The sequence below is a fragment of the Streptomyces sp. NPDC039430 genome, from assembly GCF_055639435.1.
Map to the genome: position 1 here is coordinate 367,487 of NZ_JBVKAK010000006.1, position 54,353 is coordinate 421,839.

General features: G+C 71.5%; 56 protein-coding genes and 5 pseudogenes (2 of these 61 running past the window's edge). 38 read left to right on the top strand and 23 right to left on the bottom strand.

What is annotated here, in order from left to right; translation table 11 throughout:
• Positions 1-594, bottom strand: partial view of a PIG-L deacetylase family protein gene (locus ACZ7LS_RS18095; protein ID WP_382876632.1) — the 5' portion only. Its footprint begins 171 nt before the window's first position; 594 of the gene's 765 nt are visible here — the first part of the coding sequence; the start codon lies at positions 592-594; its stop codon lies off the left edge, out of view.
• Positions 591-1,694: an acyl-CoA dehydrogenase family protein gene (locus tag ACZ7LS_RS18100; protein WP_385135517.1), complete on the bottom strand. Its 1,104-nt coding sequence runs from the start codon at positions 1,692-1,694 to the stop codon at positions 591-593. Before ACZ7LS_RS18100 ends, ACZ7LS_RS18095 begins: the two co-directional genes overlap by 4 nt.
• A 378-nt stretch (positions 1,695-2,072) precedes the next feature.
• On the opposite strand from ACZ7LS_RS18100, the gene ACZ7LS_RS18105 reads away from it, so the two are divergent.
• The 4 genes from ACZ7LS_RS18105 to ACZ7LS_RS18120 all read left to right on the top strand — a co-directional run bounded on the left by ACZ7LS_RS18105 (position 2,073) and on the right by ACZ7LS_RS18120 (position 4,588).
• Positions 2,073-2,378, top strand: a complete 306-nt coding sequence (locus tag ACZ7LS_RS18105; RefSeq protein WP_382515610.1) for a hypothetical protein — start codon at positions 2,073-2,075, stop codon at positions 2,376-2,378.
• Positions 2,379-2,466: 88 nt separating this feature from the next.
• Positions 2,467-2,910: an Asp23/Gls24 family envelope stress response protein gene (locus ACZ7LS_RS18110; RefSeq protein WP_385135498.1), complete on the top strand. Its 444-nt coding sequence runs from the start codon at positions 2,467-2,469 to the stop codon at positions 2,908-2,910.
• Positions 2,911-3,022: 112 nt separating this feature from the next.
• Positions 3,023-3,646: a hypothetical protein gene (locus tag ACZ7LS_RS18115; protein WP_382876630.1), complete on the top strand. Its 624-nt coding sequence runs from the start codon at positions 3,023-3,025 to the stop codon at positions 3,644-3,646.
• Positions 3,647-3,652: 6 nt separating this feature from the next.
• Positions 3,653-4,588, top strand: coding sequence for an SRPBCC family protein (locus ACZ7LS_RS18120; RefSeq protein ID WP_385135495.1), 936 nt, complete (start codon positions 3,653-3,655; stop codon positions 4,586-4,588).
• Positions 4,589-4,612: 24 nt separating this feature from the next.
• On the opposite strand, the gene ACZ7LS_RS18125 is transcribed toward ACZ7LS_RS18120, so the two are convergent.
• From ACZ7LS_RS18125 to ACZ7LS_RS18135, 3 genes are read right to left on the bottom strand one after another with little or no spacing between them, the layout of a single operon-like run.
• Entirely contained in the window at positions 4,613-5,014 is a 402-nt protein-coding gene (locus tag ACZ7LS_RS18125; protein ID WP_382671363.1) for an Asp23/Gls24 family envelope stress response protein, read from the bottom strand.
• Positions 5,011-5,673 (bottom strand): Asp23/Gls24 family envelope stress response protein, encoded by a 663-nt coding sequence (locus tag ACZ7LS_RS18130; RefSeq protein ID WP_385135491.1) that lies wholly within the window; start codon positions 5,671-5,673, stop codon positions 5,011-5,013. The genes ACZ7LS_RS18125 and ACZ7LS_RS18130 overlap by 4 nt, the downstream gene beginning before the upstream one ends.
• Complete coding sequence (locus ACZ7LS_RS18135; protein ID WP_382516829.1) at positions 5,664-6,200, bottom strand: RNA polymerase sigma factor; 537 nt, start codon at positions 6,198-6,200, stop codon at positions 5,664-5,666. The genes ACZ7LS_RS18130 and ACZ7LS_RS18135 overlap by 10 nt, the downstream gene beginning before the upstream one ends.
• 334 nt (positions 6,201-6,534) lie before the next feature.
• Between ACZ7LS_RS18135 and ACZ7LS_RS18140 the strand changes: the two genes are divergently transcribed.
• The 12 genes from ACZ7LS_RS18140 (at position 6,535) to ACZ7LS_RS18195 (ending at position 12,839) form a co-directional block, all read left to right on the top strand.
• Positions 6,535-7,029 (top strand): Asp23/Gls24 family envelope stress response protein, encoded by a 495-nt coding sequence (locus ACZ7LS_RS18140; RefSeq protein WP_385135488.1) that lies wholly within the window; start codon positions 6,535-6,537, stop codon positions 7,027-7,029.
• Positions 7,030-7,118: 89 nt separating this feature from the next.
• Positions 7,119-7,376 carry a hypothetical protein gene (locus tag ACZ7LS_RS18145; protein ID WP_382515594.1) on the top strand — a complete coding sequence of 86 codons (258 nt, stop codon included), beginning with the start codon at positions 7,119-7,121 and terminating at the stop codon, positions 7,374-7,376.
• Positions 7,377-7,660: 284 nt separating this feature from the next.
• Entirely contained in the window at positions 7,661-7,981 is a 321-nt protein-coding gene (locus tag ACZ7LS_RS18150; RefSeq protein ID WP_382515591.1) for a gas vesicle protein GvpO, read from the top strand.
• 38 nt (positions 7,982-8,019) lie between these two features.
• Positions 8,020-8,475: a gas vesicle protein GvpJ gene (gvpJ, locus tag ACZ7LS_RS18155; RefSeq protein WP_382515588.1), complete on the top strand. Its 456-nt coding sequence runs from the start codon at positions 8,020-8,022 to the stop codon at positions 8,473-8,475.
• A gap of 3 nt (positions 8,476-8,478) precedes the next feature.
• Positions 8,479-9,225 carry a GvpL/GvpF family gas vesicle protein gene (locus ACZ7LS_RS18160; protein WP_385135484.1) on the top strand — a complete coding sequence of 249 codons (747 nt, stop codon included), beginning with the start codon at positions 8,479-8,481 and terminating at the stop codon, positions 9,223-9,225.
• A gap of 1 nt (position 9,226) precedes the next feature.
• Positions 9,227-9,508 (top strand): gas vesicle protein GvpG, encoded by a 282-nt coding sequence (locus ACZ7LS_RS18165; RefSeq protein ID WP_382515584.1) that lies wholly within the window; start codon positions 9,227-9,229, stop codon positions 9,506-9,508.
• Positions 9,487-10,221 (top strand): histone protein, encoded by a 735-nt coding sequence (locus ACZ7LS_RS18170; protein WP_385135482.1) that lies wholly within the window; start codon positions 9,487-9,489, stop codon positions 10,219-10,221. The genes ACZ7LS_RS18165 and ACZ7LS_RS18170 overlap by 22 nt, the downstream gene beginning before the upstream one ends.
• 6 nt (positions 10,222-10,227) lie before the next feature.
• Positions 10,228-11,163, top strand: a complete 936-nt coding sequence (locus tag ACZ7LS_RS18175; RefSeq protein ID WP_385135479.1) for an SRPBCC family protein — start codon at positions 10,228-10,230, stop codon at positions 11,161-11,163.
• A complete protein-coding gene (locus ACZ7LS_RS18180) occupies positions 11,160-11,519 on the top strand; it encodes a gas vesicle protein (protein ID WP_382515576.1) in 360 nt (119 codons plus the stop codon). The genes ACZ7LS_RS18175 and ACZ7LS_RS18180 overlap by 4 nt, the downstream gene beginning before the upstream one ends.
• Positions 11,516-12,331 (top strand): GvpL/GvpF family gas vesicle protein, encoded by an 816-nt coding sequence (locus tag ACZ7LS_RS18185; RefSeq protein ID WP_382671347.1) that lies wholly within the window; start codon positions 11,516-11,518, stop codon positions 12,329-12,331. Before ACZ7LS_RS18180 ends, ACZ7LS_RS18185 begins: the two co-directional genes overlap by 4 nt.
• Before the next feature lie 2 nt (positions 12,332-12,333).
• Positions 12,334-12,564, top strand: a complete 231-nt coding sequence (locus tag ACZ7LS_RS18190) for a gas vesicle protein (protein WP_129768312.1) — start codon at positions 12,334-12,336, stop codon at positions 12,562-12,564.
• Entirely contained in the window at positions 12,561-12,839 is a 279-nt protein-coding gene (locus ACZ7LS_RS18195) for a gas vesicle protein K (protein ID WP_382515569.1), read from the top strand. The genes ACZ7LS_RS18190 and ACZ7LS_RS18195 overlap by 4 nt, the downstream gene beginning before the upstream one ends.
• Positions 12,840-13,261: 422 nt before the next feature.
• On the opposite strand, the pseudogene ACZ7LS_RS18200 reads toward ACZ7LS_RS18195, so the two are convergent.
• Positions 13,262-13,549: pseudogene (locus tag ACZ7LS_RS18200) on the bottom strand (AraC-like ligand-binding domain-containing protein); the annotation flags it as partial.
• A gap of 799 nt (positions 13,550-14,348) precedes the next feature.
• Between ACZ7LS_RS18200 and ACZ7LS_RS18205 the strand changes: the two are divergent.
• The 3 genes and pseudogenes from ACZ7LS_RS18205 to ACZ7LS_RS18215 form a co-directional block, all read left to right on the top strand.
• Positions 14,349-14,519: pseudogene (locus ACZ7LS_RS18205) on the top strand (diadenosine tetraphosphate hydrolase); the annotation flags it as partial.
• A gap of 100 nt (positions 14,520-14,619) precedes the next feature.
• Complete coding sequence (locus tag ACZ7LS_RS18210; RefSeq protein ID WP_385371727.1) at positions 14,620-14,895, top strand: hypothetical protein; 276 nt, start codon at positions 14,620-14,622, stop codon at positions 14,893-14,895.
• Between the two features lie 22 nt (positions 14,896-14,917).
• Positions 14,918-15,080 (top strand): annotated as a pseudogene (locus tag ACZ7LS_RS18215) (IS30 family transposase); the annotation flags it as partial.
• Here ACZ7LS_RS18215 and ACZ7LS_RS18220 read toward each other — a convergent pair.
• Together ACZ7LS_RS18220 and ACZ7LS_RS18225 are read right to left on the bottom strand one after the other, a co-directional pair.
• Positions 15,077-15,214: pseudogene (locus ACZ7LS_RS18220) on the bottom strand (IS21-like element helper ATPase IstB); the annotation flags it as partial. The pseudogenes ACZ7LS_RS18215 and ACZ7LS_RS18220 sit on opposite strands and share 4 nt — an antisense overlap.
• Before the next feature lie 214 nt (positions 15,215-15,428).
• A pseudogene (locus ACZ7LS_RS18225) lies at positions 15,429-15,783 on the bottom strand (IS701 family transposase); the annotation flags it as partial.
• A gap of 106 nt (positions 15,784-15,889) precedes the next feature.
• Here ACZ7LS_RS18225 and ACZ7LS_RS18230 point away from each other — a divergent pair.
• The gene (locus ACZ7LS_RS18230; RefSeq protein WP_385135474.1) at positions 15,890-16,294 is read left to right on the top strand and encodes a type II toxin-antitoxin system PemK/MazF family toxin; all 405 of its coding nucleotides are present in this window, start codon (positions 15,890-15,892) and stop codon (positions 16,292-16,294) included.
• Between the two features lie 103 nt (positions 16,295-16,397).
• On the opposite strand, the gene ACZ7LS_RS18235 is transcribed toward ACZ7LS_RS18230, so the two are convergent.
• Positions 16,398-16,808 carry a hypothetical protein gene (locus ACZ7LS_RS18235; protein WP_382515560.1) on the bottom strand — a complete coding sequence of 137 codons (411 nt, stop codon included), beginning with the start codon at positions 16,806-16,808 and terminating at the stop codon, positions 16,398-16,400.
• Positions 16,809-17,423: 615 nt separating this feature from the next.
• On the opposite strand from ACZ7LS_RS18235, the gene ACZ7LS_RS18240 reads away from it, so the two are divergent.
• Both ACZ7LS_RS18240 and ACZ7LS_RS18245 read left to right on the top strand, forming a co-directional pair.
• A complete protein-coding gene (locus ACZ7LS_RS18240) occupies positions 17,424-17,774 on the top strand; it encodes a hypothetical protein (RefSeq protein ID WP_385135471.1) in 351 nt (116 codons plus the stop codon).
• Between the two features lie 399 nt (positions 17,775-18,173).
• A complete protein-coding gene (locus tag ACZ7LS_RS18245; RefSeq protein ID WP_382671332.1) occupies positions 18,174-19,571 on the top strand; it encodes an MFS transporter in 1,398 nt (465 codons plus the stop codon).
• Positions 19,572-19,617: 46 nt separating this feature from the next.
• Here the strand turns inward: ACZ7LS_RS18245 and ACZ7LS_RS18250 are convergent, their stop codons facing one another.
• From ACZ7LS_RS18250 to lnt, 4 genes are all read right to left on the bottom strand, one after another.
• On the bottom strand, positions 19,618-21,540 hold the full coding sequence (locus ACZ7LS_RS18250; RefSeq protein ID WP_382968937.1) for a helix-turn-helix domain-containing protein: 1,923 nt from the start codon (positions 21,538-21,540) through the stop codon (positions 19,618-19,620).
• A 228-nt stretch (positions 21,541-21,768) separates the two neighbouring features.
• A complete protein-coding gene (locus tag ACZ7LS_RS18255) occupies positions 21,769-22,644 on the bottom strand; it encodes a 3-hydroxybutyrate dehydrogenase (RefSeq protein WP_382671326.1) in 876 nt (291 codons plus the stop codon).
• A 56-nt stretch (positions 22,645-22,700) separates the two neighbouring features.
• Positions 22,701-23,180, bottom strand: a complete 480-nt coding sequence (locus ACZ7LS_RS18260; protein ID WP_382515548.1) for an NUDIX hydrolase — start codon at positions 23,178-23,180, stop codon at positions 22,701-22,703.
• Positions 23,181-23,189: 9 nt separating this feature from the next.
• Positions 23,190-24,797, bottom strand: coding sequence for an apolipoprotein N-acyltransferase (gene lnt, locus ACZ7LS_RS18265; RefSeq protein WP_382876533.1), 1,608 nt, complete (start codon positions 24,795-24,797; stop codon positions 23,190-23,192).
• A gap of 332 nt (positions 24,798-25,129) precedes the next feature.
• Here lnt and ACZ7LS_RS18270 point away from each other — a divergent pair, with 332 nt between their 5' ends.
• On the top strand, positions 25,130-26,191 hold the full coding sequence (locus ACZ7LS_RS18270) for an O-antigen ligase family protein (protein WP_382515543.1): 1,062 nt from the start codon (positions 25,130-25,132) through the stop codon (positions 26,189-26,191).
• A gap of 204 nt (positions 26,192-26,395) precedes the next feature.
• Here ACZ7LS_RS18270 and ACZ7LS_RS18275 read toward each other — a convergent pair whose 3' ends face one another.
• Positions 26,396-26,956, bottom strand: a complete 561-nt coding sequence (locus tag ACZ7LS_RS18275) for a hypothetical protein (RefSeq protein WP_382515541.1) — start codon at positions 26,954-26,956, stop codon at positions 26,396-26,398.
• A gap of 132 nt (positions 26,957-27,088) precedes the next feature.
• Positions 27,089-27,982: a glutamate racemase gene (locus ACZ7LS_RS18280; protein WP_385135465.1), complete on the bottom strand. Its 894-nt coding sequence runs from the start codon at positions 27,980-27,982 to the stop codon at positions 27,089-27,091.
• 58 nt (positions 27,983-28,040) lie between these two features.
• Here ACZ7LS_RS18280 and ACZ7LS_RS18285 point away from each other — a divergent pair, with 58 nt between their 5' ends.
• Entirely contained in the window at positions 28,041-29,306 is a 1,266-nt protein-coding gene (locus ACZ7LS_RS18285) for a glycosyltransferase (protein WP_382671318.1), read from the top strand.
• A 37-nt stretch (positions 29,307-29,343) separates the two neighbouring features.
• Here the strand turns inward: ACZ7LS_RS18285 and ACZ7LS_RS18290 are convergent, their stop codons facing one another.
• Complete coding sequence (locus ACZ7LS_RS18290; RefSeq protein ID WP_469448316.1) at positions 29,344-30,684, bottom strand: TerD family protein; 1,341 nt, start codon at positions 30,682-30,684, stop codon at positions 29,344-29,346.
• Positions 30,685-30,933: 249 nt separating this feature from the next.
• Here ACZ7LS_RS18290 and ACZ7LS_RS18295 point away from each other — a divergent pair, with 249 nt between their 5' ends.
• The 3 genes from ACZ7LS_RS18295 to ACZ7LS_RS18305 all read left to right on the top strand — a co-directional run bounded on the left by ACZ7LS_RS18295 (position 30,934) and on the right by ACZ7LS_RS18305 (position 34,991).
• Positions 30,934-31,419: a DUF6643 family protein gene (locus ACZ7LS_RS18295; protein WP_382515530.1), complete on the top strand. Its 486-nt coding sequence runs from the start codon at positions 30,934-30,936 to the stop codon at positions 31,417-31,419.
• Positions 31,420-31,781: 362 nt separating this feature from the next.
• Positions 31,782-32,393: an Rv1733c family protein gene (locus tag ACZ7LS_RS18300; RefSeq protein WP_385135459.1), complete on the top strand. Its 612-nt coding sequence runs from the start codon at positions 31,782-31,784 to the stop codon at positions 32,391-32,393.
• 171 nt (positions 32,394-32,564) lie between these two features.
• On the top strand, positions 32,565-34,991 hold the full coding sequence (locus tag ACZ7LS_RS18305) for a right-handed parallel beta-helix repeat-containing protein (protein ID WP_382671308.1): 2,427 nt from the start codon (positions 32,565-32,567) through the stop codon (positions 34,989-34,991).
• Here the strand turns inward: ACZ7LS_RS18305 and ACZ7LS_RS18310 are convergent.
• Positions 34,961-37,498 carry a hypothetical protein gene (locus ACZ7LS_RS18310; RefSeq protein ID WP_385135457.1) on the bottom strand — a complete coding sequence of 846 codons (2,538 nt, stop codon included), beginning with the start codon at positions 37,496-37,498 and terminating at the stop codon, positions 34,961-34,963. The genes ACZ7LS_RS18305 and ACZ7LS_RS18310 overlap by 31 nt on opposite strands.
• A 170-nt stretch (positions 37,499-37,668) precedes the next feature.
• Here ACZ7LS_RS18310 and ACZ7LS_RS18315 point away from each other — a divergent pair, with 170 nt between their 5' ends.
• The 3 genes from ACZ7LS_RS18315 to ACZ7LS_RS18325 all read left to right on the top strand — a co-directional run bounded on the left by ACZ7LS_RS18315 (position 37,669) and on the right by ACZ7LS_RS18325 (position 41,328).
• Complete coding sequence (locus tag ACZ7LS_RS18315; protein WP_382515519.1) at positions 37,669-38,559, top strand: DeoR/GlpR family DNA-binding transcription regulator; 891 nt, start codon at positions 37,669-37,671, stop codon at positions 38,557-38,559.
• A gap of 97 nt (positions 38,560-38,656) precedes the next feature.
• On the top strand, positions 38,657-39,091 hold the full coding sequence (locus ACZ7LS_RS18320) for an SRPBCC family protein (RefSeq protein ID WP_382515517.1): 435 nt from the start codon (positions 38,657-38,659) through the stop codon (positions 39,089-39,091).
• Positions 39,092-39,261: 170 nt separating this feature from the next.
• Positions 39,262-41,328: a hypothetical protein gene (locus ACZ7LS_RS18325; RefSeq protein WP_385135453.1), complete on the top strand. Its 2,067-nt coding sequence runs from the start codon at positions 39,262-39,264 to the stop codon at positions 41,326-41,328.
• A 115-nt stretch (positions 41,329-41,443) separates the two neighbouring features.
• Here the strand turns inward: ACZ7LS_RS18325 and cds1 are convergent, their stop codons facing one another.
• A complete protein-coding gene (gene cds1 / locus ACZ7LS_RS18330) occupies positions 41,444-42,568 on the bottom strand; it encodes an L-cysteine desulfhydrase Cds1 (RefSeq protein ID WP_382516824.1) in 1,125 nt (374 codons plus the stop codon).
• A 297-nt stretch (positions 42,569-42,865) separates the two neighbouring features.
• Here cds1 and ACZ7LS_RS18335 point away from each other — a divergent pair, with 297 nt between their 5' ends.
• The gene (locus ACZ7LS_RS18335; protein ID WP_129768277.1) at positions 42,866-43,183 is read left to right on the top strand and encodes a hypothetical protein; all 318 of its coding nucleotides are present in this window, start codon (positions 42,866-42,868) and stop codon (positions 43,181-43,183) included.
• Positions 43,184-43,441: 258 nt separating this feature from the next.
• Entirely contained in the window at positions 43,442-43,966 is a 525-nt protein-coding gene (locus tag ACZ7LS_RS18340; protein WP_385135450.1) for an ATP-binding protein, read from the top strand.
• 131 nt (positions 43,967-44,097) lie between these two features.
• Here ACZ7LS_RS18340 and ACZ7LS_RS18345 read toward each other — a convergent pair whose 3' ends face one another.
• Positions 44,098-45,315 (bottom strand): ROK family protein, encoded by a 1,218-nt coding sequence (locus tag ACZ7LS_RS18345; protein ID WP_382515510.1) that lies wholly within the window; start codon positions 45,313-45,315, stop codon positions 44,098-44,100.
• A gap of 118 nt (positions 45,316-45,433) precedes the next feature.
• On the opposite strand from ACZ7LS_RS18345, the gene ACZ7LS_RS18350 reads away from it, so the two are divergent.
• The 4 genes from ACZ7LS_RS18350 (at position 45,434) to ACZ7LS_RS18365 (ending at position 48,369) form a co-directional block, all read left to right on the top strand.
• Positions 45,434-46,777 carry an MFS transporter gene (locus ACZ7LS_RS18350; protein ID WP_385135449.1) on the top strand — a complete coding sequence of 448 codons (1,344 nt, stop codon included), beginning with the start codon at positions 45,434-45,436 and terminating at the stop codon, positions 46,775-46,777.
• Positions 46,778-46,846: 69 nt separating this feature from the next.
• Positions 46,847-47,194: an SCO4225 family membrane protein gene (locus ACZ7LS_RS18355; RefSeq protein WP_385135446.1), complete on the top strand. Its 348-nt coding sequence runs from the start codon at positions 46,847-46,849 to the stop codon at positions 47,192-47,194.
• Positions 47,195-47,220: 26 nt separating this feature from the next.
• Entirely contained in the window at positions 47,221-47,967 is a 747-nt protein-coding gene (locus ACZ7LS_RS18360; RefSeq protein ID WP_385135443.1) for a maleylpyruvate isomerase family mycothiol-dependent enzyme, read from the top strand.
• A gap of 60 nt (positions 47,968-48,027) precedes the next feature.
• On the top strand, positions 48,028-48,369 hold the full coding sequence (locus tag ACZ7LS_RS18365) for a DUF6332 family protein (RefSeq protein WP_385135442.1): 342 nt from the start codon (positions 48,028-48,030) through the stop codon (positions 48,367-48,369).
• Here the strand turns inward: ACZ7LS_RS18365 and ACZ7LS_RS18370 are convergent.
• The 3 genes from ACZ7LS_RS18370 to ACZ7LS_RS18380 form a co-directional block, all read right to left on the bottom strand.
• A complete protein-coding gene (locus ACZ7LS_RS18370) occupies positions 48,330-48,995 on the bottom strand; it encodes a response regulator transcription factor (RefSeq protein WP_129768271.1) in 666 nt (221 codons plus the stop codon). The genes ACZ7LS_RS18365 and ACZ7LS_RS18370 overlap by 40 nt on opposite strands.
• A gap of 164 nt (positions 48,996-49,159) precedes the next feature.
• Complete coding sequence (locus ACZ7LS_RS18375) at positions 49,160-50,503, bottom strand: sensor histidine kinase (protein WP_382671283.1); 1,344 nt, start codon at positions 50,501-50,503, stop codon at positions 49,160-49,162.
• A 117-nt stretch (positions 50,504-50,620) separates the two neighbouring features.
• The gene (locus ACZ7LS_RS18380; protein ID WP_385135437.1) at positions 50,621-51,325 is read right to left on the bottom strand and encodes a TetR/AcrR family transcriptional regulator; all 705 of its coding nucleotides are present in this window, start codon (positions 51,323-51,325) and stop codon (positions 50,621-50,623) included.
• A 162-nt stretch (positions 51,326-51,487) separates the two neighbouring features.
• On the opposite strand from ACZ7LS_RS18380, the gene ACZ7LS_RS18385 reads away from it, so the two are divergent.
• Positions 51,488-51,940 (top strand): nitroreductase/quinone reductase family protein, encoded by a 453-nt coding sequence (locus tag ACZ7LS_RS18385; RefSeq protein ID WP_385135434.1) that lies wholly within the window; start codon positions 51,488-51,490, stop codon positions 51,938-51,940.
• 131 nt (positions 51,941-52,071) lie between these two features.
• On the opposite strand, the gene ACZ7LS_RS18390 is transcribed toward ACZ7LS_RS18385, so the two are convergent.
• Positions 52,072-53,379 carry a geranylgeranyl reductase family protein gene (locus ACZ7LS_RS18390; RefSeq protein ID WP_385135431.1) on the bottom strand — a complete coding sequence of 436 codons (1,308 nt, stop codon included), beginning with the start codon at positions 53,377-53,379 and terminating at the stop codon, positions 52,072-52,074.
• Positions 53,380-53,529: 150 nt separating this feature from the next.
• Between ACZ7LS_RS18390 and ACZ7LS_RS18395 the strand changes: the two genes are divergently transcribed.
• Positions 53,530-54,353 carry the 5' portion of a dipeptidase gene (locus ACZ7LS_RS18395; RefSeq protein WP_382877079.1) on the top strand. 541 nt of this gene lie beyond the right edge of the window, so the window shows 824 of its 1,365 coding nt (coding positions 1-824); it begins with the start codon at positions 53,530-53,532; its stop codon lies beyond the right edge, outside the window.

Sequence of the window (54,353 nt, forward strand, 5' to 3'; positions counted from 1 at the left end):
CCGCCAGGGGACGCGCGGGTCCGCGGGGCGCGCCCAGTGCCACATCCATACGGGATAGAGCCACAGCGGGACCCCCGCCGCCAGACAGGCGGCCGCCGCGGCACGGCCCGCGGCCTCGTGGTCGCTGTGCAGGTCCCCCGTCCACGGCGCGACACAGAGAGCGGCGCCCGATTCTCCGAGCAACTCACCGATGCTGTCGCGCAGTTGTGGCTCGTGCCGGTGCACCCGTGTGTCCGGGAGGCGCAGCCGTCGCGGTGGCGGTCCCGCCAGGCCCAACTCGGCCAGGGCGGCCCGCAGCTCGCCCGCGCGGACCGCGGCCAGCCGGTCGGGCGTGATCCGCGCGCTGCGCGGGTGTGAGCGTTCGCCATCGGTGGCCGACAGCAGACGCACCTCGGTGCCCGCCTCCGCGAGAGCGGCCAAGGAACCGCCGAAACCGAGCACTTCATCGTCCGGATGCGCGGCGACGACCACCACGGGGCCGGCGGGAAGATCCACGACGGGCAGGAGACGCAGGCCTGCCCAGGACGCCCATCGCGCTTCCGGCGTGCCCGGCCCGTCGATGGCCTCGGCGGCGGCCTGCCGTACGCCGGTCACCGGGTGCCCCTCTCCGCGCGGAGGTCGCCGGCGAGGTCCGCGCGGAGGTCCCCGCCGAGGTCCCCGGCGAGGTCCCCGGCGAGGTCCCCGGCGAGGTCTCCGGCGAGCAGCTGTCCGAGTTCCGCGAGGTCGCGTTCGGCGTGATGCTGACGGATGTAGACGGTCAGATCGGCCACGGCCCTGGCGTGCCGCGCGTCGCGGCACAACGGACCCGCGCCCGTGGCGCGTCCCACGCGCGTGAGGACCTCGGTGCAGACCATCTCGGCCAGGGCGCGTGTGCGCAGGCCGCGTACCCGCGCGCCGCCCCGCGCGTCCAGCGGGTCGTCGTCGATGTCGGCCCCCGCCTGTTCCAGTACCGTACGCGCCGAGCTGAGCAGGACGTCCACGGCGCCCAGGTGGACCGCGGTGTGGGTGTCGGGGGTGCGCTTCCCGGCCGCCGCGAGCAGGGTGTCGGCCACAGCGTGCGCTCCGCCGAGCCAGCAGGCGGCGACACCGACGCCGCCGTGCGGGAAGCCGGGGCGGTCGAGGTAGTCCCCGGCGCCGCCCACCGGTTCAGCGGGCACGGCGGAGAACCCGATGTCGGGGGTGTCGCTGCCGGCCATGCCGATCGCCTGCCAGGTGCCCGGCACGGGTTCGATCCCGGGGTGGCCGGTACGGACGGTGAACAGACGGCGTCCCTCGTCGGTGTCCGCCGTGACCAGCGCGTGCGTACAGACGTGAGCGCCGGAGCAGTAGGGCTTGACGCCGTTCAACTGCCAGCCGCCGCCGTGCCGGTTCGCCGAGAGTCCGGGGCCCGGTGGGTGCGCCGCCCATACGCCCCAGCGCTCGCCGCGGCCCGGCGGTGGACCACCGAGTTCATCGAGGATCGCGGTCGCGTCGAGGTGTCCCTCACCCAGGCGCGCGAGGCACAGATCCTCCCGGCCCAAATCGGAGAGGATCCGGAACCGCTCCGGGGTGCGCCCTCCGCCGGGCAGGGGAACGTCCCGGGAGGCGTCCTCGACCCAGGCCGAGAAGCGCGCCGCGACCGTCCGGCACAGCGCCGCCCGGTCGTCGGGAGCCTCCTCCCCCGATTCCGGCGGAGAGCAGGGACGGGAGCCCACGAAGGAAGCCGGTCCGGCGGAAGAAGTCGCTTCAGCGGTCAACCTTTCCTCCTGAAGAAGCAGGCACGACGGGACGAAGCGGACACCATGACCGCCGTTTCAACCCTGCGCCGGTGCTTCCACCCCCGCAAGCGCGGCCGGGGACGGGCGGCCCGGACCATCGTTCGTCAACCCATGAGCAAACCCATGAGCAAGGCTCCAAAAAATACCCCTTTGGGTGATTTGCGTACACTCGGAAGTGTGTGTCGCCGTTCCGCCCGGGGCGCGCGAGAGTTCGACAGGAAGGTCCTTCTCATGCCGAAGAAAAGCAGCCGCTCTCCGCAAGGCGAGAGTCCGGGCCGGTTCAAGGGACGCGATCAGCACGGATGGTCGCCGGACGTGGACGAGACCTCCCAACAGGACAACCCCAGCGCGCATCGCTCCTTCCACCCGGAGCGCTACGCCCCCGAATCCGACGCGGGCCGCGAGCCCTCCGCCGAGGACAAGAAGCGGTCGACCGAGGGCACGCCGGTCGAGAGCCGCTCCCGGCGCGGCGAGGACCAGGCCAGGAAGTCCAAGAGCGAGGGCATGCACGACACCGGCCCGAAGGGACGCACGCGGCGCCCCAGCGGAAGCAAGGACGCCACCGCCCACACCGGGGTTGACCCGCAGGAGGCGCGGGACCACAAGGACTCGCAGCACTGACCTCGCAGCCTCGCAGCACCGACTCGCAGCACCGACTTGCGGCACTGACTCGCAGGACTTACCCACTCGAACAGCGAAGGAGCCCGTCATGGAAACGAGCGCGACCGCGGCCTCGGGGGCGCACACCGGCAGAAACGGCGTGGTGAAGGGAAAGACGGATATCGCGGACGCGGTGGTCTCCGCCATCGCCGGGATAGCGGCCCGGGAGACGCCCGGCGTGTACGCGATGGGCGGTGGTGTGTCCAGGACCCTCGGCGCCATGCGCGACAAGGTCGGCCGCTCGGACGACCCCGCCAGGGGCGTGAAGGTCGAAGTCGGCGAGAAGCAGGCGGCGATCGACCTCGACATCGTCGTCGAGTACGGGACGCCGATCGAAGAAGCCGCCGACAACATCCGCTCCAACGTCACCGACGCGGTCGAACGAATGACGGGGCGGGAAGTCGTGGAGGCCAACGTGAGCGTTCTCGACGTACACGTACCCGGCATGGACGACGAGGACGACAGATCACGGGAGCCCACCCGCGCACGGTGACCCGGGCGTGATGACCCGGGCATGGTGACCCGGCCGGCGATGGTCCGGCACCCTTCGTGGAGACGAAGGCGCTCTCGGGGCAGCAGAGACCGCATTCTTCAGAGGAAATGCTATGGACACCAGTACCAAGGCGACTCTGGCCGCCGGCGTAGCGGCGGGTTATGTCGTCGGACGCACAAAGAATGGGAAGCTCGCCCTCGGCCTTCTGTCCGTCGTAGCGGGCCGAAGTCTGGATCCCGTGGCTCTTATCGGCCAGGGAATCAGGAAACTCGCCGAAAGTCCCCAGTTCGGTCAGCTCAGCGAGCAGGTTCGCGGCGAGCTGTTGACCTCCGGGCGTTCCGCTCTGTCGGGATTGACGAACCGAGGTGTCGCATCGGTCACTGATGCCCTCCAGCAGCGGACGCGCTCCTTGCTGGAAAGCGAGGCGGACAGCGAGGCGGAGGACGAGGAACCCGACGAGGAGTTCGACGAAGAATCCGCGCCGGAGGAACCCGAGGAAGAGGCAGAGGAAGCGGAAGAGGAGGAGGAAGAAGAAGAGCCTCCTCGGCGCCCCCGGCGCCGGCCGACGAGGCAGGCGCCTGCGGAGAAACCGACTGACAGGAAGCCGGGGCCGAAGAATCCGCCCGCCAAGAAGGCCATGGAGAAGAAGGCGGCGGACAGGAAGGCGGCGAAGGACAAGGCACCGGGGCGGAGTGCGGCGAAGAAGCCTCCCGCCGGCCGGGGCAGGCGGAGGTGAACCGCGATGGCCAAGACGGATGAACGCCCGGAAACAGACGTCGCTTCCCCGCTCCGGGGACTGCGCACGGAACTCGGCAATTACGTCGGAGCGCAAGCCCAGCGAATCGTGGGCTCGGCCGTCGGCAAGCTGACGGATCTCGCCGATCCCACGAACTCCGGGAAGGGCGGCGGAGGCGTGTTCGCCCTCGGCAAGCGTGTCCTCGGCGGCGAATCGCCGGTGAAGGCTTTTCTGTCCCACAGCCTTTCGGGCGCCAAGGACAAGATCGTTTCCGGCGCCAAGGAGGCCCTGGGCGGGGGTGGCGGGAAAACGGGCGACACGAAGACCACCAATATCGTCGAGGTCATCGACATAGGGCTGCCACTGCGCAGCGTGTATGACCAGTGGACGCAGTTCGAGGATTTCAGTTCGTTCACCAAAGGCGTGCGCAGCGTCAATATGTCCGACGAGATCGAATCGGACTGGAAGCTCAAGGTCGGCCCGTCCAACCGGGCTTGGAAGGCCACCGTGCAGGAGCAGGTCCCGGACGAGCGGATCGTCTGGACTTCGGAAGGCGCCAAGGGCACGACCCACGGAGCCGTGAGTTTCCACGAGTTGACCCCGGACCTGACGCGCGTCGTCGTGGTGGTCGAGTACTACGCTTCGGGCTTCTTCGAGAAGACGGGCAATATCTGGCGCGCTCAAGGACGTCGACTCCGGCTGGACCTGAAGCATTTCCAGCGCTACGTGACTCTCGCCGACGAAGACGCCGAGGGCTGGCGTGGTGAAATCCGCGACGGCGAAGTCGTCCGCACTCACGAAGAGGCCCTCGAAGACGAGGAGCGGGAAGCGGACGAGCGGGAAGCGGAAGCGGACGAGGCCGAAGACGAGGCCGAGGACGAGACCACCGAGGCCGGGGACGAGGAAGAGGAAGAGACCGAGGAAGAGGAAGAGGACGAATAGTCCGAGGGGACCCGACCCGGTCGGTTACCGCACCCGCCCGCGCTGTCCGGAACGGAGCGGCACGGAACGGGTGATGCGTGTGACCGTGACGACGACGGTGACAGGTTCCGGTGTGCCGTGGTGGGTTACGTGTGAGCTGACCGCCGATCGGACGCGATCGCGGACATCACGTGCGACATCCGCGGCGCGGCGGCTGTCGGTGAGTACACAACGGACCTGGACGTGCCAGGCACCCGTGCCTGGAGTGTGTTCGATGTGGATGCCGGCCTCGCGGGGCAGCGCCGGGGACCCGATGGCCTCCCGTGCCCGGGACGCGGCACCGGCCAGCGCCTGACGGAGGGTGGGCTGCAGTTCGGCCACCCCGGGGACCGCCAAAGCGGCCTGGGCGGCGCCGCGTTCGACGCGGGTCGTGTCACCGGCGGTCACGGTCCGCTCCTCGTCGCGAGTTCGGCGGGGGCCGGCGGCGACATCCGGGGCTCCCATACGGACACGACCCTCAGGTCGATACCGCTGATGGCGAGGCCGAGTTCGCGCACACCGGCGTACGCGACGGCCCGGCGGACCGCGCTCGCCCGAGCGGGGAGGGGCCGGTCGAGAGTCATGGCGAGGGTCATCGTGACGGTCACTTCCGTACTGCCGCCGCCGGGGCCGAGGCGGCAGCTCGCGGCGCGCACTCCGGGGACGCGGTCGGCGGCTCCACGCAGGACCTTCGCCACCGCGGTCTCCGCGATCCACAGTTCTCGCGCGGGATCGTCCAGAGGCAGCAGCCGGCCGAGCCGCACCTCGGCGCGTACCGCGCGCATGACCCGCCGGGCGACCGTGTGCGCACTGAGGTGTTCCGCACGCAGTGTGCGGGTGGTGTGGTCCAGAGCCGCCAGTCCCCCGACCGCCTGCCGGCAGAACACACACTCAGCCGTGTGGGGGTCGTTCTGGTCCATGAGGGCGCGGGCGCGCCGCCAGACGTCGCCCACCAGTCGCCCGCACGGCAGCCGCTCGTCCCCGACGAGTTCCGCGGCGTCGACGTCCTGGTGCGAGGCAGCCGGCTCGTCGCACGGGCGGGTGGCACGGGGGTCGTCTAGCGCCATGAGGACATCTCCTTCAGCAGGGTGCGCCGTGCGCGGAAGAGCCTGCCGCGCACGGTCTGTTCGCTCTCCCCCAGGACCTGCGCCACCTCCTGGTACGACAGTCCGTGCAGTTCACGCAGGGTCCAGCAGGCACGCTGGCCTGGCTGGAGGTGGTGGAGCGCCTGGACCAGCGCCGCCGTGGCGGCCGCGCTTTCCGCGGCACGGGCGGGTTCGCCACCGGCGTCGTGGGCCGTCGGTTCGGGCACGGCGTCCAGGGACACCGAAGGCGCGTGCCCGCGCAGGACGTTGAGGCATCGGTTCGTGACGATGCGGTACATCCACGTAGGGAACGTCGCGTCCCCGCGGAACTCCGGAAGCCGCCGCCAGGCGCTGATGAAGGCGTCCTGTACGACCTCCTCGGCGTCCGGGACGCTACCCAGCATGTGGTACGCCAGTGCCAGCAGCGGTGCGCTGTGGCGGTGGACCAGCTCGGCGAACGCGTCGTCATCGCCTTCAGCGGCCCGCGCCACCAGCAGCCCGTTGTCCAGGCCGCCGAGGTCGTCGCCGGGATCACCGGTCGGCCCGGCCGCGGGCGCGTCGCGCCTGGTGGCCGGGCTCGGGGCGGCACGGCGCGGTGGTGTGCGTCTTTCCTGCTTCGCATCCACAGTCGCTTCCCAAGCGATCGTTCTCGTGGGCCGCGCGGCCTTTCCCGGCCCCCGGTGTGCCGGACGGCACGGTCAGGCCGAACGCCCCTCTTCTGAGCCTACGCGATGCACAGAACGAATAGATGCACAGACCACATATGTGTGACGATTTCGGATTCCCCGTGTCCTACCTTGTGACGGACGCTGATCCGGTGTCCGTATCTCTCAGGAGAATGTCATGACGGACACAGCACACCGCCCGGTCACCGAAGGGCGCCGGGCCACCGAAGGACGCCGGGCCACCGATGAGACCCCGGCACAGCACGACCCGAAGGAGAGCCTCCGCCCTCCGGGGAGCCGCGGGCGGACCACGATCGCGGACAGCGTCGCGGAGAAGATCGTCGGGGTGGCGACCCGCGAGGTTCCGGGCATCCACAACCTCGGCTCCGGCGTGGCGCGGACCATCGGGGGCGTGCGTGAGCGGGTGCCCGGCGCACAGCCCAGCGTTACCCGCGGTGTGCACGTCGAGGTGGGCGAGCGACAGGCGGCTGTGGACGTCGATGTCGTCATCGACTACGGCTTCCCCATCGTCAATGTCGCCGCGGATGTCCGCACGAATGTCATCTCGGCCATGGAGCGCATGACCGGCCTGGAGGTCGTCGAGGTGAACATCGCCGTCGACGACATCGATCTTCCGGAGGACGAGGAGGAACGGGACGACCGCCTGGAGTGATCCACGGATCTCCGGACATCCCCCTCGCCTGGCGTGCGGCCCCGAGCGGTGCGCCGGAAGAGGTCACGACCTGAGAAAGGGCGCATACGATGAACACGACCATGGCGGGACTCATGACCGGCCTGGCGCTGGGTTTCGCCGGCTACTTCGGCGGCTTCGGGGCTTTCATCGTCGTGGCGGTCCTGGGCCTGGTGGGCCTGATCGCCGGCTACCTGACGCGCGGCGATGTGCATGTCACCGACTACGTACCCACCCGGAGCGGTGAGGGACGCCGGGAGTCCCTGGAACGTCCCCGGAGCACGTACGGCACCGCCCCCCGCACCGAGCACAGGACGCGGGTGCGGTGAGCGACCGGTCCTCTTGGCGTCCCCTCCCGGGCCGCCACGGCGCGGACACCACCGGAGGGCTCGGACACCGTCGGAGCACGCGCGGCACCGGCGGTCCGCTCCTCCCTCTGTCGGCTCAATCCCACCGGTCGGGCGCATACGGCGCGGCCCCGTACCCGCGCGAGCGCGTTCCGGCTGCGGAGAGACGTACGCGGCTCACGGAATGACGTCGTCTGCCGGCACCGCGGCGGAGCCCGAGCGCCCGCTGCGGATGCGGTGCGCGCGATAACGATGAGACTTGCCGTATGGCAGAACAACCTCGGACGCGGCCACGATCCACATCAACCGCGGCTCGTCGGCGTGCCTCGCCCGCGCATGGGCCGGAAGGCGCCGCACGTGCCGCGCGCGAGCGGCTGGAGAGCCTGATCAGCCACCGTACGGAAGGTGTGTCGGGTGTACGGCGTACCGACGACGGCTGGTGTGTCGTCGTCGATGTTCTGGAACTCGCCCGGATCCCGGACACCACGAGTCTGCTGGCCTCTTACGAGGTGCATGTGGACCGGGACGGCGAACTCCTTGAGTACCGCCGGGTCCGCCGCTACCGACGAGGCGCCGCCGACGAGTGAGCACGGCGAGCCGGTCCGCTGACGAGAGGACGCCCCCCATGAGAACGACCACCTACTCCGACGAGGTCGCGTGCGTACCGCGCGCCGGCACGCTGTACGACACGCTGGAACTCATCCTGGACCGGGGCATGGTGATCGATGTCTTCATCAGGGTCTCCCTGGTCGGCATCGAGATCCTCAAGATCGACGCCCGGATCGTCGTGGCGAGCGTCGACACGTACCTCCGGTTCGCCGAGGCGTGCAACCGGCTGGACCTGGAGCTCGACTCGCGCAGTACGACGGTCCCCGAACTGTTCGGCGGCGGGGCCGCGAAGGCTGTCGGCAAACGCAAAGTGAAGAAGGCGGCCCAGTCGGTGGGAGACAAGGTGCGCCACGCGGTCGGCGGCGGCGACGAGGACGAGGACGAGGACTCCGAGGAAGAGCACGAGGAGACCAGGCCGCGGCGGCGCGTTCCCGCCCGTACCGGTACGCGCCGACGTTACGCGGAGGACTGACCGGTGACGGGCGACGGTGTGTACGTCTACGCGATCGTCGGGGCGGAGCGGCGCGCCCCGCGAGGAGTCGCCGGAGTGGGGAGCCCGCCGCTTCCCCTTCGTGTCCTCGTGGAGGGTCGGCTCGGGGCGGTGGTCAGTGACGCTCCGCCGAAACTGCGTGCCCGGCGCCGCGATCTGCTCGCCCACCAGAATCTCCTGCTGCGGCTCAGCGCCGAAGGGCCGTCCCTGCCCACGCGGTTCGGCATGGTGGCGCCGGACGAGGCCGCGGTCCGTGAGCAGTTGACGGCGGCCGAGGACCGTCATCTCACGGCTCTGGAACGGATCACCGGACGGGTCGAGGTGAACCTCAAGGCATTCGCCCCGTCCGACGCCCTGGCGTCTCTCGTCCGGGAGGACAGGAACGTCCAGAGGCTTCATGAAGCCGCACGACGACGTCCCGGTTACGAGGCGAATCTGCGCCTGGGCGAAGCGGTGGTCACGGCGCTCTCACGCAGGGCGGCGGAAGCGGGACGGGACGCCGTACGGGAGCTGACACCGCTGGCACACGCTGTCGCCGTGGGGCCTCAGGTCCCCGGGTGTGTGCTCAATATGTCGTTCCTTGTCGACAGTGCGGCCGACGGCCGGTTCCGGGCCGCGGCGCAGGGCTTCGCCGCGGACCGACAGGACCGTGTGGAACTGCGTGTCGCGGGGCCGCTGCCCTGTTACAGCTTTGTCGAGGCCGACGGCCCATTCGCGGGCGCGGGAGCATGACATGGGTCTGATCAGCGGACTCCTCCTCTTCCCGCTGGCTCCGGTGCACGGAGTGTCGTGGATCGCCGAGCAGCTCATGGACGCCGCCGACCGTCAGGTTCACGACCCTGCTCTGATTCGCGCTCAACTCACGGCGCTGAACGCGGAGTTCGAAGAAGGACTTCTCAGCCTCGAAGAATTCGAGGAGGCGGAGGAACGGCTGCTCGACCGACTGGACGAAGCGGGAGCCGGACCAGGCGAACCATCGAAGGTGGTGCACTCATGGATGAACGAACCAAAGTAACGCTGGCCGCCGCGGTGGCGGCCGGCTATGTGCTGGGCCGCACCAAGAAGGGACGGCTGGCCCTGACCGCGGTGACCTATCTGGCGGGCAGGCGCTTCGGCCTCGAACCGCGCCAGCTCCTCGCCGAGGGGGTACGGCGCCTCGGCCAGGTACCGCAAGTCGCCGAGCTACAGGAGCAGTTGCGCACCGAGGGCCTCGAAGCGGCTCGTAACGCGCTGACGGCCGTCGCCAGCCGGAACCTGGGCTCTCTCGCGGACGCGATCAGTGAACGCACGCTCGGCCTCGGCGCCAAGGGCGAGGAGCCGGAGGACGAGTACGAGGAGGAGCCCGAGGCGGAAGACGAGTACGAGGAAGAGCCGGAGGAGGAGGAAGAGGAGGAGGAAGAGGAGGGGGAAGAAGAGCCGGAGGAGGAGCCTGAGGAGGAGGCACCGCCCAGGCATCGTCGGCGGGGCGCCCGCGATTCCGCCGGACCGACTTCCTCCGGGCAGCCCAAGTCCGCCGGGGCGGCCCGGAAGACGACGTCCGCCGGCCGGGACAGGGCCAGGAAGGCAGCCACGTCCAAACGTGCCGCCTCCGCCGAGAAAGCCGCGGCCCCCGCCAAGAAGGCCGCTCCGGCCAAGAAAGCGGCCCCGGCCAAGAAGGCCGTCGCGAAGAAGGCGGCCGCGAAGAAGGCGGCCGCGAAACCCCACACGCGCGCAGATCGCCGGAGGTAGTCCGACATGGCCAGGACACCACAGGACACCTCCGACTCGGACGGTTCAGCTCTCGGGCGCGTGCGCGAGGAGATCTCGAACTACCTCGGGGCCCAAGTGGCGCATCTCGCCGAGAAGGCCGCCGGCAAACTGACGGACGTCACCGGTCAGCTCGCCGATGTCGCGGAGAACGGCGGACAACTGCCGGCGATCGGTTCCCGTCTCCTCAAGGGTGAATCGCCGCGCAAGGCGATCCTGTCGGAGAAGCTCAAGGGCGTGAAGGACAGCGTCGTGGGCAAGGCCAAGGAGGCCCTCGGCGGTGGCGGGGGACGCAAGTCCGGCGACACCAAAGTGACGAGCATCATCGAAGTGCTCGATGTCGGCGTGCCCCTCCGTACGGCCTACGACCACTGGACGCAGTACGAGAAGTTCAGCGGCTTCACCAAAGGCGTACGCGATGTGTCGCAGAGCGATGAGGTGACGAGCGACTGGAAGACGAAGGTCGGTCCGTCCACCCGTGCTTTCAAAGCGACAGTCCAGGAGCAGGTGCCCGACGAGCGCATCGTATGGACCTCGGAAGGCGCCAAGGGCACGACCCGGGGGGCGGTCAGCTTCCACGAGCTGGCACCGGCGCTGACCCGCATCGTCCTGGTCGTCGAGTACTACCCGTCCGGTTTCTTCGAGAAGACCGGGAACCTGTGGCGTGCGCAGGGACGGCGTCTGCGTCTGGACTTCAAACACTTCCAGCGCTACGTCACGCTGACCGACGAGGAGCCCGAGGACGCGTGGCGGGGCGAGATCCGTGACGGCGAGGTCGTCCGCACCCACGAAGAGGCGATGGAAGAGGAAGAGGCCGCACAGGACGAGGAGGACGGCGACTGGACGTACGAGGACGAAGAAGAGGAAGAAGACGAGGACGACGACGAGCCGGATGAGGACGAGGAAGAGGACGAAGCCCGGTGACCTCCGTCGACTTCAGACCCGATGGCGCCCCCGCCTACGGCACGAGCACCACCAACCTCGCCGACATCCTCGAACGCGTCCTCGACAAAGGCATCGTCATCGCCGGTGACATCAAGATCGACCTGCTCGACATCGAGCTGCTGACCATCCGGCTACGGCTGTTCGTCGCGTCCGTGGAAACCGCCAAGAAGGCCGGCATCGACTGGTGGGAGACCGATCCGGCTCTCAGCTCACGCGCCGCGCGTACGGCCCTCCAGGACGAGAACGATGAACTCCGCGCCCGCCTGGAAGCCCTCGAATCCAGTCTCGAACAGGCCCCGTCCCCGGCGCCCACCAAGGAGAGGCGAGGGACATGACCGCGCCCGGCCCCACGCTTCGGGAACACACCGCCACCTACGTGTTCGCCGTCTGCGCGCACATCGAACACAACACACTCGCGATGCTCCCGGGACTCGACGAGCACTCCCCGGTGCGGCCCCTGTCCCTCGGCACACTCACGGCCGTCGTCCAGCATGTCGAGGCCGGCCACTTCAGCGAGGACGCCTGGCGCGAACGCCTCTCGGACCGGCAGGAACTGGAACGCTGCGCCCGTGCCCACCACCATGTCGTCTCCGCGGTCGCCGCGCGCGGACCCGCGGTTCCCCTTCCGCTGGCCACGCTCTACCGGAGTGACGAGCGAGCCCGGCAGATCCTTCGGCAGGACGCCGAACGCTTTCACACCGCCCTGCGCCGTATCGAAGGGCGCGTCGAGTGGGGAGTGAAGGTGTACGCGCCGCCAACACCCCCGCCCGCCCCCGCACCGACGCCGGCCGCCGCGCCCACGGGAGCGGGCCGTGGACACCCGTCCTCCGGCGACGGCCGGGCCTATCTGGACCGCAAGCGAGGCATCCAGAAGCGGCGCGAACAGCACCACGACGAAGCACTGCGCGCCGCCGAGACCGTGGACACTGCGATGCGCACCGTGGCCGCGGCATCCCGGCACCTGCGTACACACGCTCCGGAACCGCTGGAGCCCGGCAGGACGCAAGTACTCAACGCCGCCTACCTGGTGGACGAGAAACGGAGCGACGACGTCGCCCGTACGATCATGGGGCTCCGCCGTTCGACCGGCACGGACATCGAGATGTCGGGACCCTGGGTGCCCTACTCCTTCGTCGGCGAGGTGTGAGGATGACGACGCGTGAGCCCGTCCCCTGGGCCACCCCGGAGCCGCTGACCGGTCCCATCGGAGTGCCCCTTGTCGACCTCCTGGACCGCGTACTGGCGACAGGCGTGGTCGTGAGCGGCGACCTCGTCATCGCGATCGCGGACGTCCCGTTGGTCAGACTGTCACTGCACGCCCTGCTCTCCTCGGTGAGCGAACGGGTTCCCGCTCCCTGGGCGGACGGAGGACCGCTGTGACCAGTACGCGGATCGACGTGGACCGCGACCAGATGGGACGCGACCTGGTCGCGCTGGTCCTGACCATCGTGGAACTCCTGCGCCAGCTCATGGAACGCCAGGCGATCCGCCGGGTGGAGCAGGGCGATCTCACCGACGACCAGGTCGACCGAATCGGCACCACACTCATGCTGCTCGACGAACGCATGAATGAACTCTGCGAACAACACGGGCTCAGCATGGAAGACCTCAACCTGGATCTCGGCCCCTTGGGCACACTGCTGCCCCGCGACTGACAGGACCCACCCGACGTCCACGAGCCCGAGCCCCTCGCCCTCACCAGGGGAGTCGTCCAGGAGCGGTCGTACGTCGTGGAGGTGCGCCGACTCCATCACGGGCGTACGCGAATCCCCGACACCCACGGTCTCCCCCAGCACCATGGATACCGCGGGCCCGAACAGCCCACTTCACCTGAGGGGGAAGAATGAGGATTCGACATGCACTCGCCGGCGCAGCGGTGCGAGGGAGCCGCCCCGCTGACCGGTGGCACCACTGCCGCACAGGCGGCGCCCGCGCCCGTCGGCACGAAGGCGACGGCAGCCGCACCGAGCACCATCCAGGATGAGGTAATCGTCGGCTACTACCAGTACTTGTCGGACTGCGAAGCCGACGGAAGGAACTCCATCTACTCCGTACAGCGGCATCCGAGCCTTTGCGCTCATTGTGGACGACGACGACTCGTAGCCACGTGACGGACCGGGGCCGCCCAGCGGTCTGCCATGGACGCCGGTGGGTCCCTGCCGGAGATATGACTCGCCCCCTCGGAGCCCCGGGATCTCGGGGCTGGGCGGCTGCTGTGCGCGATCACGAACTGCCCGGGGTGGAGGGCGGTGTCACGCCCGTCTTGGGCTATGCGGCCCCTTCCTGAGACCAGGCAGTGGACCTGGTAGATCTCGGGCCAAGCGCAAAAGACGCGCTGTGGCGCGGAAGTCGTGGTGTTCGTCGCTACGGAGCCGGTTGGGCATGTGCGGCCGTGACGTGGCGTGCGCGAACAACTCGAACCGCTCCGGCGCTTCCACGGCCTTCGTGCTGAACTCTGTCACCAGCGCCTTCGCCCCCGTAGCCGATTGCCCCGTGCTTCGAACGTGGCATGAGGAGGCATGCGCGGTCCAGCAGCACTTCGGTCATATGGGACGTGTGCACGCGCCGCAACGAAGGGGACGCTGACGCCATGTGAAGGGGCCTCCTCGAACGGCGCCGACTGGTGGCCGTGAGCTGGCGCATCGCCTTCACCGACGTTGGCGCTTCCCGGGGCACTCGACGAACTTGGCCGCGTACGGGCGCGCATAGGCGCCCTTGGCGGCGCGAAGTGTGAAGGCAGATTCTAGTAGTCCAGAGCCACCACGACGTATAGGCAAGCAACGACTGCGACGACGCAGAGCGCGACCAGGAAGATCAGTGCGCAGCCCAGTGCTCCTGCCGTGCCAGTGATCGTTGCCCAGCCGAATCGCGTTGCTCGTTCGGCCCGTTGGACTGCGTCGTGGTACTCACTGTCGTCATACCAGCCGCGATCGGCCATGGTCACCCCCGGTCGAACCTTATAACTCGGCCATCTCGCCGCGGAATTCGACGGCGCGGATGCCGTAGGACAGGGATGGCCTGTTCGCCCGGGCAGCTCCTGAGGGACGGTATGGGGAGGGTGGGGAGCCAGGAGCAGTCCTTGATCACCGGAATGTAGGTTTCGATCATGACGGGTGACTGGCGGACGGATCGGATCGGGGCTGCGCTGAGGGGCGAGAACCCGAGCGCATGTCTGGCCGCGGTTCGACTGGAAGCCGGCCGACGTGCTGAGTGCTCCGGTGTGGCTCTATCCGCGAGAACGGTGGAGCGACGAGCGGTTCAGGCTCGGTCCGCAGCATGACGTGCTGCGAGCGGCGATCAGTGGCGAACTGGACGAGTTGCGCTCGGCGACCTGACTGTTGCCGACCCCGAACTCGCCTGCGCGCAGGCCCGTTCGTCTGCTCAAGGCTCCTGCCCCGCCGACCGGCCGGGCAGGAGCCTGCGTAGGGTTCGGTCATGACCAGGGCAAAGGGGCGGTGGCCCAAGCTGGATCCGGACCAAGGCGTCGAGGACGCGACCCTGCTCATCTTGGAATGGCTCGGTGAGCAAGGTGTGGGGGCCATGATCCGGGTAGACGCGGAGCGAATGCGGGACGGCCGGCCGGCGTGGACCTTCGCTGCCGGTGGTGGCCCTCTGTCCGGAGGGGTGCGGGCTGATGGTGCCTCCGTCGAGGAATGCATGGGCAGGGCGCTGATCACACTGCGAGAGGCCGGACTGTCCGTGCCTTTCTGACCAGGAGTCACAAGCCCCGGACAAGAACGGCCTGCTCCGGCAGCACCTCCCAAAGAACACCGACCTGTCCGTCCACACTCGCGGACGCCTGAACACCGTTGCCACCGAACTGAACAGCAGGCCCCTCAAGGCTCGACTGGAAAACGCCGAGCGAGCGCCTGTCCACACTGCTCAAGGCCCACTAAAACCATGCGCGGGTGCTGGCGAGGCAGTAGGAGTCGGTGCCGGTCCCGATGATCGTGCCGTTGAAGGTGAGGCGGTCGACGATGGCCGCGCAGGGGCGAGGATCCGTGAACATCTTCGTCCAGCCGCCGAAGGCACATCCCGGTGCGTTGCGTGGCCTAGGAAGCGTCGTCGACTTTCGTGAGCTGAGATACCCGTTGGCGAGAGACGCCGAGAAGCTGCGCAATATCGGCCCCGGTGATTCCGCCGTCCTTCAGGCGGTGCGCCGTCTTCCTGTAGGCAGCGGCAGCGCGTGTTTGGGCGCGCCGAGCCTCCATGACGGCTTCAATCGCCTCCCGTGTCTCGCGCTGCAGATAGACGGCGACCTGCGCGTTCTCGATCCTGCCCGCAGTGCCGGTGTACTGGCGCTGGACACCGACGGTGTCGGTGCCCTTCTTCACGTCGCCGGTCTCGTCGACCACCAGAACCGGCCTGGTCGTCCCACAGATGCTCCACCACGTAGGCCCGCACGTCGTCGCGGACCTGGTCGGCGTCCCACTTGGCCCACCCGAGCAGGTGCTGCATGCCGTCCGGGGTGCTCTCTCCGGCCCACTCCGCGATGGTCCAGCAGTTTTTGCGCGGCAGGTCCGACAGCAGCCCGAGCACCAACCGCCCGACCCGACATCGGGGTGTGACCCGTGCGAACCGGCCCGCGATCCGGGCCATCAGGCCCTCGAACGCCTCCTGCCGGCGGGCAGGGTCTACGCTGTGACCCGCGGCCACCGCATGATGTCGCTCAGTGTCTGCCTGCCGTCATGTGTCTGGAGGACTTGTGCGACGTGGCGAAGTCTGGTGGGTCCAGTTCGACGAGCGGAGGTTGGTCGTACTGCTGTCGGGAGACGACACGTCCGAGATCCGGGTGATGCAGGTCGTCGCTCCTGCGGGCGTCGACATCAGCGGTCTGGGCATCGAAGTGACGGTCGGCGCCGGTGAAGGACTGCCGTTCGAAGGCGTGTTGCGTCTCGCGTTCCCGCGTCCAGGCTTCACGCCGTGCACGTGGCTGACCACTGTGTCCCGGGACGACCTGATAGAGCGGGCGGCCGTCCTGTCCTCCGTGAAGCTCAGCGAGATTGACGACGCCCTCCGACTCGCTGAACAAGCGCAGGAGCGGACCCCGGCCACGACCGCGAAGCTCAGCGAGATAAGGGATGCCCTCCGTCTCGGTGAACTCGAGTAGACGGAGAAGGAGCCGGTGCCCGCGACGGCGTGGGCGATCTCGGGCAAGGTGATCGACGCTGGCCACCTGCCGCCTCGGCGCCCCTCACCACCAAGATCACGATCTACGGCTGGAGTACTAGGCACTCTCCGATCCCCGATCCCCTGATCATTTCCGCGTGTGTGAGTTCGGAACGTATGAGTTCGGTCAGTCGGTTGAGCGCGCTCATTACACGGAATTCGCCATCGTCGGAGGCAGCAGGAAAAGGCGTCCCGTAATGGGTCCGCTGCACCCAGACGCCGTCGTGCAGGGCGTGGTCGAGTGCGGATCGCGCGGCGTTCCGGGCGGAGGTCACCGCAGCGTCGAAGGCGGCGTAGTCCACGGGTAAGCCCAGTTCGAGCGTGGGGATGGTCTGCGCAAGGTGATTCCGCCGGAGGCGCGTAGTCGTCCGCATGGCAATGATGCGTGTGATCTCGGCGTCTCCGCAGGTCCGTGCTTCGACTTCTTGGGCATCCTTGCGGGTGGCTTGTGCCATCCTCCACGGACCCCAGTATGCGGCGGCCGCGGTGATGAGGGCCCCCCGAAGGCCCCCAGCGATCCGTAGATCGCTTCCGGCATGGCCTCGTTCTCCTCCCAGGAACTGCTATGGCGCGGGTACCGCATGCCTACCCGCCACAGGGCGATCGGACTGTCACCGGTGCAACATCCCCGGCCAGGACCGCTGCGAGCGGAGATCGGCACATCGCGACGTCGGAGACGTGACCCCGTCCCGCTACGAGCAGATCGTGGCCGAGCTGCGGGACGTGGTGGAACAGCAGACGCGCGGAGGTTCGAGCGGGCTGCCTTGAGCCGTGCGTCCAGGGTGCGGTTGTCGGTGATGAGCTGACGGAGACGCTGTTTGACGGGCGTTCCCGGTGGTGATCCGCTGGATCGTCTCCTCGGTCCATGGAGGAAGATCCTGGACACGCCTGCGCGGCGGGCAACGGTGGCGACGCTGATTTGCGCCGTCTCGCGGCGGAGCCCGGCGACGGTGGACCACATAGGGGCCCGATCCCGGCGAACGCCAAGCCGAAGCCGGCGTCCGCTCCTTCACCAAGGACGGCGACGAATGGGCTTCTGTTCCAGTCATCGTCACGGAGGTGCGGTAGGCATGGATGCGAGTGAGCTGGAACCAGCAGGGTTGAAGAGGATTTCCGAACGGGATGTCCGCCTTGGCGACATGAAGTATCTCGCTCAGGTCGATGTCCATCGCACGGCGCTGGAGGAGCGTTGGGGCGATCCGGAGACCGTCAACGACCACGCGGAATGGGTGTGCTTCGCTTTCTCCCCGGCGGAGGGGGAGGTGTTCTTTCTGCTGCGGGAGGTGCACCATCCTCCCGCGCCGGGATTCATCCTCAGCGTGACCAAGGGGCTCTTTTCCGTGAGGGCCGCCGACCGGATCGTTGAGGTCATGGGAATTTCCACGGCGCGGGTGACTCAGGTGAACGCTGAGGCCCCGTAGCGTCCGGCGCGCCCGGCGCAGACCACTCCTTCCGGGGAGTGACCGCGCCGGCCACACGGCTGCTCTCCGTCCGGTTCGGTCTTCCCGGTTCGGTCTTCTCCGACCACCTAGCCGCGTTTGATGAGCGCGGTGTCACCGTTGCTCATCCGGAGACCGGCGCCGTGACTGTAATCAACGTTGACAGCGGTGATGTCCCGGCCAGCCTCGACGCACTCGCATGGTTGGTCGGACTCAGAATTTTGTCGGCGCCCGTGTCGCCCGTCCCGGATGCCTGACATGGGTCGCACACGCACACCTAGGGGCTGAACTATGGTGTCCCACCATATGGGCCCTTGACCTGGGCATTCCTACGGTGTGGCGACACAGCAACCGTCCCCAGACCGCTCGGAAGTGGTGACCATGGCTGCCTCGGCATCCGCTCCCCCAACGCCCAGTTCACTCAAGCGCATCGTCGCCGCCAGCCTCATCGGCACGACCATCGAGTGGTATGACTTCTTCCTCTACGGGTCCGCCGCCGCGCTGGTGTTCAACAAGCTCTTCTTTCCCGACTCGGATCCGCTCGTCGGGACGCTGCTGTCCTTCCTCACCTACGCCGTGGGCTTCGCCGCGCGGCCGCTCGGCGCGTTGGTGTTCGGGCATTACGGCGACCGGATCGGGCGCAAGAAGCTGCTGGTGCTGAGTCTGCTGATGATGGGCGGGGCGACGTTCGCCATTGGGCTGATGCCCACGCACGCCACCATCGGTACGGCGGCGCCCGTGCTGTTGACCGTGTTGCGGCTGATTCAGGGGTTCGCGCTCGGTGGTGAGTGGGGCGGGGCCGTGCTGCTGGTGTCCGAGCACGGGGACGCCGAGCGGCGCGGGTTCTGGGCCTCGTGGCCGCAGACCGGGGCGCCGGCCGGGCAGTTGCTCGCCACCGGGGTGCTGTCGGCACTCACCGCGCTGCTCTCGGACGCCGCCTTCACCTCGTGGGGATGGCGCATTCCGTTCCTGCTCTCCGGCGTGCTGGTGATCGTCGGCCTGTGGATCCGGCTCTCGGTCGATGAATCACCCGTCTTCAAGGAGGCGTTGGCCAAGGCCGAGGAACGGAAGGCCGCCGCCGGGGCCGCTACGGAGAAGATGCCGCTCGTCGCCGTCCTGCGGCACCACTGGCGGGACGTGCTGGTGGCGATGGGCGCGCGGATGGCCGAGAACATCAGCTACTACGTGATCACCGCCTTCATCCTGGTGTACGCCACGACCTCGACAGGGCTGAGCAAGCAGACGGCCCTCAACGCCGTACTCATCGCCTCCGCCGTCCACTTCGCGGTGATCCCCGCCTGGGGCGCGCTGTCGGACCGGATCGGGCGCCGCCCCGTCTATCTGATCGGCGCCATCGGTGTCGGCGCCTGGATGTTCCCGTTCTTCGCGCTGATCGACAGCGCGAGCTTCGGCAATCTGCTCCTGGCCGTCACGGTCGGGCTGGTGCTGCACGGCGCGATGTACGCGCCGCAGGCGGCGTTCTTCTCGGAGATGTTCGCGACCCGGATGCGCTACTCCGGTGCCTCGATCGGCGCGCAGTTCTCCTCGGTCGCGGCCGGCGCGCCGGCGCCGCTCATCGCCACGGCGCTGCTCGCCGACTACGACAGCTCGACGCCGATCGCCCTGTACGTCATCGCCGCCGCGCTGATCACCGTCGTCGCCATCGTGTGCGCCCGGGAGACCCGGCACCGCGATCTGGCCGATGTGGACGCGGAGCCGGCCCGGCCGGGGGTGCCCTCGCCGCGGCGGGCCGACGACGCCGGTTCCCGTATCGGCTGAGCCTGAGGGGCACTGTCGGAGGCGGTCATACGGAGGAACTCCCCGTTCACCGTACGACCGCCTCCGACATCGCGTGCAGCCGCAGCGCCAGCTGGATCTCCAGAGCCCGCGCCGGTGACTGCCAGTCGGGGCCGAGCAGCCGGGCGACGCGTTCGAGCCGCTGGGCCACGGTGTTGACGTGCACGTGCAGTTCGTCCTTCGTACGGACCGGGCTCATCCCGGACGCGAAGTAGGCGCCCAGGGTGCGCACGAGGTCCGTGCCCCGGCGCAGGTCGTACGCGACGACCTCGCCGATGGTGCGGTGCACGAAGCCCTCGATGTCGCGGGTGTCGGCGAGCAGCAGACCGAGGAAGCCGAGGTCCTGGGCGGCCGCGCCGTCGCCCGAGCGGCCGAGCAGCCGCAGGGCGTCGAGGCAGCGCCGGGCTTCCGCGTACGCCTCGGCTATCGCGCCCGGACGCGCGGCGGGCGCCTCGATGACCGAGGACGCGCCGATGGTGACGGACTCGCGCAGGGCGCCGCCGAGCTGCCCGGCCGTACGCCGCGCCAGCTCGGCCGCGGTGTCGCCGGGGGCGAGCGGCAGCAGCAGGACCGTGCCGCCGTCGCGGGTGGCGGCCAGGCCCTGTCCGGTCGCCGCGAGATGGGACGCGGCGGACCACAGGCGGCGCCGGTCGGCGGTCTCCCGTTCGGTGGCGGCCGAGGGGCCGGCCGTGCCGGGGGCGGGGCCGTCGATCCGGGCGGCCAGCACCACATGCGGGGCGTCGAGGTCCGCGCGCAGCCGGGCGCCCCGTTCACGCAGCAGGCGCGGATCGCGGTCGGGGGCGTCGAGGAGGTCGTCCAGCAGCTCGCCCCGTACCCGCTGTTCCGCCTCCCCGGCGGAGCGGCGGGCGAGCAGCAGCAGGGAGGTGACCATGGCGGCCCGCTCCAGGGTGCGCTGGTCCACGGGGTCGAGGCCGGGGTGCCCGCGCAGGACGAGCGCGCCGAGCAGTTCGCCGCCGGCCGATACGGCCGCGCCCCAGACCTCGCCGTGGCGCTTGGCGCGGCCGGCGGTGCCGGTGAGTTCCAGCGCGGTCACCGAAGGGGAATCGGGGTGCGCGAACTCCACCGTGCCGTCGAGGACTTCGGAGAGCGCGCTCGCCACGTCGTGGACACCCCCGCCGCGCAGCACCAGTTCGGTCAGCCGGTCGTGCACGTCCGAGGCGCGCTCGATGACCGCGCTGTGCTCCTTGATGATTCCGTTGGCCTTCTCCAGCTCGGCGAGCGCCGTCCGGGTCTCCCCCAGCAGATTCGCGGTGTCGATCGCGACCGCCGCGTGCGCGGCGAACGAGCCGAGCAGGGCGATCTGTTCGCGCTCGAAGACCCGGGCATGGCGGTCCGCGGCGAAGAGCACACCGATGACCTGGCTGCCGAGCATGAGCGGCACGCCGAGGATGGCGACCAGCCCCTCGTCCCGTACCCCGGAGTCGATGGCCGTGGTGTGCTCGAAGCGCGGATCGTCGAAGTAGCTGTCGGTGACGTAGGGGCGCGCGGTCTGGGCGACGAGTCCGCCGAGCCCCTCTCCCATGCCGAGGCGGAGCTGCTGGAAGCGGGCCGATACCGAGCCCTCGGTGACCCTCATGTACGTGTCACCCGCCGCCGGGTCGTTGAGGCAGAGGTAGGCGACCTCCGTGCCGAGCAGCGAACGCGCGCGCTGGACGATCGCGCGCAGCACGGCGTCCAGATCACGCAGCCCCGCCAGGTCGTGCGCGGTCTCGAAGAGCGCCGACAGCTCGGCCTCGCGGCGCCGTCGCTCCGCGAGCTCGGCCCGTACCCGCAGGGCGAGCCGCTTGGCGTGCTCCAGCGCGGCGAGCGCCTCCGGCCCGGCTCCTTCGGCACGGGCGAGCAGCGCGGGGCGGTCGTACGCCTCCGGCGCGGCGCCGCGTGCGAGGAGCTCCAGGTAGGAAGCCTGGTCGTGGGACATGGCATCGGACATGGACACAGGATTACCCGCCCTACGGCCGGCCGCGCCAGCCCTGTGGACAACGGATGCGATGTGGACAACCCGGCCCCCCGTCGAGGCCACCGCAACCCCCTCCGGGCCACCGCCAGCCCCCTTCCCGCCCCACCGTCGACTCCCGTCCGGGGCGCCGCCGAGACCAGCCGATACCCCCGCCGAGACCCGACAGCGCCCGCCCGAGGACAGTGCACGGTCAGTGCGTGGTCAGTGCGCGGTCCAGCCGCCGTCGAGCGCGAGCGAGGTGCCCGTGATGAACGACGCCTGAGGAGTGCAGAGATAGGCCACCGCCTCGGCCACCTCGTCCGGTTCCAGAAGCCGCTTGAGCGCGGAGTCCTGGAGCAGGACATCGGCCACGACCCGCTCCCGGGGGATGCCATGTGTCTCGGCCTGGTCGGCGATCTGCTTCTCGACCAGTGGTGTGCGCACATACGCCGGATTGACGCAGTTGGAGGTGACCCCGTGCGAAGCGCCTTCCAGGGCGGCGGTCTTGGAGAGTCCTTCGAGGCCATGTTTGGCCGCCACATAGGCCGACTTGTAGGCGGAGGCGCGCAGCCCATGTACGGAGGAGATATTGACGATTCGGCCCCAGCCTTGGCCATACATGTGCGGGAGCGCGCCCCTGATCAGCCGGAAGGGCGCCTCCAGCATGACCGTCAGGACGGTGTGGAACACGTCCGGCGGAAAGTCCTCGATGGGGCGGACCAGTTGCAGTCCCGCGTTGTTGACCAGGATGTCGGTGCCCCGCCCCACGCGCTCCGCCGCGTCGAGATCGGTCAGGTCGAGGACCCGCGGTTCGATCGTTCCCGGCCCGTCCGACTCCCCGGCCAGGGAGTCGAGACCATGACCGTCCCGGTCCACGGCTCTGACCAGGGCCCCCGCCGCCGCGAGCCGCAGCGCGCAGGCCCGGCCGATGCCGCTCGCGGCGCCGGTGACCAGCGCGGTGCGGCCCGTCAGATCGAGAGAGAGCGAGGCCGGGACAACGGCATCGTCGGTGGCTGCGGGACGGTCGGCGGTGCGGGGGGACCCCGGGGTACGGGGGCCCGGACCCGGTACGGACTCGGGTGTGGTGGGCGCGGTCATGTTCCGCACCTTAAGGAGCGGTGTCGGCCCCGACCGATATGGTCAGCGCCCACACTTCACTCCGAAGTGGTGGGTTCGAACCATGTGGGTGCATCGGTGAGCGCCTGCTTGATCCGGAAGAGCGCGAACTCCTCCAGCGCCGGCAGCGCGTCCACGGCGAACCACCCCACGTCCAGCGACTCGTCGTCGTTGACCCGCGCCTCACCTCCGACAGCGCGGCAGCGGATGGTGATGTCCATGTACTGGCACTGGTCGCCATTGGGGTAGGTGACCGGCTTCAGCGCCTGGACGAGCACGACCCGTTCCGCCACACACCGCACGGCGGTCTCCTCGTACACCTCGCGCACCGCCGTGACCGCGGGTTGCTCCCCCGGCTCCGGGATCCCGCCGACGATCGACCAGCGCCCGGTGTCGACGCGCCGCCCGAGCAGCACACGCCCCTCGTCGTCGAAGACGATCGCGCTCACGCCCGGCAGCAGAAGGAGCTGGTGTCCGGCGGTGGCCCGGATCTCTCGGATGAAGTCAGGTGTTGCCATGCTCCGACCCTAACGGCCCGCGGTGTGACGCCGGTTGCGTACGGAACGGAACGCCACCCACCCGAGTCCTGCCACCGCGACCGCCGCCAGCAGGCCTTCCGGCAGGGTGCCCAGCCGGGTGGCGGGGGTGAGCGAGGAGCGCAGCGGCACCTCGGCCACCAGGGCGTCCGGGGTGAACATCCCGGTCTGCTGCGTGATCGTCCCGTCCGGCTGGATGATCGCGCTGACACCGCTGGTGACCGGCACGATCACGGTCCTGCTGTGCTCGACCGCCCGTACCCGCGACATGGCCAGCTGCTGGTACGTCATCTCGCTGCGGTCGAAGGTGGCGTTGTTGCTGGGTACGGAGATCAGCTGGGCGCCGTGCGTGACGGTGTCCCGTACGGCCCAGTCGAAGGCCGCCTCGTAACAGGTCGCGAGCCCCACCTCGGTGCCCGCGAGGTCGAAGACCCCGGGCTTCGTGCCCCGACCGAAGTCCCGGCGCACCATCTCGGCGTATCCGGGGCTGATCGTCTTCACCAGCGAGCGCATCGGCAGGAATTCGCCGAAGGGCTGGATCTGCCGCTTGTCGTACGTCTCGGTCGGGCCGCGCTCCGGGTCCCACAGGATCTGGGTGTTGCGCAGCGGCCCGGTGTCGGGGGTGACGACGGCGCCGACGGAGATGGGGACCCCGATCGCCCTGGCGGCCTGGTCGATCACGTCTCGCGCGTCGGCGTTGCGGTACGGGTCGATGTCGGAGGAGTTCTCCGGCCACAGCACGAAGTCGGGCCGCGGCTCCTTGCCGGCCTTCACATCGGCGGCGAGCTGGAGGGTCCTGCGTACGTGGTTGTCGAGGACCGCGCGGCGCTGGGCGTTGAACTCCAGACCGGCTCGCGGCACGTTGCCCTGTACGGCGGCGACGGTCGCGGTGCCGTCCTCGGCGGAGTCGTCGACCAGCGGCAGGGCGGCGAGCGCCACGGCGAGCGGGACGAACACGGTGGCCGCGGCGGCGGCCATGGCCCGGCGCGGGAGCGTTCCGGTCCGGCGGTACGCGAGGACCTGGCGCAGCGTCTCGTACAGTCCGAAGCCGCACAGCACGACGGCGAAGCCGAGCAGCGGCGTACCGCCGAGCGCGGCGAGGGGAAGGAAGACACTGTCGGCCTGGCCGAAGGCGATCTTGCCCCAGGGGAACCCGCCGAACGGCACCCGGGCGCGGACCGCCTCGCCGAGGATCCAGACGGCCGCGGCCCAGACCGGCCACAGGGGGAGCCGGCCGACGACCGCGATCCCGAGTCCGGTGAGGCCGATGAAGAGGGCCTCCACCGCGACCAGCGCGAGCCAGGGCCCCGGCCCGACCTCGGCGCCCGTCCAGAACAGCAGCGGCAGCAGGAAGCCGAGGCCCGCGAGGTACCCGAGCCCGAACCCGGCGCGCGCCCGCCGCCCGTACAGGCTCCAGGCGAGCAGGGCGAAGCCTGGCAGCACCAGCCACCACAGGGTGCGGGGCGGGAAGCTCGCGTAGAGCAGTACGCCGGACACCAGCGCGGCGCCGGGCCTGGCGAGCCCTCGCAGCAGGCGCTGCCCGCCGCTGGGCGCGGGGGCGGGCGAAGGGGGCTCAACGGTGGTCATGGTGGCGCTCACCCGGCGGAGTCTACGGTGATCCGCTGTGCGCCGGGGAGCACGGTGATCCTGGGTCCCGGTCCACCGGGCGGTCCGACGGCCGGCCCGTCGGTCCGTCCGCCGGGCGCCCGGCGGTCCGTCCGTGTCGGGTAGACCGATCGGGTGATCCGGCCGGGAGATCGGAGGGTGGCCCCGTCGCTTCGTCGGCCATCCGCGCGCAGTAACGTTCCTTCGCAGGGTCTCCACATATCCCCACGATTGCGGTTACCGTGTGCGCCAGCCCTGACCACCACCTGACGGCCGGATCCGGCCGTCATCGGACGGGGCCCGTCACAGCTCAGGGGGTCGACGGGATGACTGCGCCGGCGGAGGACTCCGCGGTACGGGAAGCCGTACGGGGACACCTCCGCGACCCCGGGGGAGAACGAGGCCGCGGACCCGATGTGCTGGGCGCTCTCGTCCTCGGCGGCTGCGCCGTGTGGCCGCTGATCAGTGCGGCGGGGCGCGACGGCCGGCCCGAGGGCGCCCTGCTCGCGGTGCTCGCCGTCACCGCGGGATATGTGTTCGGCCGGATCAGCGGGTCGCTGGTGCCGGTCGCCACCGCGACGGTCGTGTCGGTCGGCGCGCTCGTGGCGGCGCTCGTATCGAGCGACAGGACGTTCGGTACGACGGTGGCCGTCGTCACACCGTCCGGCGGCACCGGCGCGGTCACCGCGCTGCTCGTCCTGGCGGCGGGCGCGGCCTGCTGCGCGGCCACGGCGGCCCGGCGCCCGGCCGCGCGCGCGGCACTGCGGGTGCAGGCGCTGGTGGTCGCGGGCACCGCCTCACTGCTCGGTTCCTTCGTGGGGTTCGTCGCGGCGCTCGGAGTACTGCTCTGCTCGCTGGCGGCGGCCAGGATGCGGCGCCGGCTGCTCGCCCTCGCCGGGCTCGGGCTGGTGACCGCGCTGGTCGTCGGCGTGTCCTGGGCGGTGGCGGAGCGGGCGCTGCCCGAGGGGCTCTCGGTCTCGCTGGAGGGGCAGCTCACCCAGCACCGGGTGGCGCTGTGGCACGACGCGGCCGGGCTGGCGAAGGAGAATCCGCTGTTCGGAGTCGGGCCTGACCGCTTCGGCGACCTCAGCCCGACCGTCTCGCAGTCGCTGGACACCGACGGCACGCCGCACTCGGCGCCGCTCCAGCAGGCCGCGGAACAGGGCGTGGTGGGCGTACTGCTGCTCGGGGCGGTCTTCGGCTGGCTGCTGTACGGACTGGGGCGCTCGCCGTGCTCCACTCCGGTGGTGCTGACGGCGGGCGCCACCCTGACGGCACTGGCCGTGTTGGCGAGCGTGGGCAACGCGCTGAGCTTCACACCGGTGACGGCGGGCGCGAGCCTGCTCGCGGGCCTGGCGACGGCGCGCAGGGCGGCCGACCCGGCATAGGCTCCACGGAACGGGCCCGAACGGGCCCCAGGAACGGGTCGGACTGGCACCACGGAACGGATCTGGACGCGCTCCACGGAACGGCCGGAGCTCGACTGAAGCGGCCGGACGCCGACGGAACGGCCCGGACCTCGACTGGAGCGGCCGGGACGCCGACGGAACCACGGCTCGAACGACCCCTCGAACGACGGCCCGAACCGCGGCTCAGACGCCCGCCGCGTTGGGCTTGGGAAGCAGCAGCAGCCGGCCGCGGATGATCCGCACCGCCGACTCGGCGTCGTCCACCGTCACCGTGAAGGTCCTGCCGTCGCCCAACGTGAGGACGAGTGCCTCTCCTCGGCGCACCACCACGGCGGTGCCCATCTCGGGACGCCAGCGGTACCCCCAGCCGCCCCACTGGCGCGGGGTGACCCGGGGGACGAAGTCGGCGTCCACGACATGCGCCAGTTCGATACGCCGGCGCGGCAGTCCCATATGGCCGCAGCGCACTTCCAGGCAGTCGCCGTCGAGTCTCACCGCCACATGGACGAAGGCCAGGGTGCCGAAGAGGATCAGCAGGCCCGCCGCCACACAGCCGATGACGGACATCAGCAGGGCGGTGACACCGGACGTCCAGTTGGAGTCCACGGCCAGCTGTACCCCGAGCGCGACGCACCCGGCGCCCGCGGCGGCGAGCAGCCACTGCACACGGTTGGTCGCGCGCCCGGTCCAGGTCTCGGGCAGGGGCTCGGCGCCTTGGCCCTCCTGCCGCGGGTACTCCCTCATGGCAAGCAGCGTACTCAGATTCCACCCAAGGAGGATTCTTGTGGCCGCCGAATGGAGGGCAACGTCACAGGGTCGACGGCCGCTCGCGCACGCTTCGGCACGCCCCTGGCACGCACGCCCCTGGCGGACCCTTCAGTGAACCTGACTGACGGCGACGAGCAGCCGTCCCTCGGCATACGCCAGCGCGGGTCCCGGCAGTGCGGACTCGCGCCCGCCGAGCAGCACGGTGAGGCGCCCCGTCACCGGAACCCCCGTCACAGGAACCCCGGTCACCTGACCGTTCAGGGGAACGTTCACTCCGGTGGCCCCCTGACCCGCCGAGGCGGGGACCAAACCTTCCCCGCCGTCTTCCACCCCCGCCGGAGCGGACCGCGCGTCGATACGGCGCAGCGCCTGCGCGGCGACCGCGCCGGCCGAGCCGTGCAGGACGACGGCCGGCAGACCGCGCAGCCGGAGGGCGGTACGGATACGTTCCGCGACGAGTTCGTAATGGGTGCAGCCCAGGACGACGGCCCGTACATCACGGGGGGTCAGCCCGGCGGCCGCGGCGACCGCGCGGTCGATGGCGGCCTCGTCGGCGTTCTCCACGGCGTCCGCGAGACCCGGGCACGGCACTTCGGTGACCCCGGCGTTCGCGGCGAAGTCACGGATCAGACCGCGCTGGTAGGGGCTGCCCGTGGTGGCCGGGGTGGCCCAGATCGCGAAGGGCCCGCCGCCCGCCGCCGCGGGCTTGATCGCCGGGACCGTACCGATGACCGGCAGGCGCGGCTCCAGCTCGGCGCGGAGCGCGGGCAGGGCGTGTACGGAGGCGGTGTTGCAGGCGACGATCAGCGCGTCGGGGCGGTGTTGGGCCGCGGCCCGCGCGACGACCAGCGCGCGTTCGGTGACATCCCGGGGGGAGCGGGGACCCCAGGGCATCCCGTCGGGGTCCGAGGAGAGGACGAGATCGGCCTCGGGGCACAGTCGGCGAACCGCACCGGCCGCCGCCAGCAGACCGATGCCGGAGTCCATGAGTGCGATCTTCACCCAGTCACCATAGTCGACAGCATGTGCGGTCCGGTCGATGTGGTGCAGACTGCGGCGAATGAGCACCGTTGCCTGGATCGCCATGGGTTCGCTGGCCGCTTGGGGCTGGCTGTTGCTGGGTCAGGGGTTCTTCTGGCGGACCGACCAACGGCTCCCCGCGCGCGAGGAGGCCGCGGCTGGTGAGGGGGCGCGGTACGACGGCACCGGTTATGGCCGCGGCCGTGACCGGAGGGGACGCCCCGAGGGCGCCGACCACGACGATCCGAAGCGGTGGCCGTCCGTCGCTCTCGTCGTACCCGCGCGGGACGAGGCGGCCGTACTGCCCGAGTCCCTGCCGTCCCTGCTGGCACAGGTCTATCCGGGCCGGGCGGAGATATTCCTCATCGACGACGGCAGCGCGGACGGTACGGGCGGACTGGCCCGTGAGCTGTCCGCGCGGTACGGCGGGCTGCCGCTGACGGTGGCCACGCCCGGTGAACCGGAGCCCGGCTGGACCGGGAAGCTGTGGGCGCTGCGGCACGGCATCGCGCTGGCCCGCGCCCGCGACCCCGAGTATCTGCTGCTGACGGACGCCGATATCGCCCATGAGCCCGACAGTCTCCGGGAGCTGGTCGTCGCGGCCAGGACGCACGAGCTGGACCTGGTCTCGCAGATGGCGCGGCTCCGGGTCGCGAGCGGCTGGGAGAAGCTGGTCGTGCCGGCGTTCGTGTACTTCTTCTCGCAGCTCTATCCGTTCCGCTGGATCAACAGCCCCGGCGCGCGCACCACGGCGGCGGCCGGCGGTTGCGTACTGCTGCGCACGGAGGCCGCCGAGCGAGCGCGGGTGCCCGAGTCGATCCGTCAGGCCGTGATCGACGATGTGTCACTGGCGCGGGCGGTCAGACGGAGCGGGGGACGGATCTGGCTGGGGCTGGCGGAGCGGGTGGACAGCGTGCGCCCCTATCCGCGGCTGGCCGATCTCTGGCGGATGGTCTCGCGCAGCGCCTACGCGCAGCTCCGGCACAACCCGCTGCTGCTCGTGCTCACGGTGGCGGGTCTCGCGGTGGTCTATCTGGCGCCGCCCGTCGCGCTCTGTGCGGGGGTGTTCGGCGGGGACACGGAAGCGGGGTGGCTGGGGTTCGCCGCGTGGGCGGTGATGACCGGGACGTACCTCCCGATACTGCGGTACTACCGGCTGTCGCCGTGGCTGGCCCCGCTGCTGCCGTTCACCGCGCTGCTCTATCTGCTGATGACGGTCGACTCCGCGGTACGGCACTACCGGGGCCGGGGCGCGGCCTGGAAGGGGCGTACGTACACCCGTCCCGAGACCGCGCCTGACCCCTGACCCACCGCGTCGGGGGAGACCGGACTTCGCGCGCGGTTCACTTCCTGCCCGGCGTCCAGTTCATGCCCCAGCCATAGGCGTAGTCGATGGTGCGCTGCGGGCTCACTCCGCGGTCCGGTACGAGAAAGCGCGCCTCGCGCTGGACGACGAGGTCGGAGCCCGTATTGGTGATCAGTGCCAGCGAGCAGACCGTCGAGGGCACCGTGCATTCCCCGAGCGCGAAGTCGATCGGGGCTCCGTGCTGCGGCTGGAGGGTGACGGTCGCGTCGAGATCCGCGAAACTGCGCGCGCCTTCGTAGATGGTCACGAAGATGACGATGCGGCGCAGCCGGTCCTTGTGGTCGAGGTTGATGGTGAGGTTCTCGCCGCTGGAGACCGCTCCGGTCCTGTCGTCGCCGTCGAGATGGATGTACGGCGGCTGGTTGAGCGCGCCGAAGGCATTGCCGAGCGCCTGGACAACGCCTTTGCGTCCGTCGGTCAGTTCATAGAGCGCGCACAGGTCGAGATCGAGATCGCTGTGGTTGGCGACGGCCCGGCCGAGTTTGGCGCCCCAGCCCCTGAACTGTTTACGCGTCTGCCAGTTGAGGTTGACGCGCATCGCGCCGGAGGTGCCGCCCTGCTTGGCCAGGGAGACGGACGGGGCGTCCTTCGTCAGCGTCACCTTGCTCAGCCGTACGGGTGCGGGCGCCGGGGCCGGAGCGGCCGGAGGCGGCGGCGGAGCCGGCGCGGCGGGCCGCGTGGAGCCCGCGGGGCGTGCGGGCTCGGGGCGTACCGGCTCGGACCGCGCCGGCGCCGGACGTACGGGCGCCTGACGTACGGGCGCCGGGGCCGCCGGGGCGGTGCGCGGCGCCGGTTCGTCGTCGACGGAGATGCCGAAGTCCGTTGCCAGGCCGGCCAGTCCGCTGCCGTAGCCCTGCCCCACCGCCCGGAATTTCCAGCTCCCCTGGCGCCGGTACAGCTCACCGAGGAGGAACGCCGTCTCGACGGTCGCGTCCTGGCTCTCGTACCGCGCGATCTCGGTGCCGGAGGCCGCGTCCAGCACCCGTACCCGCAGACCGGGTACCCGGCCGAAACTGCCGCCGTCCGCCGAGGCCGCCACCACGATCCGCTCGACGGCGGGCTCGACCCGGGCGAGATCCACCGCGAGCGTGTCCGTGACACCGTCCGGGCCGGTGTTCTTGCCCTCGTGACGTACGGCCCCGGACGCGTGGGCCGGCTGGTTGTAGAAGACGAAGTCCGCGTCCGAGCGGACCTTTCCCGACACGAGAAGGAGTGCCGAGGCGTCGACGTCCGGCACTCCCGGTCCTGAACGCCATCCCAATTCGACGCGTACGGCCTGCGCCTGTACCGGAAGATTGGCTCCCTTAAGCATGGACATGCTCGCCCCCATCGCGAGTCGCGGTGTCCGAAGATTACCCGCGGCCAACCTAATCGCTGGGACACCGGCCGGACCCCGTCGGATCGCCGTAACCCCCCGATAGCCTGCCCTTTACACGATCTGAACGCCATCGGACGACCGTTTTTCCCATGTTCGCTCGCATTGGGGATCCGAAGCCACCCACAGCTCCCGAAACAACCCCCTTATCGGACTCCCCAACCGGCACATGGTGGGCTTAACTTATGTCCTATGACCTCCCCCCGCGCCACCTACGGCGGCGGTTACTACACCGCGCCGTCGTTCCCGGACACCCCTATCTACGACTCCCTGGTCGCGGAGCGGGGCACGCCTCAGATCGCCCCGATCCGAGTGCCTTCCGCCTACGACACGGGCAACAGCTATCTGCCGGCTCTGCCCGCCGCGCTGCCCGCCCTCCCGGCGGCTCCTTCACCGTCGGCCTCCTCGTACTCCTCGTACGGGGGCGGCTACCCGCAGCAGGCGCCGCAGCCCATGCCGCTCCAGCACGCGCCCGCGCCGTACATCCCGCAGCAGGCGCCGCCCCGGGGGTACCCCGGCCAGCAGCCCCAGCAGCAGGCGCAGCCGCAGCGCCCCATGCCCGGTACGGGCTACGAGGCGATGCGTCCGGCGGCCGCGCGTCCGGTGCCCGCCGCGCAGCCCACGCACACGCAGTACGACGATCCGTACAACCGGCCCTACCAGACGCGGGGGTACTGACAGCGCGGGGGATGTCGGACAGTTGGCCGTAGTGACGGCTCGGCCGTTGTGACAGCACGGGAACGGCGGCGGCACGGAGGTACCGACGGGGGGTACTGACCTGCCGGGGGTCCCAGGTGCCCGGCGGGGTGGCCGCGTGGCGCCCGCCCGCTTCGCGCTTCCCACCCTGAACGACGCCTTTCCGGACGCCCGTTCGTCCGACGTGACACCTGTGCGAAACCCACGCGTCACAGGAACACCACCCGGTATCCCCCACATTACGTGCAGGGGGCATCGAGGTGAGCTTGCTCTCTCTTGCGCTCCTCCGCGCGTAAATCCCGTTCCCCACGGCTAAAAGGGACACGGGAAGGAGGTGCGGGACTGTGCGCATCATCGTGGGGATCTGGCGCTGGCGGCACAATCCCCTGCGCCGAGGCACCGATCTCGTGGAAGCCTGGGTCGCTCTGACAGCGGTGCTGCTGTTCGCCCTCGCGACCCCCGCCGCCGGCTGGCTCTGCGGCAACACCCTCGACTCCTCGCTGCGGGCCACCGTACGCGTCCAGCACGAGCAGCGGCATCGCACGACCGCCGTGGTCGTCGACCGCGCGGCCGACCAGCGCCGCAGCGCGTACGACGCGGAGTCACTCTCGAACCGCTCCCCGGGCACCCGCGTGACCGCCACGTGGTACGCGCCGGACGGCAGCGCGCGGACCGGTACGGTCTCCGCCCCGCTGCGCGATCCGCGCGCAGGCGACACGTTCAGTATGTGGACCGACCGGCGGACCGACAAGCAGCTACGGGGCCCGATGAACGCGACCAGCGCGCGCGTTCACGCGGTTCTGGCCGGATTCGGCGCGACGGCGCTGGCCGTCGGACTCGTGGAGGGCGCGCGGCGGTTGATCGTCTGGCGGCTCGTACAGCGGCGCTACCGGCGGCTCGACCGCGCCTGGGCGGCGGCCGGTCCCGACTGGGGACGTACCGGCGCGGGCAGTTGAGGCGATGCCTTCCCGGCAGCCGGGACGAGACCCTGGCCGTTCACGTCAACTCGGCGCCTCCGCGCGCGCTACGGTGGTGCCGCCCGGTCCGCCTTCGCGGCCGGGGTCCGGGGCCGGTACCCGGGACGGCAGAACACGCGCACACGCACGAGGTGGGGGCACAGCAGCGCCATGGCACAGGGCACGGTCCAGGTGACGCACACCGGAACATCGCGTTGGCGGCGCCGCACAGGCGAATACGCCTCCCTCGCCGCAGCCCTGGAGGCCGCCGGTGACGGCGACGTCCTCACGATCGCCCCGGGCACCTACCGGGAGAATCTCGTCGTCACGCGGGCGGTCACGCTGCGCGGCCCGGAGGGCTCGCTCGGCTCCGTACGCATCGCGCCCGCCGACGGGGTCCCGCTGACCGTGCGCGCCTCCGCCACCGTCCAGGACCTCCATGTGGAGGGGCAGGACTCGGCGGCTCCCGCGCTGCTCGTCGAGGACGGCACACCGGAGCTGTCGGATCTGCGGATCGTGACGCGTTCCGCGGCCGGCCTGGAGGTGCGCGGCGCGGCCCGCCCGACCGTCCGCCGCTGCACCGTCGACAATCCGGCGGGGGTCGGCATCGGCGTACTCGACGGAGCGGGCGGGGTGTTCGAGGACTGCGAGATCGTCGCCGCGGGACAGGCCGGAATCTCCGTGCGCGGCGGCGCGCATCCACGGCTGGAGCGCTGCCGGATCCACCATGCCTCGGGCTCGGGGCTGTCCGTCACCGGCGAGGGCAGCGGTCTGGAGGCGGTCGGCTGCGAGGTGTACGAGATCAAGGGCACCGGTGTGCAGATCGCGTCCCGGGCCGCGGCCCATCTCACCGACTCCTCCGTGCACCGCACCTCGGCGGACGGGATAACCCTGGACACCGACGCCGTACTGACCCTCTCCGACTGCGATATCCACGACATCCCGGAGAACGCCGTCGATCTGCGCTCCCGCTCGGTGCTGACGCTGACACGCTCGACGGTGCGCCGCTTCGGCCGCAACGGGCTCTCCGTCTGGGATCCGGGCACCCGCGTCGACGCCAACCAGTGCGAGATCCATGACAGTACGGGCGACTACCCGGCCGTCTGGGTCAGCGACGGCGCGACCGTCGTGCTCGACTCCTGCCGGGTGCACGATGTGCCCGACGCGCTCTTCGTCCTCGACCGCGGCTCGCGCGCCGATGTCGTGGACACCGATATCTCGCAGGTGCGCAACACGGCCGTGTCGGTGAGCGACGGGGCCACCGCGCAGCTCGACGACTGCCGGATCAGGGAGGTGTCCACCGGTGCCTGGTTCCGTGACCACGGCAGCGGCGGCACGCTCAACTCCTGCACCATCGACGGCGTCCAGACCGGGGTCATCGTCACCAAGGGCGCCGATCCCACCATCGAGCGCTGCACGGTCACCTCGCCCGCCGAGGCCGGATTCTATGTCTCGGCCGAGGGCCGCGGCACCTTCCACAGCTGCCGGGTGACGGGCAGCGGCGGCTACGGCTTCCATGTGATGGACGGCTGCCGTACGACGCTCACCCGGTGCCGTACGGAACGGTGCGCGCGCGGCGGGTACGACTTCGCGGAGGACGGGCCGACCGTCGAGGACTGCACCAGCGACGAGAGCGGTGTGCTGGTCCCGCCGACGCCGGCCCTGGAACCGTCGGCCGTGCTGACCGCGACCCAGTCCGCCGGACTCCTCGGCGCGGTCCCGGCGCAGAGCACGCAGAGCGCCACCGCCCGGCTCCTGGACACCGTCCCGGAGGCGACGACACCCGCCCGCGCCTCCGAGGCCGTCCTCGGCGAACTCGACTCGCTCGTCGGCCTCGACAGCGTCAAGCGCGAGGTCCGGGCGCTCACCGACATGATCGAGGTCGGCCGCCGCCGCAAGGAGGCGGGCCTCAAGGCGGCGTCCGTCCGCCGTCATCTCGTCTTCACCGGCTCCCCCGGCACCGGCAAGACGACGGTGGCCCGGCTGTACGGCGAGATCCTGCACTCCCTCGGAGTCCTGGAGCGCGGCCATCTCGTGGAGGTCTCCCGGGTCGACCTGGTGGGCGAGCACATCGGCTCGACCGCGATCCGTACGCAGGAGGCGTTCGACCGGGCGCGGGGCGGCGTGCTCTTCATCGACGAGGCCTACGCCCTCTCCCCCGAGGATTCGGGACGGGACTTCGGCAAGGAGGCGATCGACACGCTGGTGAAGCTGATGGAGGACCACCGGGACGCGGTGGTCGTGATCGTCGCCGGGTACACCGCCGAGATGGAGCGGTTCCTGACGGTCAACCCCGGGGTCGCGTCGCGCTTCTCACGGACCATCACCTTCAGCGACTACGTGCCCGAGGAACTGCTGCGGATCGTGGAACAGCAGTCGGAGGAGCAGGAGTACCGGCTGGGCGAGGGCACGGCCGAGGCGCTGCTCAAGTACTTCACGGCGCTGCCCAAGGGGCCCGCCTTCGGCAACGGCCGTACCGCGCGCCAGACGTTCGAGTCGATGGTGGAGCGGCACGCGGGCCGGGTCGCCCAGCTGCCGGAGACCAGCACGGACGACCTGACCCTGCTCTACGCGGACGATCTGCCCGAGCTGCCCTGACTCTCGGGCGCCCGTTCGCCCCGCTGTGTGGGAAGCGCCGCCGGGGGCAGCCGGTCGAGCAGCGCGGCCCGTTCCTCCGCGAAGACCGGGTCCGCCTGGTAGTCGGAGTGGCCGAGGATCGGCTCGGGCAGCGGATGGAGCACCGTACGGCTGTAGGCGAGCGGATCCCTCAGCGGCCCGCGGTCCACCTCCGGGCGGTCGCCGTCCTCGGGAACCCGCACCGGCCCGCCGATCGGATCGGTGGACCGCCACAGATTGCGCCAGCAGTGCACCTCTTTGCTCAGCTGCCCCAGCTGTTCGGCGCCGAAGTACGCGGGGAACCAGCGGCCGTACAGCCGCTCCAGCGGTGAGCCGTACGTCAGCAGCGCCACCCGGTGACGGGTCGCGGACCGCAGCTGCCAGACGGCCGCGGCGGCCAGCACACTGCCCTGGGAATGGCCGGACAGGACGAGTCTGCCGCCCGTGCGACCGGTCCAGGAGACGATCCGCCAGGTGAGGTCGGGGACCGCCCGCTCGGCATAGCAGGGCGGCGCGAAGGGGTGGGCCGCGCGCGGCCAGAACGTACCCACGTCCCAGAGGATGCCGATGGTGCGCCGGGCGGAGGCGTCGCGGTAGGCGCGCCGGCCCCAGGTGACGAAGAGCAGGAAGCCCAGGCCGACCAGCCAGGAGCCGATCGACTGCGCGGTGTCGGCCACGGACTCGACGAAGGAGTCGGTGCCTTCCGCGGCCTCCCCCGGCACCTGTCCGCTCAGCCAGGACCCGGCGACCGCGCCCGCGCCGAGCAGCAGGGAGGCCCCGGAGACGACTCCGACGAGCCGGGGCGCGTAGTCGGTCAGCGCGGCCCTGGCCCGCGCGCCCGCCACCTGGCGGGTACGGAGGGGGTCCGCCGTCTCCTTCTCGTACTCCCGCTCGATCAGCGGGGCCAGCCCGCGGGCGGCCCGTATCGTACGGACGCCGAGGACGGCGACCGGGATCAGCAGCAGCACGAGCAGCACGGGAATGACCGAGGCCTGCCAGCTCAGCAGCACCGGCGGGCCCACGATCGCGCCTTCGCCCATCCCGGGGGTGGCGTCCCCGTCGAGCCAGTCGGCGACGCGCTGGGCGACGCCGCCGGTCATCACTCCGCCCAGGGCGCAGGCGAGCATCGCGACGGCGGGCCCGCCGAGGCCGCGCATCGCGATCCGAGGATGCGGCGCCCGGCGGTGCAGGACCTGGGCCGTGACGACGAGCACGACGACCAGGGCGATCTGTGCCAGCGCGAGCACCAGGAACGTCGGATTGCCGGGGAGCCCGCCGGCGGAGACCCAGCCGGGCCTGGACCAGGCGGCGTGGACGACGGCCAGCACGAGCAGACTGAGCGCGGAGCCGGGCAGGGCGCTGATCAGCAGCTTGTCGAGGGAGCCGTCGCGCTTGCGCTCGCTGCGGCCCCGGCTGCACACGACCCAGAGCACAACGGCCGCGCATCCGGCCAGCGTTGCCTGGAGCAGCAGCCCGAGCGGGCCGAGCGGGCCGCCGTCGGCGCTCCGGTCGTGGTCGGTGGCGGCGGCCGTGAGCGCGGCGGCGATGGTGAGGAAGCCGGCGGCGGTGTGGGCGGCTCGGAGCCGGGCGACCAGCCGACGTCCGTACCAGAAGCCGGGGCGGCCGAGGGCGGGCCGTACCGTCACCGGGTCGTCGCTCGCGGCCCGGCTCTCGTCCGCGGCCCCGCTCCCGTCCGCGGCCCGGCCGGCGCCCGCCGCCCGCCCGTCGTCCGTGGCCCTGTCGTCGCCCGTGGCCCTGTCGTCGCCCGTGGCCCTGTCGTCGCCCGTGGCCGGCGCGCCTTCGGCGCCGGGCGCCTCGTGCGTGGCGGCCGGTTCGCCGGCGGCGGGCTCGCCCGTCGGCGGGCGCTGCGCCTCGTACGCGCTCCAGGTCCGGTTGGAGAGGTACCACAACAGCACCACCAGCGCGGCGGGCACCACGGCGGCGAGGGCCAGCCTGCGCCCCGGCTGCGACCACCAGCCATGCTGCTCGGGCGACAGGAAACCGAGCCAGGAGCGGTCCGCGACGCACCGCGCCGACCCGGCGCACTGCCACGCCGTCAGATCGAGCGCGACCTCGCAGGCCGCGGCGGTCAGCAGCACGGTGAGGGTGAGGGCCACGAGCCGTACCAGCACGCCGTACAGCCGCTGCGATCTGCCCAGGCCCTTCGTGGCCGGCCGCATCCAGTGCGCGAGGTTGACCACCATGAACGGGAGCAGCAGCAGCCACAGGGCCCGCGAGCCGTTGCCCGAGGTGAGATTGGACCAGCAGTACGCCTCGGGGACCGGCCGGCCCTCGTAGCGCTCGGGGTGGAGCTCGGCGTCCACGTCGTCCGTGCGCCGGTACACGGCGGCCGTCTCGTCTCCGGTGATCCTGACCGTACGCGGATCGTCGAGCATCTTCTGCGGGGTGGCCCCGCCGACGCCGTGGACCAGAAGTTCGAGCGCGGTTCCGCCACTTCGCGGATCCGGATCCGGTGATTCTGGGGACACTTCGGTGGCTCGCTCTCGGAATGACTCGGTACGACGGCGGGGCCGCCCCGGCCCCCACTGAATCTCCCCTCCCCCCGCGTCCGTCAACCACCGGGGCGTGCGCCGGAACCGCGTGGCAGGATGAGGCCCCTGATGACCGAACACGACGACGCGGAAGGACCGGCCCTGCGGTGAGCGACAACCAGAATCTTCTCGCGGAGCAGCGCCGTGCCCTGATCCTGGACGAGGTGCGCAGGCGCGGCGGGGTCCGGGTCAATGAGCTGACGCGCAGGCTCAGCGTCTCCGACATGACCGTGCGCCGGGACCTGGACGCGCTGTCGCGCCAGGGTGTCATCGAGAAGGTGCACGGCGGCGCGGTGCCGGTGGTCGAGGCCAGTACGCACGAACCGGGCTTCGAGGCGAAGTCGGCGCTGGAGCTGAGCGCCAAGGAGGACATCGCGCGGGCGGCGGCGGCCATGGCGGTGCCCGGCAGCGCCATCGCGCTGTCCGGCGGTACGACCACCTACGCCCTGGCCCACCATCTGCTGGACGTACCGGATCTGACCGTGGTGACCAACTCGACGCGGGTCGCCGATGTGTTCCACACGGGCCAGCGGGCCACCGGGGGCGCGGGCGGCCAGCGGCCGGGGGCGGCGATGGTGGTGCTCACCGGAGGGGTCCGTACGCCGTCGGACTCACTGGTCGGCCCGGTGGCGGACCAGGCGATCCGCTCGCTCCACTTCGATGTGCTCTTCCTCGGGGTGCACGGCATCTCGGCCGAGGCCGGTCTGTCCACCCCGAACCTCGGCGAGGCGGAGACCAACCGGCACTTCGTACGGTCCGCGCGCCGGGTGGTGGTCGTCGCCGACCACACCAAGTGGGGGACGGTGGGGCTGAGTTCCTTCGCGACGCTGGACCAGGTCGACACGCTGGTGACGGACTCGGGACTGTCCGCGGCGGCCCGTGAGGAGATCGCCGAGTACCTGCCGGGGCTGGTGGTGGCGGGCGGGCCGGAGGGGCCGGGAGAGCCGCTGGAGGGCGAGTCGCCGGGGCGGGCCGCCGTACCGCGGCAGGACGACTAGCGCGCTCGCCCGCACCCGGATGCCTCGGGTGGGGTGGGGCGTGCGACACCGGGTGGGGCGCGCGGCTCGGGTACGGCGCGCGGCTTACGATCGCCGGGTGAGCGCCTTCCGTATCGACCGCACCTCACCGCTGTCCGCCGACGAGGTCTGGCGCCGGCTCACCGACTGGCCGGCCCACGCGCACCAGGTGCCGCTGACGCGGATCTCCGTCCTGACCCCGGGCCCCACCCGCACCGGAACCGTCTTCGTCGCCCGCACCGGACTCGGCCGCGCCGCGTTCGACGACCCGATGGAGGTCGTCCGCTGGCAGCCGCCCGCGCCGGGCGTCCCCGGCCTCTGCCGACTGGAGAAGCGCGGCCGGGCCATGACGGGCTGGGCCGAGATCCACGTACGGGAAGTGTCCGGCGCGACGCTGGTGCGCTGGGAGGAGGAGCTGCGGATCGGTCCGCTGCCGAGGCCGCTCGACCCGCTGACCGCGCGTGCCGGAAGGGTGGTGTTCGGGCGGGCCGTTGACCGGCTGCTGCGTGGCTGAGGGCATGCCCACGCGGCGCGGCGGCGGCCGGGGGCGCGTCAACTGCCGTCCCGCGGGCCGGACATGATCACTCCGCTGTGACCTTCGCCCCCTTCGCTCGTTTGGCCTGTTGAGCAGCGTCGAGCGACGACGCGACGACGCGTCAGTACATGCGGAAGGGCACCGTCCCCATGCCGAGCCACCGACAGCCGACCGACAACGCCACAACGGGCCCGCGTCCCGGCGTCAACGACGCCGAGGCCGCCCTCGTCGAGCACTACCCGCGGCTGGTCCGGCTGGCCTATCTCACTCTCCCTCCCACGCTGGGCCGCCACCGACGCGTCCTCACCGCGCATGCCACCGTCCAGCATGTGCTGCCGGCCGCGCGCAAGGGCGACCCGCGGGCGCGGGTGCCGGGGCAGCGCACGCCGAGCGGCTCCGCCTACGCCTGGCTACGGGGTCAGGTGCTGCGCGCCGCGCTCACCCATGACCAGCCGTCGTCCTGGTGGCGGGTGTTCGCCGCCCGGCCGCGGGCCGGCCTGCCGCTCGTCGTGGGGCTGCGGCTCTTCCCCCGGGCCGGCGGCACCGACGAACTCGCCCTGGACCAGGCCCTGTCCACGGTCAGCGCGCCCGCGCGTGCCGCGCTCGCCCTGCGCGTGCTTGAGGGCCTGTCCGAGCAGGCGGTGCGCGCTCTGCTGGAGGACGCCGGGGTGGCGGACCCGGCCGCCGCGGTGCGTACGGCGGAACGGCTCGCCGCCCATCGGGAGGGCCGGGCCGGAAAGCTGCTCGCCACCGCGGAGTTCGACCCCTGTACGGTGCAGACCCGGCCGACCGATCTGCTCCGGCGCAGACAGCGGTCCAGGATCGCGGCGGCGGCCGTCGCGATCGCGCTGGCCGGGGCGGTGCTGGCGGTGTCCCTGCCCGAGGACGGCCCTCCGGAGCAGTCCCTCGCGGGAGTTCGCGCGGACGGCTCCCTCTACGGTCCGGCCGGTACGGCCGCGCTCGCCCGCGCGCTCGACCCGGCCCTGCTGGAACGCGCGCCACGGGACGCGTGGGCCGGCACCTCGCGGATCGACTTCTCCGTCTGGCCCGCCAGAGGCGGCCGTACCGACGACACCGCGCTGCTGAAGCGCGCGCTGCGCGTCTGGGGCGGACCTGGGCCCGCCGTCAGGGTCTCCGCCACCACCGGCACCGGTACGGCGCCGCCCACGCAGCCACCGCGTCTGCTGTACGCGGGCGACCTGGACGGGGCGGCGGTGGTCCTGCTCCACGACGGCCAGCGGATCGTCCGGTACGCGGAGCCGGTGTCGCCGCGGGTGCCGCTGCCGGAGCGGGGGCCACTGCGGCGGTCTCTGCCGGAGTCGGGGAACCAAGCGGGACCGGCGCCCGGCGGGGACACGCCGTCCCTGGCCTTCGCCCGTGCCGACCAGGCGGACATGACGACGGCCGCCGCGCTCGCGGTCAGCCGTACCCCGGACGGAGCCCGCTATCTGCTCGCCCCGTGGATCGCCGGGTCGGCCACCCGCGATCTGCTGGCGCCCGACGCCCCCGCCCGGAGCCTCGGCGTCTCCGCCGACGGCGTGACCGGCGCCGTACCGGCTCCGGCGGCCGGCGGTGACTGCGTGGCCTGGCCGGTGATGGTGCTCCGCACCTCGGAGAGGATCACCGAACGGCACTCGTTCCTCGTCACGGACCTCGGCGAACCCTCCCCGGCGCATCTCACCTACACCCCGCCGCCCGGCGGCACGCCCTCCCGCGGCCCCCGGGAGGCGACGAGCGGTCCGGCACTGCTCAGCTGGGCGCGTACCGCGTGCGCACTGCGTACGCTGCGCGGCTCCGGCGTACGGGCCGTCAACAACTGGGCGTTCGCCGAGCAGCCGCTGCCGGAATCGGCCGGGCGGTCCACCTGGGTCTGCACCCGGGCCGACACCTGGCGCGGCCCCGGCCGGATCCTGGTGCAGTTCCAGCGGCCCGCGTCCGTGGCGAACGCGCCGGGCACGGTGGTGGCCGAGGCCGTGAACACCGCGGCCTGCGGCAGGTACGGGCAGCACATCCTGGCGGGGACACGCTGGAAGTCGCCCTCGGGCAAGTGGTTCCTGCTCGCCGCGGGCAGCCGCGATGTCGCGCGGATCGAGGCCGTCGGCAGCGTACGGGCCGACACGAAGGCGACGACGCTGGCGGTTCGGGCGCCCCGGGAGGGTTCCGTACGGCTGTCGGCGCGGCTCACCGGTGGGGGCGGCCTCCGGGCGGTCGGCTGAGGAACCCGGAGCCTGCCCTCCGCAGCGCCGGCCCCTCCGCCCGTCAGTCCGCCACCCCGCGGTCCGCCGGCCCGTCACCCCGTCCGCCACGTCAGCCAGTCCGCCGGTCAGTCCGTCAGTCCGGCCAGACTCCGTTCTCCAGGAAGCGGTCGAGCGTCTCCGTGTACGGCGCGATGTCCAGTCCCTGTCCGGCCAGCCAGGCGTCCGAGTAGTACTTGTCGAGGTAGCGGTCGCCCGGATCGCAGAGGAGCGTGACCACACTCCCCTTGCGCCCCTCGGCCACCATCTCCGCGACGATCTTCAGCGCGCTCCACAGTCCGGTGCCGGTGGAACCGCCCGCCTTGCGTCCGATGGCCCGCTCCAGGGCGCGCACGGCGGCCACACTCGCCGCGTCGGGCACCTTCATCATCCGGTCGATGGCGCCGGGCACGAAGCTCGGTTCCATCCGTGGCCGGCCGATGCCCTCGATCCGCGAGCCGCGCTCGCTGCACGCCTGTGCGTCGTGCCGGGTCCAGCCGTCGAAGAAACAGGAGTTCTCCGGGTCGGGGACACAGATCCGGGTGTCGAACTGCATGTAGTGGACGTAGCGCGCGATGGTCGCGGAGGTGCCGCCGGTGCCGGCCGTGGCGACGATCCACGCGGGCACCGGATAGCGCTCAAGCCTCAGCTGCTGGTAGATCGATTCGGCGATGTTGTTGTTGCCGCGCCAGTCGGTGGCGCGCTCGGCGTAGGTGAACTGGTCCATGTAGTGGCCGCCGGTCCTGGCCGCCAACTGGGCCGATTCCTCGTACAGTTTCCGCGAGTCGTCCACGAAGTGGCAGCGCCCGCCGTGGAATTCGATGAGCCTGCACTTCTCCGCGCTGGTGGTACGCGGCATCACGGCGATGAACGGCACCCCGATCAGCTTCGCGAAGTACGCCTCGGACACGGCCGTCGAGCCGCTGGACGCCTCGATCACCGGTGCGCCGGGCCTGATCCACCCGTTGCACAGCCCGTAGAGGAAGAGCGAGCGGGCGAGCCGGTGCTTGAGACTGCCGGTCGGATGGGTCGACTCGTCCTTCAGATACAGATCGATTCCCCACCGCTCGGGCAGCGGGAAGAGCAACAGGTGTGTGTCGGCGGAGCGGTTGGCGTCTGCCTGGACCTTCCGTACGGCTTCTTTGAGCCATGCACGGTAGGCGGGATCGCTACGGTCCACGTCGACGGTCGCCATCGCCCGGCCGTCCGTGGGCGTCATCATCCTGTCCGTGGCCGCCGCCGTCCCGTCCGTGGCCGCCGCCGTCCGGTCCGTACCGGATCCGTCTCGTCCAGTCATGCGCGCCGTTCCTCGTCCCTCGAACCGGCCCCCGTCCCCTAACGGTACCGCCACCACCTGCGCAAACATTGACTTTGGGCAGCCATAGGAATCGCTTCTGGACCCCGCCGGAAACGCGCTCTGGTGCCTGCCCGCATACTTGTGCACACTGCCTTGAGGGGACTCTTGAGGGGACTTGAGGGGAACGGGCACGGGGAACGGTACGGAGGGGGCTGAAGAGCTATGGCTGAGCCGGAGTTCAGCGCGCGCGGGGTACGGATCGAGCGGTGGCCCCGCTCACTCACCAGGGCGGGCCAGGTCCTGATCCAGGACGGCAGGCTGGCCCTGCTGACCAGCTACGGCCGGGTGATCGACAGCGCGCCCCTGCGGGCCGTGCGTACGGCCAAGCCGTGGTTCGCGGGCAGCGGCAGTACGGTCGCCACCCTGAACGGGATCCGCTACCGGCTGACCATGGGCCAGCGTGGCCGGAGGCCCGACGCGACGGCGCTCGCCGGGCGCTTCATGGACACCGTCAGCAGGGCGAGCCACACCAAGACCTGAGCCGTCGGGCGCGCCGCGCCGACCCCGCCCGAAACATGTCCGGAATTCTTCCGGAATTAGCCGGAAACCTGCCACGAACGGCGGTCCGGTCTGCCCGAGTTGCGAAGCCGAGCCCCTGGGTTCACTCTGATCTCACATCACTCAGGGTTAACCGGCGGTGACGTTGTGATCCAGCCCCGCCGGGCGGGATCAGCAACGCGCCAGTTGCTGGATCCGATCTTCGTCTTCTTCCGGACCTCTTTTCGGGGAGTCGTGGCCGTGATCAGCCAGCCCAGCAGGCACTGCACGGTGGAGCTCCACGCCCTGCCGTCGCGGATCGGACAGGTCCGCAGAATAATCTCGGCGCAATTGCGCTATTGGCATCTCGATCCCTTGATCGACTACGCGGCGCTCGGTGTCACCGAGCTGCTCACCAACGTGCACCGGCACGCACAGCCGGACAAACGGTGCACGGTCGATATCGAGCTTCTGCTCGAACGGCTCATGGTCTCGGTCAGCGACCACGATCCGCGCCTCCCCACGGTCCGCGACGCGAGTCTTTTCGATACCGGCGGCCGCGGTCTCGCCCTGATCGCGGCGGTGAGCGAGAGCTGGGGCATACGGGCCCGGGGGGACACGGGGAAGAGCATATGGTTCACCCTCACCGCACCGCCCGCGGCGCTCGCCCTGCCCCTGCGCCCGGTGTACGGCGCGACGACGGACGGGCCCTTTCCCGGCGCCGAGTTCGGCGCCATGGCCAGGGAGCACGGGCACGCCTCGGCCAGGTCGGCCGTGATCAGCTGACCCGGACAACACCGCCGGCGGCGTTCCGGCGAAAGCACCGCTCCCCGGACCGCGGGCAGCGCTCCCCGAACCGAAAGCACCGCCTCCCGAACCGAAGGCAGCGCCTCCCGAACCACCCGAACGGCCTCCGGTCAGGGGGCCAGCGCGCCGAGCGGATCGTCCAGCACCGGCTGCCACGCCACCTCGGCCGCGCCCACCAGGCTGTTGTGGTCCAGGGTGCAGGGCAGGATGGGTACGCCACCACTGCGGCCCCACAGGCTGCGGTCCGCGACGACGGCGCGCAGCCGTTCCGGGTCGGCGTCGAGCAGTTCCCGGTGGAGGCCGCCCAGGATGATGCGGTCGGGGTTGAGGATATTGACCAGCCCCGCGAGCCCGAGCCCGAGACGGTCGATCAGTTCCTCGGTGGCTCGTCGTACGGCGGGATCCGCGTGCTCCGTGCGGAGCAGGTCGCGAGCCTGCTGGAGCAGCGAGACCTCGGGGCCGGGGGCGCGGCCGGCCGCGGTGAGGAAGGCGAGCGGGTCGGCCTCGACATCGAGACATCCCTTGCTGCCGCAGTAGCAGGGGCGGCCCTCCGGGTTGACCGTGAGATGGCCGACTTCCAGGGCGAGGCCCGCGCTGCCGGTGTGCAGCCTGCCGTCGAGCACCAACGCGCCGCCGACCCCCCGGTGTCCGGTGGCGACGCAGAGCAGATGCTGGGCGCCGCGTCCCGCGCCGTGCCGGTGCTCGGCGAGCGCGGCGAGGTTGACGTCGTTGCCGGTGAACGCCGGGCCCTCGATGCCCGCCGCCCGTACCCGCTCGGCGAAGATCTCCCGCACCGGCGCCCCGGCGGGCCAGGCGAGATGCAGGGGGTTGAGCGCCGTGCCCTCCGGCTCGGCGACGGCCGACGGTACGGCGAGGCCCGCGCCGACGCAGCGCAGCCCGGTGGTCCGCAGCAGCCCCGCCCCGGCCTCGACGACCTCCCCGAGGATCTGCGCCGGATCCGCGGTGACCGTACCGCGCACGGGAGCGGTGGCGACGATCCGGCCACCGAGCCCGACCAACGCGGCCCGGAAGCCGTCCGCGTGGACCTGTGCGGCGAGCGCGACGGGCCCCTTGTCGTCGACGGACAGCCGGTGCGAGGGCCTGCCCTGGGAACCGGCGCCGGCGCCGGGACGCGAGTCGACCCGGATCAGGCCGAGGGCCTCCAGCTCCGCGGCGACCGCGCCCGCGGTGGCGCGGGTGACCCCCAGCTCCGCGGTCAGCACCGCGCGGGTGGGCGCACGGCCGGTGTGCACCAGTTCCAGTGCCGGACCGAGTGCGCCGCGGCCTCTCTCCAGCCTCGTCCGGGCGGTCGTCCCCTTGCCGTTCATGGGGGCGAGTCTCCCATGATCCGCGACCGACGCGGACGGCCCGTCGGGCGCTGCCCGATGGCTCACGGAACGCCGCCGACGGCTTGTGGGGACGGGCCACGGCCTCTACTCTCGTTTTGTGCCGCAAATGAACAAAGTGGGGACGGCCCTCTTGGGAGGACCCGCCGGAGAACCCGGCTCCCGGTCCTCGCTCTCCCGCCTCCGCATCGCGCTGACCGTGTTCTTCGCCCTCGACGGTTTCATGTTCGCCGGCTGGGTGGTCCGTATCCCGGCCATCAAGGAGCAGACCGGGGCCTCGGCGAGCGCCCTCGGACTCGCACTGCTCGGCGTCTCCGCGGGCGCCGTCGTGACGATGGTGTTCACCGGCCGGCTGTGCCGTCGCTTCGGCAGCCATCCGGTGACGGTGGTGTGCACCGTACTGCTCTCGCTGAGTATCGTGCTGCCGCCGCAGACGCACTCGGCCCTGACGCTCGGGCTGGTGCTGCTGGTCTTCGGCGCCGCGTACGGCGGGCTGAACGTCGCGATGAACAGCGCGGCCGTCGATCTCGTGGCCGCCCTGCGGCGCCCGGTCATCTCCAGCTTCCACGCCGCGTTCAGCCTCGGCGGCATGATCGGGGCGGGGCTGGGCGGGCTGGTCGCGGGCGGCCTCTCCCCCGCCGTCCATCTCTCGCTCCTGACCGGCGTCGGTCTGCTCGTCACCGCCGTCACCGGCCCCGCGCTGCTCCGGCACCCCGCGCCCGTCCCGGAGGGAACGGAGCGCGAGGCGAAGGGGACCACGAAGGGGACGGCGGCGGTACCGCGGCGGCTCGACGGACGCACCCGGCGCCTGGTCCTCCTCTTCGGTGTGATCGCCCTGTGCACGGCCTACGGCGAGGGCGCGATGGCCGACTGGAGCGCGCTCCATCTCACCCAGGACCTGGACGCCACCCCCGGTCTGGCGGCGGCCGGTTACTCGCTCTTCGCCCTGGCCATGACGGCGGGACGACTGTCCGGTACGGCCCTGCTGGAGCGCCTCGGCCAGACCCGGGCCCTGGTCGCGGGCGGCGTCACGGCCGCGCTCGGCATGCTGGTCGGCGCCCTCGCGCCCACCGCCTGGGCGGCTCTGGCCGGCTTCGCCGTGGCCGGTCTCGGCCTCGCCAATATCTTCCCCGTGGCCATCGGCCGCGCCGGGGCGCTGGCGGGGCCCGGCGGGGTCGCCGCCGCCTCGACGCTGGGGTACGGCGGGATGCTGCTGGGGCCGCCCGCGATCGGTTTCCTTGCCGACTGGTTCACGCTGCCTCTCGCGCTGACCACGGTGGCCCTGCTGGCGGGCGCCGCCGCGCTCATCGGCTACTCCGCGCGGAACGCGTCGGCGGACCCCGCGGAGTCCCCGCGACGGGCCGAGTCCGCGCGACCGACGGAGTCCGCGCGACCGACGGGGTCCGCGCACCGGCCTGAGTGGGCACGCCCCACGGATGAGTAGCCGTACTCAGGCACATCCGTTCGGACCGAACCACCCTGGAGGGACCACCACTTCAGGGGAGAGACAGCAATGAACTCAGGACGGCTGACCGGACTCGCGCGGCTGACCTTCGGCAATCGCGCGTCGCAGATCTATCTCGGCCTGGTCGCCGCGGCGACGGTATTCGTCGCGGTCGACACCCTTCTCGTACAGCACCAGGACGCCTCGTTCGCCGGGGTGTGGCTGTTCTTCCTCGCCGCGCCGACCATCTTCGCGTTCTTCGTGGGCGGCGGGCTGCTGGGCGACGCGGTCGCGGAGTCCGCCGGATTCCTCTATCCCGCGCTGGTGCTCTCGGTACTCATCCAGGCGGCGGCGATCGGGGCGTTCATACGGCTGCTCCGTCACACGCAGGGGTCGGCGCATCCCCACGGGGTCTGACCGGTCCAACTGGCACAATGCGGGGCGTGGAGACCGCTGAACACCTCATCTGCCTTGCCCGCGACGGCCGTTCGCTGGCCGACGCGGCCGCCGAGGCCGGTACGGACGCGCCGGTGCCGACGTGTCCCGAGTGGCGGATCCGCGATCTGCTGCGGCACACGGGCACCGTCCACCGCTGGGCGACGGGCTTCGTGACGAACGGGCGGCTCACCCCCGGCCGCCCCGACGCCGAGCCGGATCTCGACGGGGACGCGCTCGTCGAGTGGTACCGGGAAGCACACGCTCTGCTGGTCGCGGCGCTGACCGAAGCGCCCGCCGGACTGGCCTGCTGGACCTTCCTGCCCGCGCCCTCACCGCTCGCGTTCTGGGCCCGGCGGCAGGCGCACGAGACAGCGGTCCACCGCGTGGACGCGCACTCCGCGCTCGGGTCCGTCCGGCACACGGCGGCCCCGCCGGTGGGTTCCGGCCTGGCGGCGGACGGCATCGGCGAACTGCTCACCGGCTTCCACGGCCGCGAGCGGAGCCGGGTGCGGTCCGACGCACCGCGGGTACTGCGCGTACGGACGACGGACACGGACGACGTCTGGACGGTACGGATCTCCGCCGGTCCTCCGCGTACCGAACGCACCGCTGAGGGCCCCGCGGACTGCGAACTGGCCGGTCCCGCCGAGCGGCTCTATCTGACGCTCTGGAACCGGCTGCCGCTGGACGCCGTCACCCTCACCGGCGATCCGCAAACCGCCAGGCTCTGGCGCGAGACGTCCGCCGTCTGACCGCGCCCCTTCCCCGGGTGGCGCCTTGCCCCGGGCCATGGGCGAGGCCAGACTCGGGCCATGGGGAAACGGATCGCGGGGACCACGCGCGGCGACGCCGAACGGGACGCCGTCACGGTCGAGATCGGCTTCGCCGTGCTGACGGGCGCGCTCGCGGCGGCGCTGGTGTACGGCGTCATCGCGGCACCAGCGTGGTACTTCGACCTGCCCGACGCGCTCCGGAGCGTCGCCGCCGTCGCCGCGTGTCTCGCGTTCGCGGCGCGCGTCGTCCGGGTCCTGTGGCGCTTCCCGCGCCCCGGTCGGGGCCCGACGGGACGGCTCCGGGGGCAACTCCCGGGACGGCGACCGGACACGCTCGCCGGTCAACCGAGCCAGCCGGGCCGTACCAGCCCCGACTCATAGGCGAGGACGACCAGCTGGGCCCGGTCGCGGGCGCCCAGCTTCACCATCGTCCTGCTGACATGCGTCTTGGCTGTGAGCGGGCTGACGACCAGCCTGCGGGCGATCTCCTCGTTGGAGAGTCCGATCCCGACCAGGGCCATCACCTCCCGCTCCCGCTCGGTGAGTACCGCCAGTTCCGCGAGGCCCGTCGGCGCCTTGGAGCGGGACGCGAACTCCGCGATGAGCCGGCGGGTGACCCCGGGGGACAGCAGCGCGTCCCCCTCCACCACCGCCCGCACCGCGCGCAGCAGTTCCTCCGGTTCGGTGTCCTTGACGAGAAAGCCGGAGGCGCCGGAGCGGATCGCCTCGAAGACGTACTCGTCGAGTTCGAAGGTGGTGAGCATGACCACCTTCACCTGGTCGAGCCGGCCGTCCTCGGTGATCCCGCGGGTCGCGGCGAGCCCGTCGAGCAGCGGCATCCGGATGTCCATCAGCACCACGTCGGGGCTCAGTTCACGCACCCGGCGCAGCGCCTCCTCGCCGTCCGCCGCCTCGCCCGCGACCTCGATGTCCGGCTGGGCGGCGAGCAGCGCGCGGAAGCCGGCGCGTACGAGCGACTGGTCGTCGGCGAGCAGTACACGGATCACGGTGTCTCCTTGGCGTTCAGGCCCGGCTCAGGCCCTGGGTGTTCAGGCCCAGCTGAGGCCGGTGTTCAGGCCCTGCTCAGGCCTTGGGTGTGCGAGCTCCGCCCGGGTCCCGGGTGTTCCGGGCCGGACCAGGCGTGTTCGGGGCGCTTCCGGACTCCGGGCGTTCAGTCCCCGGGGCGCAGCGGGAGCGTGGCCCGTACGCGGAAACCGCCGTCCGGACGCGGACCGGCCTCGATCGTGCCACCGAGCGCGGCGGCCCGCTCGCGCATACCGACCAGACCGTTGCCGCCGCCGCCCGTGTCGCCGCCGGTGGCCGGACCCGCGTCGTCTATCCGCAGCTCCAGCAGCTCGGGCGCGTAGCCGAGGCCGATCTCGGCCGTACGGGACCCGGAGTGGCGCACCACGTTGGTCAACGCCTCCTGGATGATCCGGAAGGCGGCCAGATCGATGCCGGGCGGCAGCGCCGCCCGTTCCCCGTCCCGTCGGATGCCGACGGCCAGTCCGGCGCTCGCGGCCTGTTCGACCAGTTCGGGCAGCCGGTCGAGGCCCGGGGCGGGGGCGCGCGGGGCGTCGCCGGGCGTTCTGAGGGTGTCGAGGACCTGCCGTACCTCGCCGAGTGCCTCCTTGCTCGCCGCCTTGATCGTGGTGAGCGCGGTGCGGGCCTGCTCGGGATCGGAGTCGAGCAGGGCGAGCCCCACGCCCGCCTGGACGTTGATGACCGAGATGGAGTGGGCCAGTACGTCGTGCAGCTCGCGGGCGATCCGCAGCCGCTCCTCGTTCTCCCGCCGCTTCTTCGCCACCGCGCGCTCGGCGCCCTCCCTGGCCCACTGCTCGCGGCGCACCCGGACGAGTTCTGAGGCCGCGCAGAGGGCGAGCACGAAGGCCGCGATGACCAGTTGTTCTCCCCATGGCGCGGGCCTGTCGTGGGCCGGGGGCAGCCAGCGGTAGAGCCAGTGCACGATCAGCAGATGACCCGCCCAGAGCGTGCCGACCGCCCACCAGGCCGCCTGCCGGTGACCCATGACGATCGCGGCGAAGCAGGCGAGCGCGACGGTGACGAGGACGGGTCCGTACGGATAGCCGGCGGCGAAGTACGCGAGCGCGGTCGCCCAGACCCCGAAGACAACGACGACGGGGTGCTTCCGGCGGAACAGCAGCAGCGCGGGACCGGCGAGCAGCAGCAGCCGCGCGTAGCTGTCCAGGGGCTGCCGGTCGGGCTGGTCGGCGGCGGCGAAGGCGGTCCCCACCAGTACGAAGACGGCCAGGAAGAGGGTGGACGGCCAGGGCAGCCGGCCTCTTCTCCCGCCGGGGCGGCGGCCGGGACGGCGGCCCCCGGGCAGCCGGGACGGCGGTCCGTCCTGTCCCCGGGCAGGCCCGACGTACGGCCGACCGCCGCCGTACGGCCCGAGGCCGCGCACCCAGGGAGGGCCGCCGCGCCGGCAGTGGGGGCCGTAGGCGCCCCGGCTCCCTTCCCTCCACCGGTCCCGGCGGCTGTGCTGCTCTTCCATGGCGGTCACGCTAGACCCGTGGCGCGTTCCGGTCGTCAGCCGGGCGGGGTGACGCCCCGTACTCCCGGAGGAGTAGAGGAGGTACGAGTCGCCCCGGCGCACCGGCCCGTCAGGGCGTCAGGGTGTACGGGGGCGGTCCACCAGCCCGACCTCGTGCGCGATGCGCCGAGCGGCGTGGGCGAACAGTTCGCCGCGGACCTCGACCAGGCCGTTGAACTGGCCGAAGACCTCGAAGGAGATCAGTCCGAAGAGCTGGGCCCAGGCCGCGACGACCGCGGCCATCACCTCCGGGGGAAGGCCCGGCGCCAGTTGGGCCGCGAGCCGCCGGGCCTCCGGACGCAGATCTTCCGGTAGCGGCGGAAGCGCGATGCCGTCCGCGCGGTGGGCGTCGGCGGCGACGGAGATCAGCGCCAGCCCGACCCGGGACGCGGGCTCGATCGTCAGCTGGGGCGCCTGATAGCCGGGCACGGGCGATCCGTAGATCAGCGCGTACTCATGGGGATGGGCCAGGGCCCAGGCACGTACCGCCACGCAGACGGCGGTCCAGCGCCCGGGGGGACCGGCGGGGCCGGCGGCGGCGAGGGCCCGTTCGGCGGCCGAGCCGACCGCGTCGTAGGCGTCGATGATCAGCGCGGTCAGCAGCTCGTCGCGGCTGGGGAAGTACCGGTAGAGGGCGGACGAGACCATGCCCAGTTCGCGGGCGACGGCGCGCAGCGAGAGCTTCGCCGCGCCCTCGGCCGCGAGCTGTCTGCGCGCCTCGTCCTTGATGGCCGCCGTGACTTCGGTGCGGGCCCGTTCCCTGGCTCCCCGGATGGTCGTCATTCGGAGCAGTGTAATGCGTTCGGAGCACCGACCAAAAGAGAGAGCACTGCTCTTGCTTTAGGGCGCCGCCGGATGCACACTGCTCTCAAGCGAGAGCAGTGCTCTCGCAACGCATCAACGCTCTCCCCGCCCCACCCTCATCTCACACCCCGGAGATTCGCCGTGTCGCAGCAGCCGCACTACCTCAAGGCCAGCCCGTTCACCGTCCGGATGAACGGCTTCATCGGCCGGCTCGCCCGGCACGGCGTGAGCCTCCTCGGCTCGGCCGAACTGTCCGTACGCGGTCGCACGAGCGGCCGGATTCAGCGCATCCCCGTCAACCCGCACGCCTACGGGGGCGATCAGTACCTGGTCTCCGCCCGCGGCCACTCGCAGTGGGTACGCAATATGCGCGCCGCGGGCGCCGGTGAACTGCGCGTCGGCCGCAAGGTCAGGTCGTTCACCGCGACGGAGATCCCCGACAGCGAGAAGCTCCCGATCCTGCGTTCCTATCTGGAGCGCTGGGGCTGGGAGGTCAACCAGTACTTCCAGGGAGTCACCGCGAAGTCCTCCGACGCGGAGATCATCGCGGCGGCCCCCGACCACCCGGTCTTCCTGATCACGACGGATTCCTGATCACGACGGCCCCCGGCCCGGACGCCCAGGACACGGACACGTCCGCCCCCAGGCCATACGCCCCGGTCCGGCCGCCCCGGTCCGGCCGCTCAGGGCCGGCCGCCCCGGGCCGGCCGCTCAGGAAACGTCGCTCACTCCCGGGCGCCCGCCTCCGGCGCACCCGTCACTCCCGCCGCACCGGGCTCCGGCGTCCCGCCGTCCGGCGTCCCGGTCCCCGTCTGCGGCTGCCTGCGGTCCAGCAGATCCAGCGCGCGGCGGGCCAGCGGATGGGTCCGTACGGCACCGGCCAGTGTCGTCGAACCGCGGGTGATGTCCGCGAACATGTTCCATGCCGGGCGCAGCCCCGTGATCGCCGCGTGCAGCAGTCCCGGCCTGCGCTCGAAGATGGCCAGCATCCGCCGGCCGACGCCCATCTCCACGCCGAGCCCGGCCTTGATGGCGAACGCGTAGTTCAGCGCCTGGCGGCGGGCGTCCACGGCGTCGTGCGACTCCGAGATCCGTACCGCCCACTCCCCCGCGAGCCGCCCGGAGCGCAGGGCGAAGGAAATCCCCTCCCTGGTCCACGGTTCGAGGAGCCCCGCCGCGTCCCCGCAGACCAGCACCCGGCCGCGCGACAGCGGTGAGTCCTCGCTACGGCACCGGGTCAGATGTCCGGACGAGACCGCCGGTTCGAAGCCGGCGAGCCCGAGCCGGGCGATGAAGTCCTCCAGATAGCGCTTGGTGGCGGCGCCCTCGCCGCGCGCCGAGATCACGCCGACGGTGAGCGTGTCGCCCTTCGGGAACACCCAGCCGTAACTCCCGGGCAGCGGGCCCCAGTCGATGAGCACCCGCCCGGCCCAGTCCTCGGCGACCGTCGGCGGTACCGGGATCTCGGCCTCAAGCCCCAGATCCACCTGGTCCAGCTTCACCCCGACATGGGCGCCTATCCGGCTGGCACTGCCGTCCGCGCCGACCACGGCCCGCGCCAGCAGCGTCTCGCCGTCCGACAGGACGACGGCGACCGTACGGCGGTCGGGCACGGCCGGGCCGTGCTGCTCGACGCGCGAGACCGTCACGCCGGTGCGGAGCACCGCGCCCGCCTTCTGCGCGTGCTCCACCAGACTCGCGTCGAACTCCGGGCGGTTGATGAGCCCGAAGAGCATGCGCTTGGAGCGGCGCGTACGGGCGAGCTTGCCGTTCAGGGAGAAGGTCACCGCGTGCACGCGGTCCCGGAACGGCAACTCGAAGCCCGGCGGCAGCGCGTCGCGCGAGGGCCCGATGATCCCGCCCCCACAGGTCTTGTAGCGGGGCAACTCGGCTTTCTCCACCAGCAGCACCTGACGGCCCGCGACCGCCGCCGCGTATGCCGCGGAGGCCCCCGCCGGCCCTGCGCCGACCACGACGACATCCCACACCCGCTCGTCGTGCTCGCTTCCGGCGTCTGCGTTCTCGCTGCTCACGATGTGCTTCTGCTCCTGATCCGACCGGTGGCCCCTGCTGTCGAACGGCATCCTACGGCGCTGGCTCGGTGAACCCGCTGTGGGAGGATCGGCAGAGACTTCGACGTAACACCCGACTGAGACAACGTCGTACCCACCAGGAGCGTGCCCATGACCGCGAATCCGATCGCCGAGACCGTAGCGTCGCTGATGCCCCGTGCCCGTACGGAGCTCGCGGAGCTGGTGTCCTTCAGGTCGGTGGCGGATCCCGCGGTGTTCCCCAGGAGCGAGTGCGAGGCCGCCGCGCGCTGGGTCGCCGACGCGCTGCGTACGGAGGGGTTCCAGGAGGTCTCGGTCCTCGACACCCCTGACGGCACCCAGTCCGTCCACGGCCTGCTGGCGGGCCCCGAGGGCGCGCCCACGGTGCTGCTCTACGCCCACTACGACGTGCAGCCGCCCCTGGACGAGGACGCCTGGGTGACACCGCCCTTCGAGCTTACCGAGCGCGACGGCCGCTGGTACGGACGCGGGGCGGCCGACTGCAAGGGCGGCTTCCTGATGCATCTGCTGGCCCTGCGCGCGCTCAAGGCGAACGGCGGGGTGCCGGTCAACGTCAAGGTGATCGTGGAGGGTTCGGAGGAGCAGGGCACCGGCGGTCTCGAACGGTACGCGGAGGCCCACCCGGAGCTGCTGGCCGCCGACGCCGTCGTCGTCGGCGACACCGGTAATTTCCGGCTGGGCCTGCCGACGGTCACGGCCACACTGCGCGGCATGACGATGGTCCGGGTCTCCGTCGACACCCTCGAAGGCAACCTGCACTCGGGCCAGTTCGGCGGGGCCGCGCCCGACGCGCTCGCCGCCCTCATCAGGGTCCTCGACTCCCTGCGCGCCGAGGACGGCTCCACCACCGTGGAAGGGCTGCCCTCGGACGCCGTCTGGGACGGACTGGCCTACGACGAGGCCGACTTCCGCGAGGACGCCAAGGTGCTCGACGG

What these genes read in the sequence shown, in the direction of transcription:
- ACZ7LS_RS18190 (WP_129768312.1), top strand. Translation starts at nt 12,334, where the DNA reads ATGACGACGCGTGAGCCCGTCCCCTGGGCCACCCCGGAGCCGCTGACC.
- ACZ7LS_RS18245 (WP_382671332.1), top strand. Translation starts at nt 18,174, where the DNA reads ATGGCTGCCTCGGCATCCGCTCCCCCAACGCCCAGTTCACTCAAGCGC.
- ACZ7LS_RS18375 (WP_382671283.1), bottom strand. Translation starts at nt 50,503, where the DNA reads ATGGAAGAGCAGCACAGCCGCCGGGACCGGTGGAGGGAAGGGAGCCGG.
- ACZ7LS_RS18380 (WP_385135437.1), bottom strand. Translation starts at nt 51,325, where the DNA reads ATGACGACCATCCGGGGAGCCAGGGAACGGGCCCGCACCGAAGTCACG.
- ACZ7LS_RS18295 (WP_382515530.1), top strand. Translation starts at nt 30,934, where the DNA reads ATGACCTCCCCCCGCGCCACCTACGGCGGCGGTTACTACACCGCGCCG.
- ACZ7LS_RS18240 (WP_385135471.1), top strand. Translation starts at nt 17,424, where the DNA reads ATGGATGCGAGTGAGCTGGAACCAGCAGGGTTGAAGAGGATTTCCGAA.
- gvpJ (WP_382515588.1), top strand. Translation starts at nt 8,020, where the DNA reads ATGAGAACGACCACCTACTCCGACGAGGTCGCGTGCGTACCGCGCGCC.
- ACZ7LS_RS18365 (WP_385135442.1), top strand. Translation starts at nt 48,028, where the DNA reads ATGGGGAAACGGATCGCGGGGACCACGCGCGGCGACGCCGAACGGGAC.
- ACZ7LS_RS18325 (WP_385135453.1), top strand. Translation starts at nt 39,262, where the DNA reads ATGCCGAGCCACCGACAGCCGACCGACAACGCCACAACGGGCCCGCGT.
- ACZ7LS_RS18260 (WP_382515548.1), bottom strand. Translation starts at nt 23,180, where the DNA reads ATGGCAACACCTGACTTCATCCGAGAGATCCGGGCCACCGCCGGACAC.
- ACZ7LS_RS18165 (WP_382515584.1), top strand. Translation starts at nt 9,227, where the DNA reads ATGGGTCTGATCAGCGGACTCCTCCTCTTCCCGCTGGCTCCGGTGCAC.
- ACZ7LS_RS18115 (WP_382876630.1), top strand. Translation starts at nt 3,023, where the DNA reads ATGGACACCAGTACCAAGGCGACTCTGGCCGCCGGCGTAGCGGCGGGT.
- ACZ7LS_RS18140 (WP_385135488.1), top strand. Translation starts at nt 6,535, where the DNA reads ATGACGGACACAGCACACCGCCCGGTCACCGAAGGGCGCCGGGCCACC.
- ACZ7LS_RS18285 (WP_382671318.1), top strand. Translation starts at nt 28,041, where the DNA reads ATGAGCACCGTTGCCTGGATCGCCATGGGTTCGCTGGCCGCTTGGGGC.
- ACZ7LS_RS18210 (WP_385371727.1), top strand. Translation starts at nt 14,620, where the DNA reads ATGACCAGGGCAAAGGGGCGGTGGCCCAAGCTGGATCCGGACCAAGGC.
- ACZ7LS_RS18185 (WP_382671347.1), top strand. Translation starts at nt 11,516, where the DNA reads ATGACCGCGCCCGGCCCCACGCTTCGGGAACACACCGCCACCTACGTG.
- ACZ7LS_RS18150 (WP_382515591.1), top strand. Translation starts at nt 7,661, where the DNA reads ATGGCAGAACAACCTCGGACGCGGCCACGATCCACATCAACCGCGGCT.
- ACZ7LS_RS18170 (WP_385135482.1), top strand. Translation starts at nt 9,487, where the DNA reads ATGGATGAACGAACCAAAGTAACGCTGGCCGCCGCGGTGGCGGCCGGC.
- ACZ7LS_RS18290 (WP_469448316.1), bottom strand. Translation starts at nt 30,684, where the DNA reads ATGTCCATGCTTAAGGGAGCCAATCTTCCGGTACAGGCGCAGGCCGTA.
- ACZ7LS_RS18130 (WP_385135491.1), bottom strand. Translation starts at nt 5,673, where the DNA reads ATGGCGCTAGACGACCCCCGTGCCACCCGCCCGTGCGACGAGCCGGCT.
- ACZ7LS_RS18275 (WP_382515541.1), bottom strand. Translation starts at nt 26,956, where the DNA reads ATGAGGGAGTACCCGCGGCAGGAGGGCCAAGGCGCCGAGCCCCTGCCC.
- ACZ7LS_RS18120 (WP_385135495.1), top strand. Translation starts at nt 3,653, where the DNA reads ATGGCCAAGACGGATGAACGCCCGGAAACAGACGTCGCTTCCCCGCTC.
- ACZ7LS_RS18305 (WP_382671308.1), top strand. Translation starts at nt 32,565, where the DNA reads ATGGCACAGGGCACGGTCCAGGTGACGCACACCGGAACATCGCGTTGG.
- cds1 (WP_382516824.1), bottom strand. Translation starts at nt 42,568, where the DNA reads ATGATGACGCCCACGGACGGCCGGGCGATGGCGACCGTCGACGTGGAC.
- ACZ7LS_RS18175 (WP_385135479.1), top strand. Translation starts at nt 10,228, where the DNA reads ATGGCCAGGACACCACAGGACACCTCCGACTCGGACGGTTCAGCTCTC.
- ACZ7LS_RS18235 (WP_382515560.1), bottom strand. Translation starts at nt 16,808, where the DNA reads ATGGCACAAGCCACCCGCAAGGATGCCCAAGAAGTCGAAGCACGGACC.
- ACZ7LS_RS18145 (WP_382515594.1), top strand. Translation starts at nt 7,119, where the DNA reads ATGAACACGACCATGGCGGGACTCATGACCGGCCTGGCGCTGGGTTTC.
- ACZ7LS_RS18255 (WP_382671326.1), bottom strand. Translation starts at nt 22,644, where the DNA reads ATGACCGCGCCCACCACACCCGAGTCCGTACCGGGTCCGGGCCCCCGT.
- ACZ7LS_RS18270 (WP_382515543.1), top strand. Translation starts at nt 25,130, where the DNA reads ATGACTGCGCCGGCGGAGGACTCCGCGGTACGGGAAGCCGTACGGGGA.
- ACZ7LS_RS18110 (WP_385135498.1), top strand. Translation starts at nt 2,467, where the DNA reads ATGGAAACGAGCGCGACCGCGGCCTCGGGGGCGCACACCGGCAGAAAC.
- ACZ7LS_RS18345 (WP_382515510.1), bottom strand. Translation starts at nt 45,315, where the DNA reads ATGAACGGCAAGGGGACGACCGCCCGGACGAGGCTGGAGAGAGGCCGC.
- ACZ7LS_RS18335 (WP_129768277.1), top strand. Translation starts at nt 42,866, where the DNA reads ATGGCTGAGCCGGAGTTCAGCGCGCGCGGGGTACGGATCGAGCGGTGG.
- ACZ7LS_RS18355 (WP_385135446.1), top strand. Translation starts at nt 46,847, where the DNA reads ATGAACTCAGGACGGCTGACCGGACTCGCGCGGCTGACCTTCGGCAAT.
- ACZ7LS_RS18250 (WP_382968937.1), bottom strand. Translation starts at nt 21,540, where the DNA reads ATGTCCGATGCCATGTCCCACGACCAGGCTTCCTACCTGGAGCTCCTC.